This is a genomic window from Kribbella qitaiheensis (assembly GCF_042657745.1).
Lineage (GTDB): Bacteria > Actinomycetota > Actinomycetes > Propionibacteriales > Kribbellaceae > Kribbella > Kribbella qitaiheensis.
The window spans coordinates 224,088-279,810 of sequence record NZ_JBHSKE010000021.1; the positions used below are offsets into that span (position 1 = coordinate 224,088).

Genomic DNA, 55,723 nt, shown 5'->3' on the forward strand with positions numbered 1-55,723 from the left:
GCGCGCGCTGGTCGCCAAACCGTTCGTCGAGGACCTGATCACCCGAGCCGCGAGCACGCTGCCGGTGGTCGGCGGGTGGGTGGACGTCGCGCGTGACCTGTCCATGGGTGACGGTCGGTCGCGGTACGAGCAGTTCGTCTCGCTGCGCTCCGATGTGCGGCGCGACCCGCGCAGTTGTGTACGCGGGCCGGCCTGGCGGATCCTGCTCGGACCGGGGCACCTTGAGTCGGTCGGCGGCCGGGAGGCGTTGGAAGCCAGTGGGCTGTTCACCGAATTCCGGGAGATCGATACGCCCGATGGTCCGCTCCTCATGGTGCAGTGTGGCGAGCAGCCGGTGAACTGTACGGCCGAGCAGCGAGCGGAGATGGTGCGAGTCCTGGCGCCGCTGCTGCCGGAGTGGCCCCATCGATGACGAGACCACGGCAGAACGCGGTTAGGCTGGTAGGCGCTCTGACCTCTGACTGGAAGTTCTGTGATGACTGTTGAATCTCTGTTTCCGCGCCTGGAACCGCTGCTGCCGGGTGTGCAGAAGCCGATCCAGTACGTCGGCGGTGAGCTCAACTCGGTCAGCAAGGACTGGGACTCCGTGAGCGTCCGCTGGGCGCTGATGTACCCGGACGCGTATGAGGTCGGCCTGCCGAACCAAGGCGTCCAGATCCTGTACGAGGTGCTGAACGAGCGCGAGCACACCCTCGCGGAGCGGACCTACTCGGTGTGGCCGGACATGGAGCAGGTGATGCGGGACAACAAGATCCCGCAGTTCACGCTCGACAGCCACCGCCCGGTGCGGGCGTTCGACGTGTTCGGGCTGTCGTTCTCCACCGAGCTCGGCTACACGAACATGCTGACCGCGCTCGACCTGGCCGGTATCCCGCTGTACGCCGTGGACCGGGGCGACGAGGACCCGATCGTGCTGGCGGGTGGTCACGCCGCGTTCAACCCCGAGCCGATCGCCGACTTCATCGATGCCGCGGTGCTCGGTGACGGCGAGGAGATCGTGCTCGCCATCTCCGACGTGATCCGGGAGTGGAAGGACGAAGGCAGCCCGGGCGGCCGCGACGAGGTCCTGATGCGGCTGGCCGCGTCCGGTGGCGTCTACATCCCCAAGTTCTTCAGCGTCGACTACCTCGACGACGGCCGGATCAAGCGGATCGCGCCGAACAAGCCCGGCGTGCCGTGGCGGACCGCCAAGCACACGGTGATGGACCTGGACGCCTGGCCGTACCCGAAGAAGCCGCTGGTCCCGCTGGCCGAGACCGTGCACGAGCGGTACTCCGTGGAGATCTTCCGCGGCTGTACGCGGGGTTGCCGGTTCTGCCAGGCCGGGATGATCACCCGCCCGGTGCGGGAGCGCAGTATCACCACCATCGGCGACATGGTCGAGAACGGCCTGAAGCAGTCCGGTTTCGAGGAGGTCGGCCTGCTCAGCCTGAGCTCGGCCGACCACAGTGAGATCGCCGAGGTCGCCAAGGGCCTCGGCGACCGGTACGAGGGCAGCAACGTCTCGCTCTCGTTGCCCTCGACAAGGGTCGACGCGTTCAACATCACGCTGGCCAACGAGTTCTCCCGCAACGGCCGGCGCAGCGGTCTGACGTTTGCCCCCGAGGGCGGCTCGGACCGGATGCGCAAGGTGATCAACAAGATGGTCAGCGAGGAGGACCTGATCCGCACGGTCGCGGCAGCGTACAGCCACGGCTGGCGACAGGTGAAGCTGTACTTCATGTGCGGCCTGCCGACCGAGACCGACGAGGACGTGCTCGCGATCGCCGACCTGGCCAAGCGGGTGATCGCCACCGGCCGGGAGCTGTCCGGCCGCAACGACATCCGCTGCACCGTGTCGATCGGCGGATTCGTGCCGAAGCCGCACACGCCGTTCCAGTGGGCGTCGCAGCTCGGCGTCGAGGAGACCGACGCGCGGCTGGCCAAGCTGAACGCCGCGATCCGCTCGGACAAGAAGTACGCCAAGGCGATCGGTTACCGGTACCACGACGGCAAGCCCGGCATCATCGAGGGCCTGCTGTCCCGCGGCGACCGCCGGGTCGGCCGGATCATCGAGCAGGTCTGGCGCGACGGCGGCCGGTTCGATGGCTGGAGCGAGCACTTCTCCTACGAGCGTTGGATCGAGGCGACCGCGAAGGCGCTCGCCGACGAGCCGGTGGATCTCGCCTGGTACACCACCCGCGAGCGCGAGTACGCCGAGGTGCTGCCCTGGGATCACCTGGACTCCGGGCTGGACCGCGACTGGCTCTGGGAGGACTGGCAGGACTCCCTCGAGGAGGACGGCGCGATCGAGGTCGAGGACTGCCGCTGGACCCCGTGCTTCGACTGCGGCGTCTGTCCGCAGATGGGCACCGAGATCCAGGTCGGCCCCACCGGCAAGAAGCTCCTCCCGCTCTCCGTCCTCTGAGAAAGAGGAATCAGGCCTTCGCGGAGACCACCAGCAAGGCCTCGCTGAGCGGTACTTCGTCAGCGAGGCCGAGCACCAGGTCGGCATGCCCGACAGCCTCGGCCGGCACGAACGGGTTCGGAATCGCGATCGTCACCATGCCAGCCGCGGCGGCCGCAGCGACCCCGTGCGCGGTGTCCTCGATCGCCACGGCTGACATGCCGTCCAGCCCGAGCCGCTTCAGCGCCAGCAGGTAGATCTCCGGATCCGGCTTGTGCATGGACACCTCATCGCCGGTCACGATCAGGTCGAACAGTCCGACAGCTCCCACCCGCGCGAGATGCCCAACCACCCACGGCCGCGCCGAGCTGCTCGCGATGGCGATGTGCAGCCCGAGTTCGCGTGCCTCCCGCAACCAATCGCGGATCCCCGGCCTGAAGTCCAGCGTCCGGTGCAGCTCATCCCGGTGAGCGAGCCGCCGCGCCTGGCTCTTCTCGCGGTCGTACCCCGGCCCCACCGCGGCGGCCAGCTTCTCGTAGTGCATCTCCAAGGTGTCCCCGCCGTGCCCCGGGAAGAACCCGTCCTCGACATCGAGTTCCAGCCCGTGCCACTGCCACTCGGCCCGCCAGCTCTCCACCAGCGTGGTCTCGGTGTCCATCAGCAGCCCGTCGAAGTCGAACACCACCGCCTCGATCGGCACCTCCACCAGCCGCGTCGCCAGCCGGTGGATCTCCCCAGCGGTCAACCCACACGCAGCCAGGTAAGCCCGAACTCCGCCGTACTGCGAGTCGACGTGCTCCAGCGAGTCCAGGATGGTCTCGGGCAAAGTCCTCGCAAGTACTGCGGCCGCCGCTCGCTCCTCCTCGGTGCCAGGGTGATTCTCCAACGCAGCAAGGACTCCGAGCCGCTCTTCGCTCATCGCGTAGTCGGCCGCGATCACCTCACGAGGTACTCCGACCAGCTCCAGCAGCAAGGCGATCAGCAGCCCGGTCCGGTCCTTGCCGGCGCGGCAATGCACCACAACCGGGGCATCAGCCGGAGCATCCGCGACAGCACGAAGCGCGCGAACGATCTGGCCCTGGTTCCGTTCCAGGCTGCCGCGGTAGATATCGGCCATCAGCCGCTCGTCGGCGCGCACTCGCTCGGTCTCGCGAGCCGTGTCGATCCACGGGATCCGCCGGTACGCCGAGTCGCCGTCGAGCGGGTGGGGTTCTTCGATCTCCCAGTCCGAGCGCAGGTCCAGGACCAGCCCGGCTTCAACGGCAAAGAAGGCCACCCGGCCGTCGGGATCGAGTTGGTGCAGGGAGTCCGTCCGGATCACCGCCCCCGCGCGCGTCGTCGCGCCGTACCGGGTCGGCAGTCCACCGAGATCGCGGGTGTTCAGGCAGCCACTCCAGTCAAGGTGCGTCACCAGCGTTAGCTTATGACACCTCCAAGAGACTCGAAGTCGTGCCAAGCGCCGTCATAGGCCCTGTGGTGCAACGCGGCATCAGCACCGGCGACGAAGACGTCGAGCTGCCCCGGACCCCACGACACCACTGGTCCCGCGGGCCTGGGCCGAACGGCTTCTACGCCGCCGAGCCAGCCGACGAGCGCCGCCGCGTTCATCCGCAGGATCTCCGATGCGAGCGACCAGTCGAGGAAGTTCAGCGTGTCCGAGGCCGAGTGGATGTGGCCGTTCGCGCTGTCCGCTCCCTCGATCGACAGGACCGCCGGAACGCCGGCGTTGATGAACGGCACGTGGTCGCTGGCGAACGGGTTCAGCGAGGTCTCCACCTTGAGCGCCGTGTAGCTCGACGCCGCGGCCGCGAGGTCGGCGATCTGGCCGGACGAGACGGTCGCGCCTTCGAGCAGCACGGTCGGCGTCGCAGTGTTCTTGCTCGCGATCATGTCCATGTTGAGCACCGCGCGGACCCGCGCCCGCTCGGCAGCCGGCAGCGCGGCGACGTACTGCTTGCTGCCGTGCAGGCCTTCCTCCTCACCACCGAAGAGGATCAGCCGTACGTCGTGCTGCCAGGCCCGGGTGGCGATCAGCCGCCCGAGTTCCAGTACTCCGGCCGAACCGCTCCCATTGTCGTCGGCGCCCGGTGCACTCGCGCCCGGACCGCCTGCGAGGTTGATTGAGTCGAGGTGCGCGGTGATGACCACGAGTCCGCGCGGACCGGGTGCGGTGCCGGGTCGGTCGCCGATCAGATTCTCCGAGTGCCCCGCGCCGACCGTGATCGGCGTCCGGGTCACGGTGTAGCCGAGGGCAACCATCCGCGCGGCGGCGAAGTCCACGGCGGCGGTGAACGAGGCGCTCAGCGAATGCCTCGTCGGGAGACTCGCCAGCCAGGTCAGGTCCGCCTCGTACGACGTCGGCGACAACGCGCTGAGCAGCTGCGCCACCGAAGGATCCACCCGCGCGGGCGGCATGACCGGTACGTCGACCACCAGGCCCGGGCGGAGCGGTTCGACCCGCCAGCAGTGGTTCGACCGGCGCTTGGGTTTGTCGGCGGCCGAGATCACCAGGTGGCGGCCGTGGTCCAGCAGCGGGGTGACGTCGGGGTGTTCGTCCTGGAAGGTGCGGCCGACCTGCGTCACGAGCAACAGGCCGGGCGCGGTCCGGGAAGCTCGGCCGAGGTGATCCGCGGCCGGACACCAGAGGATCGTCTTGTCGCCGACCCTGGCCGACTTCGCCTCGTCGGCGGCTTCGGCGGTCGGCACGACGAGGTACCGAACGGGTTTGCTGGTGCTCATCTCACTCCTGCCAAGCGATTTCGAGCCGATCGGGTGTGGCCGCCACGACCCGGCCCGTCCGGCCTGAGGCGCGGCTGACGGTGCCGGTCGGTTGCCACCGGCCTGGCTGTGCGGCCTCGGGTGCGTCGCCGCGACCGAGCAGCCATTCGACGAAGGTGCCGTCCGGGCGGAACTCCACCCCCCGCCGGCCGCGAGCCGGCGGGAAGGCGAAGTCCTCGCGGCGGTAGACGCTCACACCGTCGTGGTCCTCTTCCGAGGAATGCGTCCACCGCCCGGCCAGCGAGGCCGGATCGACCCGGCCCGCAGCACCTTGGTCCGGGCGTCCCTGCGGCTGGGTGGTCAGCTCATCACCGCCCGGTCGCCGGCCGGCATCGCCGAGTGCAGGTCCGCCGGCACCTTGTCGGGGGCCGGCTGGTCGAGCTTGAAATCCGTGATGACGCCGCCCAGCGCCTCGTAGTCGGTGGGCGACGGTCCCCAGGCGCTCCCGTCCCACCACTTGTGGTACAGCCCGCTGTCGGTTCCGACCACAAACACGTCGAGCCGGTTCGCCGCCCACGACGTCACCCGCGGCTGGTCGACGCAGACACCGCCCAGGTACTCGAACGCGGACCAGGCGCTCCCGTCCCACCACTGGTGGTACAGCGCCGAGTCGGTGCCGAGCACGAACACGTCGAGCCGGTCCGCACCCCAGGAGACGACGGTCGGCGCGCTCGCGCAGACGCCACCCAGGCTCTCCCAGTCCGCCGACCACGACGACCCGTCGTACCACTTGTGGTACAGCGCGGAATCGGTGCCGACGGCGAACAGATCGAGCCGGTTCGGCCCCCACGAGACCGCGGTCGGGGGACCGACGCAGACGCCGCCGAGGTTCTCGAACCCGGACCACGCGGTGCCGTCCCACCACTTGTGATAGACCGCGCTGTCCATGCCGAGGACGAAGACGTCGAGCCGATCCGGGCCCCAGGCAACGACCTCGGGCTCGCCCAGGCAGACGCCGCCGAGGCTCTCGAACCCGGACCACGCGGTGCCGTCCCACCACAGGTGGTAGAGCGCGTGATCCGTGCCGGTGACGAACACGTCCAGCCGGTCAGGTCCCCAGGTGGCGACCCGCGGCGGGCTCATGCAGACGCCGCCGAGCGCCTCGTACCCGGTGACCGACGGTCCCCAGCCGCCGTCGTACCACTTGTGGTAGAGCCCGTGGTCGGTGCCGAGCACGAACGCGTCCAGCCGGCCCGGACCCCACGACGCGACTTCAGGAGCACTCATGCTGACACCACCCATGTATTCGTAGCCGCCGACCGACGGTCCCCAGCCGCCGTCGTACCACTTGTGGTACATCGCCTTGTCAGTGCCGACGACGAACGCGTCCAGCCGGCCCGCGCCCCACGACACCACCGGACCCGCCGGTTCCGGCATCCCGGCAGCCGCCCCCGAGCCCTGGTTGAGACTGCTGCGCACGGTGTCCAGGCAGGCCTCCATCCGGGTCACCTGGTCGTTGGTGAACATCACCATGCCGCGGTCGTCGGTGTAGTCCATGTAGTTCACGAACAGGTCGCCGTTCGGCCCGTTGCTGCAGGACAGCTTCGGGAACGTCGGTACGCCGAAGTTCGGGCCGCCCTGGTTCGGGGTGTCGGCGACCTCGTCACTGCCGCTGCAGCCCGAGCCGTCGTCGCCCCAGATGTGGAACAGATTGAGGTAGTGCCCGATCTCGTGGGTCGTCGTCCGGCCCAGGTCGAACGGCGCCGCCGCGGTCCCGTTGGTCCCGAAGCCGCTGTGCAGGATGACCACGCCGTCGGTCTCGGCCGGTCCGCCCGGGAACTGCGCGTAGCCGAGCAGGCCGCCGCCGAGCTGACCCACCCAGATGTTCAGGTACTTGTCCGCCGGCCACGGATCGATGCCACCCGTCGCGGAGGACTTGATCGCGTCGTCGGTGCTGAACGACGTCCGGGTCGTCTGCGTCCGGGTGATACCCGTCGTCGGGTCGCCGCTCGGGTCGGTGGTGGCCAGGTGGAACTCGATCCGGGGATCCGAGACCAGGCCGGTGAACGGCGCCGGGACGAAGCCGATGTCGGAGTTGGTGGCGCGGAAGTCGCGGTTCAGCACCTCGATCTGGCTGTCGATCTGCGCCTGCGAGATGTTCTGCGCGGCGTTGTTCCAGACCACGTGCACGACGACGGGGATCCGGGCCACCCCGTCGAACCGCTGGTTGCTGGCCGCGTACAGCGTGGTCGCGTTCTCCAGCGCGGACCGGGCCGCGACGTACTCGGCCGACGTCGACAGCAGCCGCCGGTGCACGTCCATCACGCCACACTCGCGGCGGGTGGGTTGCGCGACGTTCCGGTCGTCACCACCGCCGCCCATGCCGGCGCCGCCTCCGCTCATCGCGGAGCCTCCAGGACCGGGGGAGCCGCTCATCGCCGGGCCGGTCGAGGTCGTCGACCTCGGCTGGTTCCCGGCCGGCGTCCCGTTCGCCGACTGACCACCGCCGGTCGGCGTCGCGCCACCCGGCATCCCGTTGTCGCTGGCCCGTTCGGTCTTGTCCGCTCTCCCGTTGGCCTTTCTCGGCATCTCTTCCCCCTTGGTCGCGCAGGGGCGAACGGAGCAGGACGGAACCCGGCCGCGGCGCTGTCGCCAACGCGTGCCCATGGTCCCGGACCGGGACGCTTCCCAGATCCCCCAGACCCACGTACCGGCCGAAGACGGCGCCGGCCGTCTTCCCCCACCGAACAGGCTGCCCCCAAGACGCTGCTCGCGTTCTAGCTTCCTCTCGTCACCGCCGGTGCACAACCCCGCGAGCCCGGGTAGTCGATTTCCACCATTTCCTTTGTCCACGTTGGAGAATTGCAGCAGGAGTCCCCAGGAGGGTGCGATGCGCAGAGAGCTGTCAGTGCCGTTCGAGGTACGCGGTCAACGCGGACTGGTCAATGTCCGGGTGGTGGCCAACGACGACCCCTGGGCGTCGGGCCACCAGCTTCTCGTCCCGGATCTGGTCGCCGAGTCCTTCCGCGGCTTCCCGATCTGTACTGCGACGCTGCGCTACCACGGGCAGGGCATCAACGCGATCATGGGCTGGGTCCAGCTGGCCACCCGGGACTTCGACGGGCAGGTGTCCGTCGACGCGCTGCCGTTCCACGCCGAGGCGAGCCCGCTGTTCAGCTACGGGCACCTGCCGACGTTCTTCGACGCGCCCGCGAACCCCGATCATCCGGACGGGGTCTGGCGGGCGGACACCTTCCTGGTGATCGTGCCGGACGTGGTCCGCACCCGCTTGCTCGTACCGGTCGCCGCCTTCACCTGGGGCTACCGCCTCAGCGGCGGCTACCCCGACCCGCTCGACCCGGCCCGCCGCGACGCGAACTGGTCCGACCACCGCGCGGTGCTGCAGAAGGCCTATCCGGACTGGACCTTCGCCTAGAGCAGGCGGCTCCGGTCTAGAGCTCGCGTTCCCAGTTGGAACGCTGGGCGACCGGGCGGAAGCCGAGATGCTCGTTGACCGCGATCATCGGCGCGTTGCTCGGGGCGTTCCAGGTGTGCAGCACGGCCGGGTGATCGAGCTCGGCCTGCAGCGACCGGAGGTTCGGGATCTTGACGGCCATGCCGAGCTTGCGGCCGCGGTGCTCCGGCCGGACGAAGGTGTCCCACTGGTAGAGCCGATCCGGCGTACCGGCGGCGCCGCCCATCTGCGTGTACGCCGCGAGCCGCCCGTCCTCGGCGACCGCCACAGTGGTGTGACAGGTCCGGCCTTGTTGCACGCGGCGGGCCTCGGCCTCGCGGATCCGCTCCGGCGTCCACTGAGTCGCCTCTAGCTGCAACTCCCCGGTCGGCACATCCACGGTCATCGCGCTGAGCGCGTCGGCGAACTCCTCCAGCCACTCCTCGGGCATGTGCTCCCGCCACTGCAAGATCTCGTACCCGGGCACCTCCCGCTCCAGCTTGTCGAGCTGCTCCGCCGGCAGCGGTAACTCGATCACCTGGTGCAGGTCCACGTGCTTGCGGACGAACCCGCGCGCGGCGGCGAACGCAGTACCGGCGCTCTCACCGGTCTCGGCGTCGCCCAGCGCGATCCCCGACATCAGCCGCCGCCCCTCCTGCCGCGCCCGCTCCGCGACGATCTCGAGCAACCGGCTCCCGACCCCCTGACGCCGGTACTGCGGGGCCACGACGAGCTCGACCTCGACGAGATGCGTGTTCTCCTTAAGCCACCAGTCGAGCCAGGCGATCCCGAGCCACGTGTCGCCGTCGACCAGCCCGATCCCGTCGACCCGCATGTCCGAGTGCTCGCCCGCGAACAACACCCGGGCCTCCTCCAGCCCGAGCCCGGCCGGGAACTCCTGCTCCGTCCGCCGTACGTTGTCCCTCAACTGGAAGAACCGCTCGAAGGTCGCGGCGTCCCGCCCGTCCACAGTCACAATGTCCACCCGGCGACCCTACGGGCCGGCACCCACTCGCCGCCGGTGGTTTTCGCGGTGACCCCGGCCGGGTCTAGGCGGGGGAGTGCCAGACGTGCTGGTGCTCGATCGGGCGGAAGCCGAGATGGTCGTTCACCGCGATCATCGGGGCGTTGGACTCGGCGTTCCAGGTGTGGACCGTGGCAGGAGCCCGGAAGCCGGACTGGAGAGCCTGGAGGTTGGCCAGTTTGAGCGCCAGGCCGAGGCGGTGGCCGCGGTGTTCCGGCCGGACCAGGGTGTCGCGCTGGTTCAGGCGGCCGGGCTGCTGCGGTGACCCCGTCAGTTCGGTGTAGCCCGCGAGCGACCCGTCCGCCGCGACCGCGACCGTAGTACTGCCGAAATGCCCTTGGGTACGGCGATGCTCCTCGGCCGCGCGGAGTCGTTCCGGGGTCCACCGCTTGGGTTGCAGCTCCAGGTCGTCGAGCGGGACTTCCTCGTCCACGAGACTGAGCAGCCCGCAGTACTCCGTGAGGTGCTTCTCCGGGCAGGGCCCGGGCCAGCTGATCAGCTCGTAGTCGCGGTGATGCTCGGCCACGGCAGCAGCCTGCGCAGAGAGGTCGCTCACCGGGTAGTCGAGCACTTGGTGCAGAGCGGCGAACTGGGCGACGAAACCTCGCTCCGACGCGAACGCCGCACCCGAGCCCACCTCAGCGCCGTACGGGCTGAACGTCTCGCCGAGCAGCACGCTCCGGCCCTCGTTCCGCGCCTGGGCCCGAACCGCGTGCAGCAGGGCCGACCCGACGCCACGGCGCCGGTGAGTTGGTGCGACGGCGAGGTCGACGACGATCAGTTGCGGGTTCTCGGACTGCGGCCAGGTCAGCCAGGCTGCGCCGATCACCTCGCCGTCCTCGACCGATGCCAGGCAACTGAAGCGGTAGTCCGCGGGTGGCGACTGCAGCAGCACGAGTGCCTCGTCGACCGGCATCAGCGTCGGGAACTCCCGTTCCGCGGCGACCGACGCCAGTACGCCGAAGGCCCGCCGGAACTCAGCCGCCTCGTCGACGCTCACGACCTCCACGAGGCCCAACGTAGAAGCTCAGCGGTCCGTTGGCCCTGCGGCGGCGCGTCAGTGGTGCGGGCGGAGGGCGCGGTTGGCGGCCGGTTCGGCGATCTGCTCGCGGAACGGGTGCGCCGGGTAGACGCCCAGCAGCCGGACCTCGACCGAGAAGAAGGCGAGCTCCTCCAGGGCGAGCGCCACGTTCGGGTCCTCCGGGTGACCTTCCACATCGGCGTAGAACTGGGTCGCGAAGAAGGACCCGCCGAGCTGGTAGCTCTCCAGCTTGGTCATGTTGACGCCGTTGGTCGCGAACCCGCCCATCGCCTTGTACAGGGCGGCCGGCACGTTGCGGACGCGGTACACGAAGCTGGTGATGATCGGGCCGGACCCGACCGGCGGCACGTGCGGCTCCCGGGACAGCACCAGGAAGCGAGTGGTGTTGTGGTGCTCGTCCTCGACGTCCTCGGCCAGGATGTCCAGGCCGTAGAGCCCGGCCGCGGCCACCGGCGAGAGCGAAGCGACGGTCGGGTCCTTCAGCTCGGAGATCTCGCGGGCGGCGCCTGCCGTGTCGTCGGCGACGACGGTCGACCACCCGTGCTCGCGGATGATCTTGCGGCACTGGCCGAGCGCGTGCACGTGGCTGCGAACCGTCCTGATCGACTCGATCGAGGTGCCGGGGGTGGCCATCAGCTGGAAGTGGATGGGCAGGAAGAACTCGCCGATGATGTGCAGCCCGGAGTCCGGCAGCAGGTGATGGATGTCCGCGACGCGGCCCGCGATCGAGTTGTCCACCGGGATCATCGCCAGCCCGGCCCGGCCGGTGCTGACCGCCTCGAGCGCGTCCTCGAACGTCGTGCAGGGCAGCTGCTCGCGGTCCGGGAACATCTCGGTGCAGGCCATCGCCGAGTTGGCGCCTGGCTCACCCTGGTAAGCGATCGGTCCGTTCACGGTTTCCCAGCCTAGCGCCACGTGTCTCACCCTCTGGATCAGGTGTCCGTCTTACGGACTTTCTTGGGGGCGCCGGTGGTCGCCCGGCCTTCCAGCGACTTGGCCTTGGTGGCGTACATGTCGACGTACTCCTGTCCGGACAGCTCCATGATCTTGTACATGATCTCGTCGGTGACGGCCCGCAGGATCAACCGGTCGCCCTCCATCCCGTCGTACCGGGAGAAGTCCAGCGGCTCGCCGAACTTGACCGTCGGGGAAGCCAGTGAGGCGACCACCTTGCCGGGCGGCGCGACCACGTCGGTGCCGATCACCCCGCACGGGATCACCGGGACCTTCGCCTCCAGCGCCAGCCGGGCGACACCGGTCCGGCCCTTGTAGAGCTTGCCGTCGTGCGAGCGGGTGCCCTCGGGGTAGATGCCGAACAGCTCGCCGCGCTCCAGCACCTTCATACCTGCCCGGATGGCGCCCTCGGACGCGGACCCGCCGGACCGGTCGATCGGCACCTGGCCGGTGCCCTTGAAGAAACCGCGCTGGAACCGGCCCTTGATCCCGGCGCCGGTGAAGTAGTCGGACTTGGCCACGAAGGTGACCCGGCGGCGGACCACCAGCGGCATGAAGATCCAGTCCACGTAGGACAGGTGGTTGCTGGCGATGATCGCCGGTCCCAGCGCCGGGATGTGCTCGGCGCCCTCCACCTTGGGCCGGAAGATGCGCCTGACCGGCGGGCCGAGCAGCACGTTCTTCAGCACCCAGTAGATGCCCTTGCCATCACTGTCGCCGTCGTCGACCGGGTTCACCCGCTCCGGCTCGGGCCGCGGCGCCTGCGCCGGTTCCGTCATCGATGTCCTTTCCTCACGTTCCCCGAGCCCTCATGATGCCGTACAACGCCCCGCCGCCGCTGCGGTTGCCGCCCAAGTCGGCGCGCGGGAACCACTGACATCCGGTACCCACCATCCGTAGGGTTCTCACAGCAAGTCTGCCGAGCTGGGGAGGGCCGGGTTGTGAGGACCAGGAGACTGACGGCGAGCCTGACCGTGGTGGCGGCGGTGTTCGCCGGCCTGCCGGTCGCCGCGAGCGCCGCATCGACCACTGGCGCCGGTACTACGGGCGCCACCCGGGCCGAGGCGGTGCCGCCGCCGAAGGTGGTCCCGCTGCAGGTGACCGGCCCGGCGTCGTCGCGCTTCAACCTCGTGGTGATGGGCGACGGGTACACCGAGGCCGAGCTGCCAAAGTTCCGCGAGCAGGTGGACAAGCACCTGAACGTGCTCTGGAGCATCGAGCCGTTCAAGTCGTACCGCAACTACATCAACGTCTACGCGGTCGAGATCGCCTCGCCCGAGAGCGGTGTCGACTGCGACCCGGACCTCACCTCGCCGAAGGTGGACACCCCGCTGCAGATGGGCTTCTGGGGCGGCTGCAACCCGGCCAGCGTGCAACGCCTGCTCACCGTCAGCTCCACCGCCGCCGGCCAGTACGCCGACCTGGCGCCCGGCACCACCGCCTCGAACCGGCAGATTCTTGCTATCGGCAACAGCGACACCTACGGCGGCGCCGGTGGTACCTACGCCACCGCGTCCGGCGGCAACGCGCTGTCCGCGCTGATCACCCCGCACGAGCTCGGCCACTCGCTCGGCGGACTCCAGGACGAGTACGACTACTACGCCCGCGGCGAGCGCGGCGCGCCGTACGAGGGTCCGGAGCCCAGCTCAATCCACCACACGCTGCTGACCGAGCAGCAGATGCTCGACCAGCAGAAGAAGTGGTTCCGCTGGCTCGGCGAGGACAGCGAGTCAGGCGGCAAGATCGCCCGCTTCGAGGCCGGGATGTACGCCGGCTCGGGGGTCTGGCGGCCGAGCAAGCACTCGATGATGAAGGTGCTCGGCTACTACTTCGACCAGGTCTCCCGCGAGCGCATGACCCAGCGCATCTCGTCCCGAGCCACCCTCTTCCAGTCCAGCACTCCCGTCGGCCAGGTCGCCGCCGACCAGGTCGTGTGGCTCCAAACCCTCCACCCCGCCAGCCACGAACTAACCGTGACCTGGACCCTCGACGGCACCGTCCTCGACACCGCCAACAGCCGCGCGGTGGCCCTAGGCTCACTCACCCTCACACCCGGCCCGCACACGCTGACAGCAAAGATCGTCGACCCCACAACCTTCGTCCGAGACCCAGCAGTCCGAGCCTCCCCAGCCCTAACCACAACCCGCTCCTGGACCATCACCCCCGCAACCGCCGCCCCGCACCCCCCGACTAGCGCGGCCGCCACGACCACCGATGCCGCGGCGCAGCGTGCCTTCGCCACCGCGGCGGAGTCCGCCGCCAGCGAGGCAACCTTCACCACATCGACCTCGACGGATCACCCGGTGAATGCGGATGAGGTTGTCTATGTGGAGACCACGCAGTCGGATGTTGCACAGCCAGCCGTCGAGTGGCGGGTTGACGGGAGCGTGGTGGCGAACCCGGGGAACGACCGCGACTTCGCCCTCGCCCCGCTGAACCTGACCGGGCGCCACACCCTGACCGCCTCAGTCGGTAGCTACACCCTCACCTGGCAGGTCGACGGCGTCGAGCCGACCGTGGACTCCACCCTCTCCAAGCCCCTTCTGAAGGTGCAGAAGCCGGCCGGACCGGAGTACATCTACAACGACGCGTTCACGATGGGCCTGACGGCCACGGACGACAGCACCGGGTACGTCGTACCGGAGTTCCGGGTGGACGGCGACGGTTGGTACAACTACTACGGCTGGCCGACCGACGCGAACGCCCCGTTCCGCTTCACCGCCGAGGGCACCGAGATCGACCAGCTCGTCTACGGCAAGCTCGGCGTCCCGCGAGTGGTCCCCTGGGACGACGTCCCGTCCGGCTACGGCCGGCACCAGGTCGAGTACCGCGCCATCGATGCCTCCGGCAACATCGGTACCCCGCGCCGGTTCGCTGTCACCTTGCTGCGACCGGCCCCGACCTGCACGAGCACGATCACCGGGGTACGAAACGGCCCGCTGGTGGTGGCTTCCGGCGTCACTTGCTTGCAGGGGGCAACCATCAACGGCCCGGTCTCGGTCCGCGCCGGAGCGTCACTGGTCGCCACGGACACCAAGATCTCCGGACCCGTGAGTGCTGCCAGGGCGGCCGACCTGCACCTGCTCCGCAGTACGGTCAACGGCCCGGTCTCACTGGACGGCACGACTCGTAGCGCAGTACTGGTCGGGAGCACCGTCAGTGGCCCGGTCTCGGTCACCGGCGCGCGAACCGCGGAGCCCGTCGTCCTGGCCGGCAACAAGATCAACGGCTCCCTCAACTGCACCTCCAACACCACCGCCCCGGTCAACCTGCAAGCCCCGAACCAGGTCTCTGGTCCGCGCGCAGGCCAGTGCTCGGGTCTCTGAGGAAGGCGCCATGAACGGACTGCGAGTGACCGTCCTGCTGGCCGCGACCCTCACCACCGGGCTGATGGCCGGGGTGTACGTGATCTATTCGAATGCCTTCATGCCCGGGCTGGGAAAGACCGACGACAAGACCTTCGTGGCGGCGTTCCAGGCGGTCGACCGGGCGATCCTCAACCCGCTGTTCCTGGTCGTGGGGTTCGTCGGCTCGCTGGTGCTCACCCTCGTCGCCGGACTGCTGAGCCTCGGGGAGGACGCGCTGGCGTGGATCGCGATCGCGTTCGTGCTCAACCTGGTGACGGTGATCATCACGATCGCAGTCAACGTCCCGCTGAACGACGCGCTCAAGGCGGCCGGTGACCCTGACACCATCGACGTCACCGCCGCCCGCACCGCGTTCAACGAGGCCCGCTGGCGTTCCTTCAACCTGATCCGATCCGTCCTCAGCACAGTCGGCTTCGGCCTCCTCGCCTGGTCCCTCTACCTAACCGGCAAATCCGCCGCCCAGCCCTAGGCGTACTCAGCCATGACGTCGGTGCCACCCGAGGCAGGAGCGGTGGCGGTCGTGGCTGGTCGGCGTCTGGCAGTCGGGCCGCCGTTTGCTGAGGTGTCGGGTCGCGGTGTCGGTGTCGGCATCGGCATCCGCGCTGGCTGGTTGATCCACCGGACGCCCACCACTCAGCAACCTCGCCGGTAGGCCACAGGCCGGGCGTTGCCACGCGCCGCGCCAGCGGATCGAGTGCGGTTACTGAGTGCTGGCGGTCCAGCCCACTCACCAGCCACAGCCGCCGTCCAGCGTCTCCTCGGCCGAGCGCCTGCGGCAGGTCCGAACACCACGCCGGGACCTCGGACACCGAATGGGGACCCCGAACAACAACTGGGGACTGCGGACAACAAGTCGGGACCTCGGACAAGACATAGCCTGTCCGAGGTCCCGTCTTGGTGTCCTCACTCCCGACAACCGGCGCCGGCGCCGACACCGCTAGGGCCGGAGCATCGCCAACGTCCCGGCCGGTCACACCTATTTCCCTACCCCCGCTACGCCTAGAGCTGGACGACGTACTTCCCTTTGCCGCGGCCGTCCGCCAACGCCTGCTGGGCCTCGGCGGCACGGTCGAGGCTGTCGACGACCGTCGGGTCGATGGTCAGCGCGCCCTCTGCGAGCTTGCCGAGCACATCCGTGAGGGCCGCAACCACCAGGTGAGGCGCCTTGGTGGAGTACCCGCGGATGCTGAAGCCGCCGACCGACGCGTTCCCGCCGAACAACGGTCCGAGTGCCAGGGGAGCGAGCGGGGTACCCCCAGCATTGCCGAACAACACGATCCGACCGCCTGGCGCGACCAGCTCCAGATCGGTGTCGATCCACTCCGTGCCCTGCGGATCGAGGATCAGGTCGACGCCCCGACCGCCGGTCCGCTCGCGCACGGCGTCAACGAGCCCGTCACCACGAACCAGCGCAGCGTCGTACCCGGCCTTCTCGGCGGCCTGGACCCGACTGGCTCCGCCGACCGTGCCGAGGAGGAGGCCAGCGCCGCGCAGGCGGGCGAGAGACGCAAGCGCCTGGCCGACGCCACCGGCGGCTGAGTGGACGAGCACCGATTCGCCCGGTTGTAGACGGTTGAGGAGCAGCGCGGCCGTAGTGAGCGTGCCCGGCGCAGCAGCGGCCTTCTCGAATGAGAGGGCTTCCGGAATCACCGCCACCAGTTCGGCCCGCACCACGGCGACCTCCGCGAGCCCGCCCGACCCCGTGAACGCAGCGACCGGCGTACCGATGGCAGGTCCGTCGACCCCTGCGCCGAGCGCGCGAACCGTGCCCGCGACCTCCAGCCCAGGGACGAACGGCCACCCGGTCGCGTACCCCGGATCACCCCGCCGAGCCATCACGTCGATGAAGTTCACCCCTGCCGCCCGGACGTCGATCGCCACCTCGCCGGGCCCGGGGAGAGGGCTTTCCAGGTCTGCCACCCGGGTGGCGCCGGCATCGGGAGCGGGTCGGTCGAACAGCAGCGCGCGCATCACGAATCCCTTTCGATGATCGTCGTACGTCGAGATCGAGACTACGCTCATGTACGACGATCGTCGAAAGGAATTTGATGGCGAACCCGCGGCGCCCAGCCCTGGTCCACCCCGAGGTCGGGGAGTTGACCGTCTACGAGGTCCTGCACGCCCTCGCGGACCCGACCCGGCTGACGATCGTCCGGACCCTGCGCGAGGACGTCGAGCGCGCGTGCGGCACCTTCCCGGTCTCGGTGGCGCCTTCCACCCTCACCCACCACTTCCGCGTCCTCCGCGAAGCCGGCGTCATCCACCAGCGCGAGGAAGGCAACCGCCGCTGGACCACCCTCCGCCACACCGACCTCGAATCCCGCTTCCCCAACCTCATCGACACCGTCCTCGCAGTGGCCCCCTGAGGCTCGATCGTTTGGGTCCGCGAGCTCGCTCAGCGGCGGCGGTGGTTAACCCCTGCGGGAAGCGTTCGCCCACTGGTAGGGCAGTGGGCTAACCCCGCGCCCAGGGGTGGAGCCGCCTCAGTGACTCCGCGGCAGGCCAGGCGTACTTCGGGGTGGCTGGATCCTGAACCCGCGGGTGCCTCTGGCGTGAGCGGGTCCTGGCGGTGGGAGGTCCGCGGATGTGAGCTAGGGGCGGGGGAGCTGCGAGAATGGCGCTCGTGGCACCAGTTCAGGCTCCGCCGTCCCAGCAGCTTCCCGCCGTGCAGAAGTTGCGGATCCGCTTCGCCAAGCGGGGACGGCTGCGGTTCACCTCGCACCGCGACTTCCAGCGCGCCTTCGAACGCGCGGTCCGGCGTGCTGACCTGCCGGTCGCCTTCTCGCACGGTTTCAGCCCGCACCCGAAGATCTCGTACGCCGGTGCCGCGCCGACCGGGGCCGCCTCGGAGGCGGAATACCTGGAGATCTCGCTCACACACGAGCGTGACCCCGAACGGGTCCGCGCGGACCTGGACGAGGCGCTGCCGCCCGGGCTGGACATCATCGAGGTGGTGACCGCGGGAGCGGGATCGCTGGCCGAGCGGCTGGAGGCCAGCGAATGGCTGATCGCGTTGCCGGGCGTGGATCCGGCCGACGCTCAGCAGGCGGTCGAGGCGTTCCTCGCCCGGGAGGAAATTATCGTCGAGCGCATGACCAAACGGGGTCCTCGCTCGTTCGACTGTCGGGGCGCCGTTCTCCGACTCGCTGTCGGCAGTGAACCGGCGTCGCTTGAGACGTGTGCGATACTGCAAGTGGTGTTACGGCACGGAACCCCGGCCGTGAGACCCGACGACGTTCTCGTCGGCGTGCTCGACGTAGCGACGCTTCCGGTGACGGGCCCGGCTCTTCTGACCAGGCTCGCCCAGGGCCCGCTCATCGCGGCCACCGGCACTGTGGACGATCCGCTCGCTCGTGACCGCGACGCCACCCAGGTGAACGCGACCGGCCAAGCGGTAGACCACCAGACGCATGTAGCGGAGGGCGACGCCGCCGCTCCATCTGCGCCCTGACGAGCGCCGGGGGAGCGGATCCAGATGGCTTCCGCCGGACCGGCTGACACTGCGGGATCGGCGAGACCGAGACCGCTTTCTGGCTGCGCCGGACCCGTGACAGGGGTCGCAGGATGCGCCGGAGGGCCTGAGGAGACCCGCACTGCATGCTCGACAACGAGCCGAACACCACCGAGGCAGCCGAATCGGCTGCCGCCGCCCCCACGCAGCCGCCTGCCAAGAAGGCCGCTGCCAAGAAGACGGTCCGCAAGCGCACGACCAAGAAGGCCGCTGCGCAGACCGCCCCCGCTGACGCCGACATCGCGCTCAGCACCCAAGCAGACGCCGAGGCCGCCGATCCGGCACCCGCCCCGGCAAAGAAGGCGGCCGCCAAGCGGACCGTGAAGAAGGCCGCCGCGAAGCGCCCGGCCAAGAAGACCGCCGCCCGCAACAGCGGCCAGGACAGCCTGCTCGACACCTCCGACGACATCACCTCCGTGGAGTCCGCCGCCGGTTCGACCAGCCTCGCCGATGCCGGCCCGGTGCAGTCCAGCGCCGACTCAGGCGCTCAGGGTGGTTCCGACGGCTCGGCTGCGCCTGCCAAGAAGACCACTCGTCGGCGGACCAGTAAGAAGGCCGCGGCCGCGCCGCAGGCCGACCTGCTGACCTCCGACAACCCGGTCAGCGATGGCCCGGTGGCTTCTGCGGACGTCCCCGAGGAAGAACTGACCGAGGAAGAGCTCGCCGCCGCTGAGGCCGCTGCCGCCGAGGTTGCTGCCCAGACCAACGCCCAGACCAACCGCGCTCAGGCCGACTCCGCTCAGGATGAGCCTGCTGAGGGCGGGTCGCGGCGTCGTCGCCGTGCGCCTGCCGCCGCTGCCGTGCTGTTCCAGGCGCCTGTCGACGTTCCTGCCCAGGCTGCAGCCACCAGCCCGGTCGAGGCCACTCCTGCCGAGGCGCCCTCCGGTCGGCGTACCAGGCGGCGCTCCGGCGCGGCCGAGACCGCGGCGAACGAGCAGGTGGCCGTCACCGACGCGCCTGAGGTCGTCGCCGAGACCACCGAGGTCGCTGCCGACGAGCAGCCGGGCAGCACCCGCCGTCGCCGTAGCCGTCGCAGCCGGGATGCCGAAGAGGTAGCGGCAGACCGCGCCGAGCCGGTGCTCGAGGAAGCCCGCAACACCGAGGCTGACGAGGAAACCGACGAGGACCACGCCGCCGAAGCCGACGAGAACGACGGCGACGAAGGTGGCGAGGGTACTCGTCGTCGCCGCCGTCGTCGCGGAGGCCGGCGCCGCCGCAAGACCGGTGACGCGGACGGTTCCGACGACAGCGCCGAAGAGCAGGACGACGACGCGGACGAGTCGGACGACCAGCAGGACGACACCGACGAGCAGGACCAGTCCGGTGAGTCCGAGGACGAGACGGAGGGCTCCGGCTCCTCGTCGCGCCGCCGCCGTCGCCGTCGCCGCCGCAAGGGCGAGGACCCGGTCGCGGCGCCGGACGACCCGGACGAGACCGTCGTACGGGTGCGTGAGCCGCGCAGCAAGACCATCTCGAACGAGATCACCGCGGTCGAGGGATCGACCCGGCTGGAGGCGAAGAAGCAGCGCCGCCGCGAGGGTCGCGCCGCCGGCCGCCGCCGCGCGCCGATCGTCACCGAGGCCGAGTTCCTGGCCCGGCGCGAGTCGGTCGAGCGGACGATGGTGATCCGCGCTCGCGGCGACCTGACCCAGATCGCCGTCTCCGAGGACAACGTCCTGGTCGAGCACTACGTCGCCCAGGAGGAGCAGGTCTCACTGATCGGCAACGTGTACCTCGGCCGGGTGCAGAACGTGCTGCCCAGCATGGAGGCCGCGTTCATCGACATCGGCAAGGGCCGCAACGCCGTGCTGTACGCCGGTGAGGTCGACTGGAACACGCTCGGCGGCGGCAACGGCCCGCGCAAGATCGAGTCGGTGCTCAAGTCCGGCCAGGCGGTCCTGGTCCAGGTGACCAAGGACCCGATCGGCCACAAGGGCGCCCGGCTGACCAACCAGATCAGCCTGCCCGGCCGGTACGTCGTGTACGTGCCGCGCGGGGGCAACGGCGGGATCAGCCGCAAGCTGCCCGACACCGAGCGGAACCGCCTGAAGGGCATCCTCAAGGACATCGTCCCGGACGAGGCGGGCGTGATCGTGCGCACCGCCGCCGAGGGCGCCACCGAGGACGAGCTGACCCGCGACGTCAGCCGGCTGCAGTCGTACTGGGAGGACATCGAGAAGAAGTCGAAGTCTGGCCAGGCGCCGCAGTTGCTGCACGGTGAGCCGGATCTGCTGATCCGGGTGGTCCGCGACCTGTTCACCGAGGACTTCACCAAGCTGATCATCTCCGGCGACGACGCCTACGACCAGGTCAAGGAGTACGTCTCGTACGTCGCTCCGCATCTGGCCGACCGGGTGGAGAAGTGGGCCGGTGACGGGGACGTCTTCTCGAACTACCGGATCGACGAGCAGATCAAGAAGGCGCTGGACCGGAAGGTCTGGCTGCCCTCGGGTGGCTCGCTGATCATCGACCGAACCGAAGCGATGACGGTGGTCGACGTCAACACCGGCAAGTTCACCGGCTCCGGCGGAAACCTCGAGGAGACCGTCACCAAGAACAACCTGGAGGCGGCCGAGGAGATCGTCCGGCAGCTCCGGTTGCGCGACATCGGCGGCATCATCGTGATCGACTTCATCGACATGGTGCTGGAGCTGAACCGGGACCTGGTGCTGCGCCGGCTGGTGGAGTGCCTGGGCCGCGACCGGACCAAGCACCAGGTCGCCGAGGTGACCTCGCTGGGCCTGGTCCAGATGACCCGCAAGCGGATCGGTACCGGTCTGCTCGAGGCGTTCAGCGAGAACTGCGACCACTGCGGTGGGCGCGGGCTGATCCTGCACGACGAGCCGAAGGAGTCCCGCCGCCGGCAGGACGACGGACGCAACCGCGGGCAGCAGCAGCACTCGAACAACGACCAGATGAGCGACGGCGACGGCGCCAAGAAGACCTCCCGGAGCCGCAACCGCGGCAAGGGCCGGGGTCGTGGCGACGGGTCGGACGAGCAGCCCGAGACCGAGCAGCAGAGCCACGACGCCGCCCAGCGCCTGGCCCAGATCGCTGCGGCCTCCGGCGTCACCAACGCCGAGGCCCAGGACGACCAGGACTACAGCGACCACTCGCACGGTGAGCGGGTCCAGGCTGATCGCTCGCAGAGCGACCAGTCGCAGGGTGAGCGCCCGCAGGACGACCACTCGCAGGCCGGGCAGGCCCGCGAGGAGCGCACGCAGGGCGACTCGCAGGGTGACCAGGTTTCCGCAGCGCAGGCTCAGGAGGGTTCTGAGGGTGCTGCTGGGGACGGTGCCGAGGCTGGGGCTGAGAAGGCTCAGCAGAACGGTTCCGGGCGCGGTGGCAGCACTCGCCGCCGGCGTGGTGGCCGTAGCCGGGCCAAGGCGGACGACAGTGGTGACAGCGATGCAGGCAACAACGGATCCGACGCCGGAGTGAGCGCTCCGGAGCTGGAGTCCACCCCGGTTTGACCCACTCGTGACGCGCGCCGTATTCTTGTCCTTCGGCGCGCGTCTCGCGTGCCTCCTTTGTGTGGGCCGCAGTAGGTCTGTGCAGGCCCCGTAAGACTTCCGAACAAACAGAGAGTGAGATCCACGGTGTACGCGATCGTGCGCAGTGGCGGCACCCAGCAGAAGGTCGCCGTCGGCGATGTCATCGAGATCGACAGCCTGACTGATCAGGTCGGCGACACGGTGTCGTTGCCCGCAGTCCTCGTCGTCGATGGCGACACCGTGACGGCCGATGCTGCCGCCTTGGCCAAGGTGGCCGTTTCAGCTGAGGTTCTCGGCCGCACCAAGGGCCCGAAGATCCACATCCTCAAGTACAAGAACAAGACCGGTTACCGCAAGCGCCAGGGGCACCGCCAGCACTACACCCAGGTCAAGGTCACCGCGATCGACGCCAAGAAGAAGTGAGCTGAGACAGACATGGCACACAAAAAGGGAGCAGCGTCGACCCGTAACGGTCGCGACTCCAACGCGCAGCGGCTCGGCGTGAAGCGCTTCGGCGGTCAGCTGGTCAACGCCGGCGAGATCATCGTCCGCCAGCGTGGCACCCACTTCCACCCGGGCAGCCTGGTCGGCCGTGGTGGCGACGACACGCTGTTCGCGCTTGCCGAGGGCAAGGTCGAGTTCGGCGTCCGTCGTGGGCGTCGCGTCGTCAACATCGTCCCGGCCCCGGCGGAGTAACACCGCCACCCGGAGTTCGAAGCCTTTGCAGTAGTTGCCGAAGGGCGGGTCGCGGAATAGCGCGACCCGCCCTTCGGCTATGTACAGAGTTAGTTCATCCAGCAGGAAGTAGAAAAACCGATGGCGATCCCCAGCTTTGTCGACCGGGTCACGGTGCACGTCACCGGTGGCAACGGCGGAAACGGCTGCGCCTCGGTGCACCGGGAGAAGTTCAAGCCGCTCGGTGGTCCCGACGGGGGCAACGGCGGTGACGGCGGCAGCATCATCCTGCGCGTCGACCCGGACCTGACCACACTGGTTGACTACCACCGCTCCGCCCACCGCTCCGCCACGAACGGTGCCCAGGGCAAGGGTGACCACCAGGCCGGCAGCAAGGGCGGCGACATCGTATTGCCCGTCCCGGACGGCACCGTCGTCAGTACTCCGGAAGGCGAGGTGCTGGCGGACCTCGTCGGCCTCGGCGCGGAGTTCGTCGCGGCCCAGGGCGGCAAGGGTGGCCTCGGCAACGCGGCACTCGCCAGCTCCAGCCGCAAGGCCCCCGGTTTCGCGCTGCTCGGTGAGGACGGCGAGGAGCGCACGGTCGTTCTCGAGCTCAAGGTCGTCGCCGACATCGGCCTGGTCGGCTTCCCGAGCGCGGGCAAGTCGTCGCTGGTCGCGTCGATCAGCCGCGCCCGGCCGAAGATCGCGGACTACCCCTTCACCACCCTGATCCCGAATCTCGGTGTCGTGGTGGCCGGTGAGACCTCCTTCACCGTCGCCGACGTACCGGGCCTGATCGAGGGCGCGAGCGAGGGTCGCGGGCTCGGACACGACTTCCTGCGGCATGTCGAGCGGTGTGCCGCGCTGGTGCACGTGATCGACTGCGCCACCTACGAGCCGGGCCGTGACCCGCTCACCGACCTCGACACGATCGAGGCCGAGCTGAAGGCGCACGGTGGGCTGGAGGACCGGCCGCGGCTGGTCGCGCTGAACAAGGTGGACGTGCCGGACGCCAAGGAGATCGCCGAGATGGTGACTGCCGAGCTCGAGCAGCGCGGCCTCAAGGTGTTCTCGATCTCGACCGCCAGCCACGAAGGCCTCGACGGGCTGAAGTTCGCGATGGCCGAGCTGGTCGCCAAGCGGCGTGCGGAGGCCGAGAAGCCGGACAACACCCGGATCATCATCCGGCCGCAGGCCACCGGCGGGTCCGAGTTCAAGGTCCGGAAGACCCCGGAGGGCGGCTGGCTGATCCAGGGCGAGAAGCCCGAGCGCTGGGTCCGGCAGACCGACTTCGGCAACGCCGAGGCCACCGGCTACCTGGCCGACCGGCTGAACCGGCTCGGCGTCGAGCGCGAACTGCTCGAGCTGGGCGCGATGGAGGGCGACGACGTGATCATCGGCGACGGCCCGAACGCGGTCGTCTTCGACTTCGCTCCCGAGGTCCAGGCCGGTGCGGAGATCCTCGCCCGGCGCGGTGAGGACCACCGGCTGGAGGAGGACCGTCCGGCCGCGCAGCGCCGCAAGGACAAGGACGAGAAGTACCACGCGCTCAGGTCCGGCGAGATCGAGCGCCCGGTGGACCTGTCGGAGTACGGCAGGGGCTGGATCGCGGACGAGGTCGACCTGTCGCCGGCCGAGGCGAAGGCGGCCCAGAAGGCCGCCGAGAGGCTCGCGCGCAAGGAAGCCCGCGAGCTGGAGGCTGCTCGGGAGCTCGAGGCCGAGCGGCTGTTCAGGGCCGGCCAGGACATCGACATCGAGGCCGAGAGCAGCAACCAGGACGCATGACGCGGCGGCCCGCACTTGAGCCGGAATGTGGACCGCGGGGGATCTGACCGACTCACTACGGGATCGTAGGAAGCATGATGCGGGAGAGCTCATGAAGCGGCGCGCGGAGGTTGTCGACGCAGCGCGGATCGTGGTCAAGGTCGGGTCGTCGTCCCTGACCCAGCGCGGCAGGATCGACCTGGAACGCCTTCGCCTGCTGGTCGACGCCCTGGCGGCTCGTCGGGTGGAGGGCACCGAGGTCGTGCTGGTCTCGTCCGGTGCGATCGCCGCCGGCCTGGCTCCGATGGGACTGCGCTCGCGTCCGCGCGATCTCGCCACCCAGCAGGCCGCTGCGTCGGTCGGCCAGGGCTTGCTGATGGCCCGGTACAGCGACGCGTTCGCCGCGCACGGACTCCGCGTCGGCCAGGTGCTGCTGACCGTCGACGACGTCACCCGGCGGAGCCACTATCGCAATGCCTACAGGACTTTCGCCCGCCTGCTGGAGCTCGGCGTCGTACCGATCGTGAACGAGAACGACACCGTCGCCACCACGGAGATCCGCTTCGGCGACAACGACCGCCTGGCCGCGCTCACCAGCCACCTCGTCCACACGGATCTGCTTGTCCTGCTGTCCGATGTGGACGGCCTGTACGACGGGGATCCGCGCAAGCCTGGCACCACGATGCTGACGGATGTCCGTGGTCCGGCGGACCTGGCTCGGCTGAAGATCGGGCGTACCGGCTCGTCCGGCGTCGGCACGGGCGGCATGCAGACGAAGGTCGAGGCGGCCGCGATCGCCACCGAGGCAGGGATTCCGGTCGTGCTGACCTCTGCCGGACACGTCGGCGAGGCGCTCCGCGGTGATCCGGTCGGCACGCTGTTCCACCCGACCGGGCGCCGCCGCAAGACCCGGCTGCTCTGGCTCGCCCACGCGACCTCGGGACAGGGCCGCCTTCAGCTGGACGAAGGCGCTGTCCGGGCAGTCACCGAACGCCGTACTTCGTTGCTCCCCGCGGGGATCAGCGGGGTCGAGGGGACCTTCTCCGCGGGCGATCCCGTCGACCTGGTGTCACCGGCCGGTGTGGTGATCGCGCGCGGCCTGGTCAACTACGACGCGGCCGAGCTCCCGGAACTCCTGGGCCGTTCGACCCGGGACCTGGCCCGCGAGCTCGGTGCGGCGTACGAGCGTGAGGTCGTCCACCGCGACGACCTCGTCCTGCTCTAACTGCTTTTCACCGCCAGGACGGGACATTCGGCTTCGAGCAGGATGGTTTGTGCCTGGCTGCCGAGGAGGAGTTTGCCAACGGGGGTGCGGCGGCGCAGGCCGATCACGATCAGCTCTGCGTTCAGCTCGCCAGCCAGCTTGAGGATTTGGTCGGCCGCATCCTTGCTCTCCACCAGCTGCGTCAGCTCGTGGTCGACGCCCGACGCGGTGAGCCGTTCCTCCACCGATTGCCACTCGGTGCCGGAGGCGTACCGCTTGTCGACCAGGGACTCGCCGCGCGACGAGTTCACCACGACCAGCCGCTGATGCCGGCGTTGCGCCTCGTCGATCGCGCTCTCCAACGCGGCCACGCCTTCAGGAGTCGGCACGTACCCGACGATGATCGCCACGATCAGTCTCCCGCACGCTCAGAGGGTTGGAGTTCCCGGTCCTTCGGCTGACGCCGCTTCCGCACCGAGTTCACCACGGGCGGAACCACCAGCACCAGCAGGATCACGAAGTACACGGTCTTGGAGAACCACGTGTTGTAGAGGCCGCTCAGCTGGCCGTCGCTGATCTGCAACGCGCGCCGCATCTGCTCCTCGGCGACCGGCCCGAGGATGATGCCGATGATCGCCGGTACGACGGGCAGCCCGAAGCGCCGCATCGCGAAGCCGAGTGCACCGAGCAGGAGCAGCAGCCACAGGTCGAAGGTGGACAGGTTGGCGGCGTACGCGCCGATGCTGGCGAAGAACAGGATGCCGGCGTACAGGTACGGCCGGGGGATCCGCAGCAGCTTGGCCCAGATCGGGGCGAGCGGGAGGTTCAGCGCCAGCAGGATCGCGTTACCGATGAAGAGGCTGGCCACCAGACCCCAGACCAGCTCGGGTTGCGTCTCCAGCAGCCGCGGCCCCGGCTGGATGCCGTACCCCTGGAAGGCGCCGAGCATCACCGCGGCGGTCGCGGTGGTCGGGATCCCCAGCGTGAGCAGGGGAACCAAGCCACCCGCGGCCGACGCGTTGTTCGTCGCCTCGGGACCGGCGACGCCCTCGATCGCACCGTGGCCGAACTCCTCCGGGTGCTTGCTCATCTTCTTCTCGGTGACGTACGACAGGAAGGTCGGAATCTCGGCGCCACCCGCGGGGATCGCGCCGAACGGGAAGCCGATCGCCGTACCGCGAAGCCACGGCTTCCAGGACCGGCGCCAGTCCTCCCCGCTCATCCGCGCGGCGCCGACGGTGATGATTTCGGCCGGCGTACGACGCAGGTGCGCGGCGATCCACAGGGCCTCGCCGACCGCGAACAACCCGACCGCGACCACGACCACATCGATGCCGTCGGCAAGTTCCGGCAGCCCGAGGGTGAGCCGCTGCTGGCCGGAGGTCGGGTCGATTCCGATCAGGCCGATCAGCAGGCCGATCGCGAGGGCGGCCACTCCACGGACCTTCGAGGAGCCGAGCACAGTGGTGACGGCGACGAAGGCGAGCACCATCACCGCGAAGTAGTCGGGCGCGCCCATCTTCACGGCCAGCTGGACGATCGCGGGTGCTAGCAGGGCCAGGCAGAGCGTGCCGATGGTGCCGGCGATGAACGAGCCGATCGCCGCGGTGGCCAGCGCTGCCGCCGCTCTGCCCTTGCGGGCCATCTTGTTGCCCTCGATCGCGGTGACGACCGACGCACTCTCACCTGGTGTGTTCAGCAGGATCGAGGTGGTCGAGCCGCCGTACATGCCGCCGTAGTAGATGCCGGCGAACATGATGAACGCCTGCGTCGGCTCCAGCGAGTACGTCAGCGGCAGCAGCAGCGCGATCGCCATCGCGGGGCCGATCCCGGGCAGCACGCCGATCGCAGTACCGAGCAGGACGCCGACGAAGGCGTAGAGCAGGTTGGTCGGGTGGGCGGCGGTGGCGAACCCGTTGAGCAGTTCGGTGAACGCGTCCATCAGAGGATTCCCTTGAGGATCCCGGCCGGCAGGTGGATGCCGAGGCCGAGGTAGAAGAGGTACCAGCTGCCGACGGACAGCGCGATCGAGATGATCGCGTTGCGGATCAGGTGCCGGCTGCCCAGCGCGTAGGTGGTGCCGAAGAACAGCACCGCTCCCGACACCGGCCAGCCGAGCCGCTCGATCAGCAGGATGTTCGCGACGAAGGCGGCCACCAGCAGGCCCAGGGTCTTCCAGTCGCTGCCGTGCGCGAGGTCGACGTCCTCACCGGCCTCCTGCTCGCCCCGGCCGCCCCGCAGGATGTCGATGGCGAGCAGGACCGCGGTCACCACCAGCAGGAGGCCGACCGCGAGCGGGACCGTCCTCGGCCCGATCGGCCCTCGGGTCTCCAGGTCCGGGAGCCGGAGGGCGTCGATCATCGCCCAGCCGCCGAGCAGCAGGAGCAGGAGGGCCACTCCCAGCTCGGAGCGGCCCTGCTTCACGGTGCTCATGGTCGGGGTGCTCATCAGGCGACGAGGCCGAGTTCTCGCAGTACGCCGGCGACCCGGTCGTTCTCCGAGGTGAGGAAGGCCTTGAACTCGTCACCCGTCTGGAAGGAATCGGTCCAGCCCTGGTCGGCCAGCGTCTGCTTCCACTGCGAGGACTCGTGCATCTTGGTCAGCAGTTCGTTGTACTGCTGCTGCTTGTCCGCCGACAACCCGGGCGGACCGACGATGCCGCGCCAGTTGGTGAACACCAGGTCGACGTCCAGGCTCTTCAGCGTGGGCGCGTCGATCCCCTCGACCGGCTGCTCACTGGTCACCGCGAGGATCTTCACGTCGCCGGACTTGGCCTGCTCGACGACCTCGCCGATCCCAGTGGCCGCGAAGGCGACCTTCTTGCCCAGGATCGCGGTCAGCAGCTCGCCGCCACCGTCGTACGCGACGTAGTTGACCGACTTCGGCTGTACTCCGACCGCCTTGGCCAGCAGCATCGGGGTCAGGTGGTCCGGCCCGCCGGCGTTCGACGCGCCGCCGACCGGGACCTTGCCCGGGTCCGCCTTCCAGGCAGCGACGAGCTGCTCGAGGCTGGTGTACGGCGAACCCTTCGGTACGACGATCGCCTCGGCCTCGGAGACCATCCGGGCGATCGGCACGGTGTCCTGCAGAGTGGCCTTCGACTTGTTCGTGAAGACGGCCCCGACGACGCCGAGTCCCATCTGCATCAGGATGTCGTCCTTGCCCTTCTCGTTCACCAGCCGCTGCAGGCCGACCGTGCCACCGGCGCCGGCGGTGTTGAACACCTCGACGGTGTCGGTGAGCTTCGCGTCCTGCATCGCCTTGGCGGCGGCCCGGGCAGTCGTGTCGTAACCGCTGCCGGGTGAGTTCGGAACCAGGATGCGCAGGCCCTCGACCGGGCCCGAACTGGTTCCGCCGGAGGCGTTGTCGTCGGCACTGACGCCGCAGCCGGCCGCCACTACGGCGAGGGTGACGGCGGCGGTGATACTGGTGAACCACGTCCGTGCTTGCACGGCGGCCTCCTTGGGTCTTCGGTGGAGCGGGTGCCGTCAGCGTGGCGTGGGGCCGATCCGGTGTCACCGTTACGAACGCAAACTCTGTTGTGCTCATTGTGCTCACGGCCTGCTGGCCAGATCGGGCGGTGCCGCGCACAATCAACCCGTGACCGCGAGGTGGAGAGCGTTCCTGGGCAGGCGTCGGTGGACGCTGGCCGGGCGGATGCTGGCCATGCAGTTGCTGATCGTGCTGATCGTCCTCGTCGGTGTGGCCGCCGTTTCGCTGGCTCAGTCGAACGCCCGGTTCCGCGACACGGAGGGCCGCCGTGCGCTCGCGGTTGCCGAGCGGCTGGCGGTGACCGCAGGAGTCCGCGAAGCAGCCGCGGCCGGAGCACGCGGGGCCAGCGGCTCGGACGGTGCGCCCGACTACGTCAGCCAGGCCCAGTCCGTGGTGGAGTCCGGGCGGACCTTCTCCGGTTCGACGTACGTGAAGGTCGCCCTGCGGGATCGCCGGATCATCGCCTCGACCGACCCTGTGCCGCAGACCTCCGTGGCGCGGCTGCAGGAGACCGACGCGTTCCTCGGCCGCTCGTGGATGGGGCGTGACGAGGAGACCGGCGCGGCGCTGGCGATGGCGCCGATCATCAACGTGGAGACCCGCGAGACCGACGGGGTGGTCGCCGTCGGCCGGCAGTACCCGTCCCTGCTGGCCAATCTCGCGACCGCGACGCCGAACCTGCTCACGTACCTCGGCATCGCCAGCCTGCTGGGAGTGCTCGGCTCGTTGCTGCTGGCAAGAACCGTCAAGCGCCAGACGCTGGGACTGGAGCCGCGCGAGATCACCGGTCTGGTCGAGCAGCGGGAAGCCTTGCTGCACGGGATCAAAGAAGGCGTGCTCGCCGTCGATCTCGAGCGGCGGATCACCATGGTCAACGACGAGGCCGCGCATCTGCTGGGGATCCCGCTGGTTTCGGCGGGCCGGGCTCTGGTCGAGGTCGACGACACCGGCCGGCTGGGGGAGATCTTCGACGGGCCCGAGCCGGCGACCGACCGGGTTCTGCCGCTGCACGGGCGAGTTCTCACACTGAACCGGATGCCGGTCCGCAGCCACGGACGCCACATCGGCTGGGTCGCCACCTTCCGTGACCGGACCGAACTGCTCGAACTCCAGCGCGAGCTCGACCTGACCCGCAACACCACCGACACCCTGCGGGCGCAGGCTCACGAGTTCAGCAACCGGATGCACATCGTCAGCGGCCTGATCGAACTGGGGGAGTACGACGACGTCCGCCGTTACATCCAGCGCATCGCGGCCGACCAAACCGAGTTGACCGCCGGAGTCACCGCGCGGGTGGCAGATCCCGCGGTCGCGGCCTTGCTGATCGCGAAGTCCAGCCAGGCGGCGGAGCGCGGGGTCAGCTTCGTGGTCGACCAGGCGACGTGGCTGCCGCGCCTGGACGAACGACTCGCCACTGACGTGTCCACGGTGCTCGGCAACCTGGTCGACAACGCGCTCGACGCCGCCGCCGGGGCCCGGGATCCCTTTGTCGCCGTGGAAGTGGTCGAGCATGCGGGCGCAGTACGGATCCAGGTTCGGGACTCGGGGCCTGGGGTGGACAGTGCGATGCAGCATCGGGTCTTCACGCATGGGTTCAGTACGAAGGACAGCGAGTCGGATGACGACCATGGGATCGGGCTGGCGCTCGTCCGGGTGATCTGCCGCAAGCGCGGGGGCGATGTGACGGTGCACAACGACTCGGGTGCCGTCTTCGTGGCGACGCTGCCGATGCTCGCCACGGCGGCGCCGGCATGATCCAGGTCCTCGTCGTGGACGACGACTTCATGGTCGCCCGGCTGCACTCGAGCGTGGTCGCGCGTCAAACCGGCTTCGAGGTTGTCGGTGCCGCTCGCACGGGTGCCGAGGCCCTCGCCGCTGTGCGCACGCTCCGGCCGGATCTGGTGCTGCTCGACATCTACCTGCCGGACATGAGCGGCCTCGAGGTACTGCGCCGCTTCCGCGAGTCCTCGGCCGACTATCCGGTCGACGTGATCGTGATCAGCGCGGCCCGCGACCTCGACACGCTTCGTACTGCGTTGCGTGGCGGGGTCTTCCAGTACCTGGTGAAGCCGTTCGAGATCGAGTCTCTTCGAAGTCGGCTGGAGGACTACGCGGCTCACTGGGCAGAACTTCACCACTTGACAGAGGCGCACCAGGACGAGGTGGACCGGGTCTTTCGCACCCAGAGCGGCCGCGTGCCGCCGCCCAAGGGAATCAGCCCGGAGACCACGGACCTGGTTCTGAAGGCTCTCGGCAACGCTCCCGACGACGGTCTGTCGGCCACCGACTGCGCCGAAGCCACCGGCCTCTCCCGCAGCAGCACCCGCCGCTACCTGGAACACCTCGTCACCATCGGCCGAGCCGAGATGCGTCCCCGCTACGGCACCGCCGGCCGCCCCGAACGCCGCTACCACCCGCTACCCCGCTAGCAACCTTCCAGCTCAGAAGACTTCGGGGTCGTGAGGGTGACTTTGTGCGTGACTTGAGCGTTTGGGTTGGGCCGCGATGGCCGAATGGTGCACAAGGTGGGGTCTCGTGGGGTGGCACTGGCCGTGGGGCGCGTGGCGTGTGGTGGAGGTGGTTGACCGGAGGGCGCGAAGGGCTGGCTAGGGGAGGCGTTCGCCTATTGCGGTTAGGGCTGTGTTTCGGGCTTCTAGGACGTGGTGTTCGGCTAGGGCTCGGGCTCGGGGGGCGTCGCGGGCTATCAGGGACTCGAGGATTTGTTGGTGTTCGTGGAGGGCGGCTGTTCGGCGGGATTGGGAGGAGTTGGTGAAGGCTCGGTAGCGGGCCATCTGACCGTCTACCTGCTCGTGGAGGCGGGCGGCCCACCCGTGGCGGGCGATCTCCGCGATCTTCAGGTGGAAGTCGTGGCCCGCGTTCATCGCGTCGTCGGCGAACTCGACCAGCCGCTGGTTCCGCGCCACCAGCAGCGTCAGCGCCTCGGCACCCCCGTCCGTCATCCGCTCGGCGGCCTCCGCCGCCATCAGGCCCTCCAGCGACGCCCGCACCGTATAGAGCTCGTCGATCTCCTCCGCCGATAGAGAGCGGACCACCATCCCGCCCGTCGGCAGCTGCTCCAGGAGATCCTCGGCCAGCAGTAGCCGCAGCGCCTCCCGCAGCGGTGTCCGGCTCACCTGCAACTGCGCCGACAGCTCGGGCTCGAACAACCTCCGCCCCGGCGGCAGGTCGAGCGACAGGATGCGCCGTTTCAGCTCGGCGTACACGACCTGACCGCCGGAGGCGCGCCGCACTCTGTCCGTCATACGAACTCTCCTTTGCGTACTTGTATACAAGTATGCTTCTCTGGCTCCAGTCTCGCACCCGATCGGAGCAAGGCATGGCCCATCTTTCGGCATCCCCGCCCGCCACCGCACAACGGACGGATCCGGACGCCCTCCTGGCGTTCACCCAGGCCGTACTGCGCGCCGAAGGCGTCCCGGCCGCGGACTCCCACCTGCTCGCCGACACCCTGGTGACGGCGGAACTCTGGGGCCACGCCTCGCACGGCATGCTCCGCCTGCCCTGGTACGTCGCTCGCCTCCGCAGCGGCGCGATGCGCAAGATCACCCAGGTCGCCACGGTCCGGGACACCGGCGCCTTGGTCGTGCTCGACGGTGGTCACGGCATCGGCCAGGTCATCGCCGAGCACGCGGTCACCCTCGGTGTCGAGCGGGCCAAGCGCTTCGGCGTGAGCTCCATCGGCGTCCGCAACTCGGGCCACTTCGGGACCGCGGCGTACTTCACCCGCCGGGCGGCGGAGGCCGGCTGCGTCGCCCTGCTCTGCACGAACGCCAGCCCGGCGATGGCTCCGTGGGGTGGCAAGCACAAGAGCATCGGCACGAACCCCTGGTCCATCGCGGCCCCGGCCGGGCGGCACGGCACCGTCGTGATGGACCTCGCCAACACGGCCGTTGCCCGCGGCAAGGTCTACCTCGCGGCCGAGCGGGGGACCGGCATCCCCGAGGGCTGGGCAGCCGATGCCGACGGCAACCCGACCACGGATCCGCAGACAGCGATCGAAGGCCTGATCCTCCCGATGGCGGGCCCCAAGGGATACGTCATCTCGTTCATGTTCGACGTCCTGGCCGGGGTACTCACCGGCAGCGCGTTCGGCGACGAGGTGGCCGGCCCCTATCAACCGGACGCGACCAGCGGCGCCGGCCATCTGCTGCTCACCATCGACGTCGCCGCGATGGCCGACCCAGCGGAGTACGGCGAACGGGTGGAGGCACTCGTCGACTCGACCCGCGCCGCCGAGAAGGCTTCCTGGGCTGACGAGATCCTCGTCCCCGGTGAACTCGAGGACCGCCATCACGCGGAACTCTCCGCCGCAGGCATCGCGCTCACCGACACCACCTGGGCGAGCCTGGCGACCCTGAGCGCGGAGACAGGGGTCGAGCTCCCACGATGATCACCCTGTCCGTATCCCTGCAGGTCGTCCAGGGCCACCTCGACGCCTTCGTCGACGCGATCCGCACCAACGCCGAGCGGTCCTTCACCGACGAGCCCGGCTGCCTGGCCTTCGACGTCAGCCAGGATCTCGCCGACGACCACCACTTCCTGCTGCACGAGACCTACACCGACGACGCGGCCGTCGACGCGCACCGAGCCGCGCCGCACTTCAAGGTCTGGCGCGCGGCCGTCGCCGAACACGTCGTGCCCGGCAGCCAGGTGAACACCCTGGCCCGCCGGCTCTTCCACCACCACAGCCCGGAGGCCAACCGATGAACCTGCTGATCCGTCCCGACCAGGTCGTACCGTTCGACCGTGGCAACGGCGTCGTCACCATCCCGTACGTCGGACGCTGGAATGCCGAGGACAACCGCATCACCACCGGGCAGACCGTGTTCGCCGTCGGCACCGGACTGCCCGTGCACAGCCATAACGTCGAGGAGTCCGTGCTGATCCTCGAGGGGCTCGCGATCGCGGAGATCGACGGGGAACGCTTCGACCTGGTGGCCGGCGAGGCGACCTGGGTTCCGGCCGGGGTGCCGCACCGATTCCTCAACCGCGGCGACGAGCCGATGCGGATCTACTGGGTGTACGGCGGCCGCGAGGTCACTCGCACGATCACAGCCACCGGTGAGACCTTCGAGCACCTCTCGGAGAGCGACCGGGGCGGGCTGACGACCCGATGATCACCACGATCAACCCGGCTGACGGGACCACGCTCGCCGCCTACCAGGCGATGACCCCCGCGCAGATCGAGCAGGCCGTAGTACAGGGCTCTGCTGCTGCCGCTGCTTGGGGACGCACTGCGGTCGAGAACCGGCTTGAGGCGTTGACTCGGCTGGCTGCGCACCTCCGGTCGGAGTCCGCTCGGCTGGCTGCGCTGATCACGGCCGAGATGGGGAAGCCGATCAAGGAGGCCGAGGGCGAGATCGAGAAGTCCGCCATCACAGCCGAGTACTACGCGGCGAACGGCGGCGCGATCCTGGCCGACGAGGAGGTCCCGGTCGACGGGGTCCGCGCCTGGGTGGCATACGAGCCGGTCGGGCTGGTGCTCGCGGTGATGCCGTGGAACTTCCCGGCCTGGCAGGTGTTCCGGTTCGCCGTACCGACGCTTGCCGCTGGCAACGGAGTACTGCTGAAGCACTCGCCGAATGTGACCGGGTTCGCGCTCGAACTGGAGAAGGTGTTCGTCGCGGCCGGGTTCCCGGAGCACCTCGTCACGACGCTGCTGGTGGAAGAGCCGGAGGTGCCGGCCACGATCGAGGGATTGATCGCGGACGACCGGATCGCCGCGGTCACGCTGACCGGAAGCAACCGCGCCGGCGCGGCCGTTGGAGCCGCTGCGGGCCGTGCGTCGAAGCGCTCAGTGCTCGAGCTCGGGGGGTCGGACGCGTTCGTGGTGCTCGCGGATGCCGACCTCGAGGCTGCAGCGGCGGCCGCAGTACGGGCGCGGTTCGCGAATTCCGGGCAAAGCTGTGTGTGCGCGAAGCGGTTCATCGTCGAGGCGGCCGTCGCCGACGAGTTCATCGATCGCTTCGTGCTGGGCGTGAAGGCGCTGGCCGTCGGGGATCCGAGCGATCGCGAGGTCGCGGTCGGCCCGCTGGCTCGTGACGACCTGCGGGTTGCCTTGCAGCGGCAGGTCGACGAGTCCGTCGCGGCCGGGGCCGTACTGGTCGCCGGTGGTGGGAGCATCGACGGACCCGGGTACTACTTCGAGCCGACCGTGCTGACCGGAACAGCTCCGGGCATGCCTGCGTTCGACGAGGAGACCTTCGGCCCGCTGGCCGCGGTTGCCGTCGCCGCAGATGTCGAGGAGGCGATCACCCTGGCCAACGCCACGCAGTACGGGCTGGGGCTCAGCATCTGGACCGGTTCACCGACGCGTGGGGTCGAGGTGGCGCGTCGGATCACGTCCGGGGCGGCATTCGTCAACGCGGTGGTGGCGTCGGACCCGCGGCTGCCCTTCGGCGGGACCAAGCGCAGCGGTTACGGACGCGAACTGGCCGCGGCCGGGATCCGCGAGTTCACCAACACGAGGACTTACTGGGTCGCCTAGGCCGCGCCTGAGACGGGTGGGCGGGGGAGCGGGAGGTCGCCCTACGATGATGGGGTGAGCGAGATCATCGAGTTGTGCCGGCGGGCCCGCGAGGCCTCCTACGCGTTGTCGGCGGCTTCCCGTGCGACCAAGGACGCGGCGCTGCACGCCATGGCGGCAGCCCTGCGCGCGAACACCGAGCCGATCGTCGCGGCGAACGCGAAGGACGTCGCCGCCGCGCGGGAAGCCGGTACGCCGGAGTCGACCGTGGACCGGCTGGCTCTCGACCCCAGCCGGGTGGACGCGATGGCTGCCGGGCTCGAGCAGCTCGCCGGCCTGGTGGACCCGGTCGGCGAGGTCGTCCGCGGCTACACCCTGCCGAACGGCCTGGAGCTCCGCCAGGTGCGTGTGCCGTTCGGCGTGGTCGGCATCATCTACGAGGCCCGCCCGAACGTGACAGCCGACGCGGCCGGCATCTGCCTGAAGTCCGGCAACGCGGTACTGCTGCGCGGCTCGTCCTCCGCGGCCGAGTCGAACGCCGCGATCATCGCCGTACTGCGCTCCGCTGCGGCCGAGGTGGGACTGCCGGCCGACGTGATCCAGGGTGTGCCGGGTGACCGGGCCGCCGTGAAGGAGCTCATGCAGGCGCGCGGGCTCGTCGACGTGCTGATCCCGCGGGGTGGCGCCGGGCTCATCCAGACGGTGGTGTCGGAGTCGACCGTGCCTGTGATCGAGACGGGCGTCGGCAACTGCCACGTGTACGTCGACGCCGAGGCTGACCTGGATCTCGCGCTCAAGATCCTGCTGAACGCCAAGACCCAGCGGCCGAGCGTGTGCAACGCGGCGGAATCCCTGCTGGTGCACTCGTCCGTGGCCGACGACTTCCTGGCGAAGGCTCTGCCGGCGCTGGCCGAGGCCGGCGTGACGGTGCACGGCGACGCCACGGTTGTTGCTGCGGGCAATGACATCCTGGTGGCCACCGACGAGGACTACGGCAAGGAGTACCACTCGCTGGATCTCTCCGCAGCCGTGGTGGACTCGCTGGAGGCAGCGGTCGAGCACATCCGCAAGTACAGCTCGAGTCACACCGACGCGATCATCACCCGGTCGCAGGCGGCGGCGCGGCGGTTCGTCCAGGCAGTGGACTCGGCGGCGGTGGTGGTCAACGCGAGCACCCGGTTCACCGACGGTGGCGAGTTCGGGTTCGGTGCAGAGATCGGGATCTCGACGCAGAAGCTGCACGCCCGCGGGCCGATGGGACTGCCCGAGATGACCTCGACGAAGTACGTCGTCATCGGCGAGGGACAGATCCGGAGCTGAGCAGCGGGCCCGCGTCGATCGAGCGCACATCGAGGGGTTCGTCCGACAGCACCGCGAGCGCGGCCGCGTAGTCCTGCCCTGCCTGGAGATCCACCAGCCGGACGGGTCCGTCGTACCCAGGCCACTCGACCAGCGCGGCCGGCTGATCGGGCGCGCTGACGATCACCTTCCGCAGATCGGCGCGGATCCCGTCACCCGTCGCTTTCACGACTGCCTCCTTGCGAGTCCAGTACTGCGTGAACGCGCGCGCCCGCTCGGCTGGTTCGACTTCGGCGAGCTGATCCGCCTCCATCTCGGAGAGGCTGACCGCGGCCAGGGAGTCCGCGTCGATGGTCGGATCCACCAGTTCGACGTCCACGCCGACCGGAGTACGGGGGTGGAAGGCGACGGCGACCAGGTCACCGGAGTGCGATACCGACAGCTGCATTCCGTCGGTCGCGACCTTCCCATGCGGCTGCCCGCAGTCCGGGCACGTTCGATCCAGCCGTACCTCGGCAGGCGGCACCTCCAGTTTTCGCCCGAGCACTCTGCGGATCACCGCGGCGCCCAGCAGGAAACGCGCCTTGTCCTCATCCCTGGTGTACGCCGCCAGGCGGCCTCTTTCGGCGGCATCGAGGTCTGCGGCCAGCTCCGGTCGTGCGTCGCGGATCCGCGCCCACCAGATCTCGACAGTCCGCGGGCCACTCGTCATGCCATCGCCTGATCTGCGCCGGTTTGATCTGTGCCGGCCTGACCGGGGTGAAGCGCGGCCTGCCAGGTGAGTGAGCCGGTCCGCAGGTCGTCGAGCAGGGCTTCGAGCCACTGCAGCTCGGCATCGGCGATCGCCCGTTGGTACTCGGTCTCGATCAGCACCACCCGGGGGACCGGTGCGCCCTCGTACTCCGAGGCGAGGTCGGCCTCGAGCTCGGTGATGCGCCGCGTCAGGTGATCACGGCGCTCCTCGAAGAGCTCCGTCGCGGCCTGCGGAGTCAGCAGCATGATGAACGACAACGCTGCCGGGAACTCGGGGAACTCGTTGCGCGGAGTGGCGACGATCTCCGCGAGCCACTGCCGTGAGGCCGCCCAGCCGGCATCGGTCAGGTGGTAGGTGGTGCGCTCGGGGTAGCGCTCGTCCCGCTGGGTGTCTCCGGCGGCGATCAACCCGGCCTCCTCCAGCCTGACGATCATCCGGTAGAGGCTCGTGCGCTGGCCGACGTTGACCACCTGGTCCTTGCCCCACTGCTTGATCAGCCGCTGGATCCCGTACGGATGCATCGGCCCGTTCTCCAGCAGGCCGAGGATCGCGAGCGCCAGCGGTGAACGGCGGAAGGTCGGCTGCATGGCAGCAGTCTAGAGGTCAGAGAAACTAGTTGCAATGTAACTAGATCGCATGTAACTATCAGCCCATGAGAAAACCAGACCTTGAAGAACTGACCCAGGGATCGGTGACGTCCCGCGACGGCACCCGGATCGGCTACTTGAAGACCGGCCGAGGACCGGCGGTCGTAGTACTGCACGGGAGCATGGAATCGGCCCGCAGTCACACGCTGCTCGCCCGGGCGCTGGCCGACGACTTCACCGTCTACCTACCGGATCGGCGCGGCCGGGGAATGTCCGGTCCGCATCGGCCCGACCACAGTGCGCGCACCGAGGTCGAGGATCTTGAGGCTGTCCTCGCCGAAGCCGGGGCAGACCTGGCGTTCGGGGTCAGCGCAAGTGGCGCGATCGTGCTGGAGGCTGCGCGGACGCTGCCGGCCGTGCGCAAGATGGCTGTGTACGAACCCGCCCTGGTCGCGGACGCGGCTCCGCACGCCGCCTGGTTGGCCCGCTTCGACCAGGAGATTGCTCAGGGCAACGTTGCCGCCGCGATGATCACCAGCATGTACGGCCTGGAACTGGCACCGCCGATTTTCAAGGTGATCCCGCGCCGGCTGCTGGCCTCGATCACCGAGAAGATGATGAAGAAGGAGGATCGGCAGGCGGGGCCTGACGCCATCACCTTGCGCAAGCTGGCGCCGACCGTGCACTACGAAGGTGCGCTGATCGTCGAGCTCGCAGGCCGGTTCGACGAGTTCCGCGAGGTTGCGGCCGACGTACTGGTCCTGGGTGGCAGCAAGGGGTTGCCCTTTCTGAAGCCCGCGCGCGAGGTGCTCATCGAGGTGCTGCCGCGCGGTCGCCGGATCGAGTTCGACGGCCTCGACCACGGCTCGTCGAGTGACCCCAGCCCCATCAACTCCACCGGTAGCCCTGAGGCGGTGGCCCGGATCGCCGACGAGATTCGCTCGTTCTTCGGGACAGGCCAGTGAGCCTTCGTACGACGGTGGTCGCCGCGGCGGCGCGGGTCGCAGTACTCGCGAGCGCTTCAACCGCAGTACCGGCAGTTACTCGGGCAGGGGTGCCGGGCGCGCCTCCCAGCGGGTTGAGAGGACCACGGTCGTCCGGGTCCGGACGACGCCGTTGACGCGGCGGAGGCTGGCGACGACCTCCTCCAGGTGGCCGACGTCGGGGACGCGGACCTTGACCACGAGCTCCTGATCGCCGGCGACGAACCAGCAGTCCTCCACGGCGAGGATCTGGCGGACCCCCTCGACGATGTCGTCGGTCTCCACGTCGTCGCGCTGGAACAGCCCGACCAGCGCGCTGGTGCCCAGCCCCACGTGCTCGGGCGCGACCACCGCGCGGTACCCGAGCAGTACTCCGCGTTCCTCGAGCCGCTTGACGCGCTCCTGGACGCTCGGGCCGGACAACCCGACCTCGCGGCCGAGCTCGGCCCAGCTGGAGCGGCCGTTCGCGCGCAGTGCCTCGACCAGTTGCCGATCGATCGCGTCCATGTGTTCCCCTCCGTTTACCGCAGATTCGTAGGGAGATCAGCTGATCTGCCTTTAATTCGTTTGTGTAGTAGCAGGACGCGTCGTACAATTTTCAAGTGTCGGAGCCACCCGCTCCGACGTCCGGTACAACCTTGTAAAGGAATCATGATCACCCCCGAAGTCGCCCGTGCCCACATCGACGAGATGCGCCGTGTCGCCGCGATCCATCAGCGCGACCACATCGGCCCCTCCGCTTGGCGCCGGCTGCTGACCCGCTACATCCGGCACAGCTGACACCACTCCCGCGCGACCGGCAGGCCACCCGGCCCACCGGTCGCGCTCGCGTAGGCCGGCAAGAGATAGGCTCTGCCTCATGCTTTCCCTCCTCCTGCCGCAGTTGGCGGCCACCGAAGACGCTGCCGAGACGGCCGCGCAAATCTCACCGTGGTGGTACGGCGGGTTCGCCCTGGCTGTCCTGGTCGTGATGCTGCTCATCACCTTGATCATGGGCAAGGGCCGGCCGCACAGCTGAGCGGCGGATCGAGCTGACGTGGATTCTCCGGAACGGGTGCGACCCGGTCGCCGCCTGGGTGTGATGGGCGGCACCTTCGACCCGATCCACCACGGCCACCTGGTGGCGGCCAGCGAAGTACAGGCGTACTTCGACCTGGACGAGGTGATCTTCGTCCCGACCGGTCAGCCGTGGCAGAAGACCGAGCGGCAGGTGTCGCCGCCTGAGGACCGGTACCTGATGACGGTGATCGCCACTGCATCGAACCCCCGGTTCTCCGTCAGCCGGGTCGACATCGACCGGCCCGGGCCGACGTACACGATCGACACGCTGCGCGACCTGGCCGAGCTCTACCCGGACGCGGAGCTGTTCTTCATCACCGGCGCGGACGCGCTGGCCCAGATCCTCACCTGGCGCGACGTCGACGAGATGTTCAAGCTGGCCCAGTTCGTCGGCTGCACCCGGCCGGGGACCGAGGCGCTCGAGCTGCCGCTGGACAAGCTCCCGATGGACCGCGTCACCCTGCTCGAAGTACCGGCCCTGGCCATCTCGTCCACCGAGTGCCGGAAACGGGTCGCCAAGGGCAACCCGACCTGGTATCTCGTCCCGGATGGGATCGTCCAGTACATCGCCAAGCGCCAGCTCTACACCAACCACTAGAAGGCCGACTATCAAAGGACTAGGCATGCCAGCCACCGAACGCGCCATCGAGCTGCTCACCGCGGCAGCCGAGGCGGCCCACGACAAGAAGGCCGAGAACGTTCTCGCGTTCGACGTCTCCGAGCAGCTCGCCATCACCGACGCGTTCCTGGTCGCCTCCGCCTCCAACGACCGCCAGGTCCGCGCCATCGTGGACGCGATCGAGGAGAAGCTGCGGGTCGACTTCGACGCCAAGCCGGTCCGCCGGGAGGGCGCGCGCGAGGGTCGCTGGGTGCTGCTGGACTACCTCGAGGTCGTCATCCACGTGCAGCACGACGAGGAGCGCAGCTTCTACTCGCTGGAGCGCCTGTGGCGCGACTGCCCGGTCATCCCGCTGCCGTCTCCCGGTCCCGGCGCTGCTGACAATGCCGGCACCTCCTCAGCGGTCGAATGACCGCGGGGCGGCTGATCGTCTGGCGGCACGGCCGGACCGAGTGGAACCTGCAGGACAAGATCCAGGGCCAGGCCGACATCCCGCTGGACGACGTCGGCGTCGCCCAGGCCCGTGCCGCCGCCCTGCGGCTGGCGTCCTTGGCGCCGACCCGGCTCTTCTCCAGCGACCTTCAGCGCGCGGTCGCGACCGCCGGTGAGCTCGCCGCCCTGACCGGTCTGAAGATCGAGTACGACGAGGCGTTGCGCGAGATCAACGTCGACGACTGGGCCGGCATGACGATGGAAGAGCTGGCCGCGATCCACCCGGAAGCAGCCGCCCGCATCCGCTCCGGCGAACCCCAGCGCCGCGGTACAGCCGGCGAAACCGTCGAAGAGGTAGCCGAACGCTTCGCCCCAGCCCTGGCCCGGGCCGTCGAGCACGGTGAACCCTCCGACACAGTGGTCGTAACCACCCACGGCCTAGCGGCCCGAGTAGGCATCTGCCTCTTCTTGGGCATCCCCAAGGCCCACTGGCCCGCCTTCGGAGGACTCTCCAACTGCAACTGGATCTCCCTCCTCCCCGGCCGCCGCGGCTGGCGCATCGAAGAGTGGAACGCCGGCTCCCTCCCCGAGCCAGTGATGTCCGACGACCCCCAACGCTGACCCACCCGCCGGTACTGCGCTGCGAGCACCAGCAACCCAAAACTGCTTGCCCAGCTACCACTCCAGCACCCCGATCGGCGCCTCCAACCCACCCATCCCAGACGTGCTCCTGCTCACCTCCAGCCCTGCCCCACCCGATTTTTCTTTGCGGCCACCCATCCGCTAAACTTCCGGAGTCGCAAGACACCGCGGGGCTTTGGCGCAGTTGGTAGCGCGCTTCCATGGCATGGAAGAGGTCAGGGGTTCGAATCCCCTAAGCTCCACCGCAGCTCAGAGGCCGGTTTCCCACTCGGGAAACCGGCCTTTTGCATGACCTGAGTGACTACTGATTTCGGCGCTTCGAGGTGGTTCCCAGGTTTGTACGGCTGACGGACGGTCATTTGCGCAGTACGTCGTTGGTATGCGCTATGCGGATGACGGATGGAACCGCCCTCGTCGGCCGGACTCCCTCGGAGTTGGAGCAGTGGATGTTCGATCGAGTCGAGAGCAGAGCACCTCGTAAGGCTGCCGCACGAGGCTCTGCCGCGCACGGCCGACGTACGTGGTGCTGCCGCATGGTGAGACGGTCCGGAGACACCGACGTCAGACCTTCCGGATCCGGTCGGCGATCTCCGGCCTCGCCGCGAACCCGGCCGCCTTGTACGTCGCGACGCCGCCGACGTTAGAGCTCGGCGTGCACACGCGCACGCTCGACGAGCCCATCTCCCGCAGTGCGGCCGCCCCGGCGACGGTGATCGCCCGGCCATAGCCGCGGCCGCGGTGGTCCGTATGGACGCCCATCGGCTCGACCAGTCCCGGCTTCCCCGGGCCGGCCGACCAGATCGTCACCACCGCCGCGGGGTTGCCCTGGTCGTCGTAAGCACCCAGGCATCGGGCGTCGGCGTAGAACGGTCCCGCGGACATCTCGTGCCGGTACTCGCGCGTGGGCCTCGTGGTGTTGAACGCGGACCGCAGGACGTCGGCGAAGTCCTGTGCCTGCTCCAGGCCGATCGCCTTGATCCACACGTCGGGGTCCTCCACCGCTTCGGCGAGGTCGCGGAAGAGCGGCGTCCACGGCTCGTCGACACCCCAGCCCTCCTTGGTCAACAGGTCGTGGAGCAGCAGGCCCTGCGGCGCCTCGATGGACACCGCTCCTTCCGGCAGCACGCCGCGCTCAGGCAGCGAGAAGTCCTCGACGAACCGCCGCGCCAAGTCCTCGTCCTGGAAAGCGTCGGGAGCGACCGTCATCCGCACCACCGTCGGCGAATCCAGCATCCCGACAGCGAGGATCCGTCCGTCCCGGCTCCAGGTCCGGACCACCGCGGCCGTCTCGGCCGTTCCGAACCGGTAGTTCCAGCCGATGTCCCCGGGATGCAGCTGCATCGGCGCTTCGTCGTGCTGCCACTCCCGCAGCGCCGCAATAGCCTCGCGCACCCCGTCGGCCGTCGGCGTACTCAGCAAAATCGTCATAGCCGGGATCTGACACCCCGTCTCGGTGGCGTGCAACCGATTATGTAACTGAGTGACCAACGGTTTCGGACAGGATCTTGTCCATCGCTTCGGCGCCCTCGGTCAGTACGGGCCGCAGCTCATGCCGGTACACCGTTTCGGTCACTTGGGTGCTCTTGTGCCCGACGGCTCCCGGGCCAACCGCGCCTACCTGCGCCGACGCAAGATCCCGCCGTTCGCTATGAGGCAACCTGCTGGTCGCAGCCATCAACGAGTGGCTGTGACCAGCAGGTTGGAAGAAAGTTTCAGCCGTCTCGGCCCTGCCATGTGGTCACGCAGGCTTCGTTCCCCTCCAGGTCGGCAAGCACCCAGAAAGCTGGGGCACGCGTCGCGGACACAAGTCGGCCCCCAGCCGCCAGTGCGGTCTCGACGCGCCGTGGCGCCTCGTCATGCGGAACACAGATGTCGAAGTGGATGCGATTGCGCTGCGGGCGCGCCCGGTGCATCTGCTGGAACCAGATGGCCGGGCCCTGCCCGACCGGGTCGACGAGCGGATCCTCCGGTCCCTCGGCCCCCGCCTCATCGGTATAGCCCAGCACCGCCTTCCAGAACGCCCGAATCCCGGCAATGTCCAGTGCATCAATCGCGATCTCCAGTATCTGGACGGATCGCGGTGCTCCCGTTCCGATTTCGGGCTCCGTCAGAAACCCGGACCTGTCCGCGGCGGCAGAGATCCGAAGCGCGAGTTCGACATCCCGGGTGGTAACCGCTGCGCGCTCCAACGACTGCAGAGTGAAGACGACCCGATCGGGGCGGACATCGACCCGAAGGTGCAGGTCGGCGTCGTCGCCGCACACCGCGACAGCGTCCGCTGCCAAGCCGATCGCCCGAGCCGACGACCCGACCGGGACCGACGTTCGCAAAGTGCCCAGCAAGAAGCGCCACCCAGAGTCCTGGACCGCCTCCGACGCTTCCTGCCGACTCAATATCTGTTCCATGGCCGCATCCTTGCAGCCCCCACTGGCACCCCGCCTGCGCTACTTCTGAAACAGTCCCTAGGCCAGGTATGACCCCAGATCCTGAGTGTCTAACTGAGTGACAACCGGCCCGCGTCCGACCGGACAACCACGAACGTTCCCGGACGGCGGGCGGTTCGCCTTCCGCCGCCACTCAGGGGCTCGCTGTGAATGGCATGGAAGAGGTCAGGGGTTCGAATCCCCTAAGCTCCACCAGCAGTATCAGCAGGTCAGGAGGCACTTTCGTCCCCTGGCCTGTTTCGTTAGAAGGGCCAGTGGGAGAGATTTGGGAGAACCGCTCGCCTCCCACCAGCATGGCAGCCAGCGTCACCGCTTCTTCCTGAGCCTTCTCGATGGACTTCTTGATCACAGGCACCCAGGCAAGCAGCTTCTGCCGCTCGTCCTCCTCCAGGGCAAGCACCGAGGCGAGCCAACGCTCCTCCAGAGCCGCCCGCGCGCTTGACACGTAACCGTCAAGAGCATCCTTAGTGCCTGTTCCTGAACCTCATGGCCGGGCTGCGGCGTGGCCCAGAGACGGCCGTACCATGGCCCGATGATCTTCGCTCCTGGTCGATCGATCGCCCGCCGCGACGTCCACCGCAACGGGATGATCGCCGCGGTGGAGACCGCGCGGGTCGTGCGCGACGACGCGGAGGCGCTGCTCACCTGGACTGCGTCCGGATCGGACTGCATGCTGCGCGGCACTCGGGACGGCGCGTCGATCCGGAAGACGTCGCTGGCGGAGCGGGACCGTACGCCGTCCATGCTCTGGCCGCGGCGCTGGGACGGCCGGCACGTGCTGATCCGCACCGAACCCGAGGCCGACCATTCGGTGTGGTGGTTCTTCGACCTTGAGATGCGGTTCGAAGGCTGGTACGTGAACCTGGAGTCCCCGGTGCGCCGCTGGTCGGCCGGGACCGACATCCTCGATCACGCGCTCGACATCGTGGTCGCGCCCGATCGCAGCTGGTCCTGGAAGGACGAGGACGAGCTGGCCGAGCGTGTCGATCATCCGGCGTACTGGACGGCGGTCGAGGCGGACCGCATCCGCGCCGCTGGCGAGCGCATCATCGGCGACATCGAGGCCGGCCGGTTCCCGTTCGACGGCCGGTACACGGATTTCCGTCCCGATCCGTCGTGGGAACCGGCCGACCTGCCCCCGTACTGGGACGCCGAGGTGGCGTCCCGCTGATCGTCAGACCCAAGAGTGCCGCTTTGGAGCCTTATCCGCTGCCTAAACTTGCCCCGTGTAGATGGCGGTACCACCCAGGGCGGCTCCTCGCCCACGGGCTCGACGAGTTGTGCCGAGTTGGCAACGACAAGACGTGGTTGCAGTTGTGGTTGCAGTTCACCCCGGTTCGCGCCTGATCGAGGGGGTATCGGCCGAGAGTGCTCCGACTCCGGCGGACGGCTGCGGACAGTGCAGGATGGGGTCAGGTCGAACTTAAACCTCGGAGCTCCTGCGCGGCTGTAGTGGGAGAGATTTGGGAGCTGGCCAGGCGTAAGAACGGCTCGAAACCGGATCCAACGCGCAGCAACTGAAGCGGCGGGATCGCTTGCCAGTAAGGGGATGCAGCGCCGTGCCACCTACAGAGCCACAGTGACTCCCGCCCATGGCATGGAAGAGGTCAGGGGTTCGAATCCCCTAAGCTCCACCGCAGATCAGAGGCCGGTTTCCCCTTTCAGGAGACCGGCCTCTTGCGTGACCTGAGTGACTACCGGTTTCGGGCAGGATCTCGTCCATCGCTACCGGACGCAGAACGTCCGCAATCGGGGGTACGTTGTCGGCATGTCCGACTTCACAATCGAGGCGCTCACGCCGGAGACGTTCGACGACTTCGCCGCTCTCGTCGAGCGGAACAAGGGCATGTTCGCCAGTTGCTGGTGTACGCATTTCCATCCCGACTGCGCGGAGAAGGGCCAGACCGCCGAGGGGAACCGGGCGCTCAAGCAACGTCTGGTGGCCGATGGGATCGCGCACGCGGCGCTGGTCTACGACGGCGACCGGGCCGTCGCGTGGGCGGAGTACGGATCACCCGAGGAGCTGCCCAACATCCAACACCGCAAGGAGTACGTCGCCACTGCCGAGCGACTGCCCGACTACCGGGTCACCTGCATCCTGGTCGAGCGCGGCTTTCGCGGTCACGGCCTGGCGGCGATCGCCCTGCGCGGAGCGGTCGAGCTGATCGCGCAGGCCGGCGGCGGCCTGGTCGAGGGCTACCCGCACGACACCGGCGGGGTCCGGAAGAAGAACTCCTCGTTCCTCTACAACGGCACCCGCACGATGTACGAGCGCGAGGGCTTCACCTACGACCGGCCCAAGGGCCTGGGCAACTGCGTGATGGTGCGCGAGGTCGCCCCGAGCAGGCGCGACTGAACCGGTCCCTCGCTCCACGCGGAGACGACGGCTACCCGGCACCGCGCCGTCTCTACGAGTCGCTCGGCTTCTCCACGATTGCGCGTACGTGCACACTCTCGTGGGGACCTTTGGCGGGCTCTCGCGACTGATCCGCAAGCCGCACGCCCACCGGTCCCTTAGACCCAGCGTGAACGGCAGCCGGCCGATGATCGATTGGGAATCCCCTTCTGGGGCAAGGTGATTTAGCCCAGCCGTCGAGCCGAGCATGCTTCCGGTGCTGATCTGGAGAAGATCTCGCCGGTAAGCGGCACCCGATCTCGGCCAGCATCCGAGTTGGGGTCGTAGGTGAGTGACTAAGTGAGTGACAACGGTGCCGAACAGGCCCAGACATCCACGTGTCGACGACGTTGATGGACGAGAGCCGGGTGCGGTCCGACCGTCGTTCGGTGGTCAGGTGTGAATGGCATGGCAGAGGTCAGGGGTTCGAATCCCCTCAGCTCCACCGCAGATCAGAGGCCCTTTCCCGACTGGGAAAGGGCCTCTTCTGCTTGACCTGGGAGGGCTAAGACTTCCAATTGCTGATGAGTCGTCGCCACCGGTCCAACTGCCTCGACGTGGAGTACACCTCGACCACCGCAACGATTCACGTCGGCCTCGATCAGGGAGATGGCCGGGACCAGCGATCATGCGAAGGGGTTCGAACCCTGCGCCTACCTACGGTTGGAGTCATAGGCTGGGAGGGTGAGGGGGACGCTGCGCGGGTTCAGCCTGCTGGCGGGCGGTCTGGTGCTGCTGGCAGTTGGGCTTGTCACGCTCTGGCCCGTCTTTCTGAGCACTGACAGGTCACCTCTACCGTCACCTTCATCAACGCTCTCAGGATCACCGGCGCCATCATCGACGCACTCAGGATCACCGGCGCCATCATCAACGCTCTCAGGATCACCAGTACCACCAACAGTGTCAGCACAGGCCCCGCCCGCACCCTCCGCTAGCTCTGGTGTCTCCGATGTCATCTCGGCGGTGGCCGGCCTGGTGTCGTCGCTGGCGGGATTGATCGCGGCTATCGCTGGACTGACCGTTGCCAGACGATCGATGGCTCAGGCCTCGAAAGAAAAGTCGGGCACGACGACTGAGCCCTGACCGAAATCGGCGCTCCTGAGCTCCGTCGAAGCCCAGAGTCCGTGACCAAATCGGTGACCACGACGGACCGGGACGGGGGCCGACAGTACGGCACGCATGAGACAGTTCAAGGCTGTTCCCTGGGTACGGATGGAGCTCGACGGGATACTTGAGACAGCATCAGGTCTACTCATAACCCAGAGGTCGGCGGTTGAGACCTAATCTCGAAGTAGTTCAACGAGGAGGTGGTCTCCGTGTTTGCACGAGCTCCCCATCTGCGCCTATCGGGACACGGTGAGCGGCTTCGGCTCCGACAACGTGGTCACTGGAGGCAAGATCCGCTGGAGTCGGTGCGCGAATGCTGTCGGGCATCGATCGCTATCGATAAGGCACTTGGTGAGGCGGTGCGTGGGGCTCTCGCGTCGGGTACCTCCTGGCGAGATGTTGGCCGAGCAGTCGGGGCTGTCGAAGATGCCGAGACCGCGCAGGACGTCGTGGATTCCTTCGCGGAGATGAAGCGCGAGGTGTGGCGCCGCTTCTTGGGTAGCACGCCCTGAACTCTGGTCGGCTGCGCGGTCCGGCTCTTGATCAGTGCTGAGGCACCGGAACGCGAACGGGGCACTGAGCTGAGAGGGTGGGTGGGCGGAGCCACCTTTCGGGAGGCAAACTGGGACGCAACGACCCCGACCGGTCCGGACACGGATGGACGTCAGTGGACGCAAGTGATAGGTCGTCGAAGCGCCCCAAACGCAGGGGAAATCCATGGCATGGAAGATGTCAGGGGTTCGAATCCCCTAAGCTCCACCGCCGGTCTAGGCCCTTTCCCAGTTGGGAAAGGGCCTCTTTTGTATGACCCGGGAGGCAAAACGGGAGGCTAGTACGCCCAGTTGCTGGTACGTCGCTGACAAGATCACCGCCGAGAACCAGCGTGTGCGTGGACGGGCGCAGACCTGAATCGGACGATGGCGCCATGGCAGACGGACGTGCCGCCCCGATATCGGGCGTGGGCGAGCACAGGTTGGAGCTCGGCAAGGAAGCCTTGACGATGGCCCTTTACGTGGCGATCTGCCTGATGGCCTCCTTGATCGCGATACCGGAGAGCGCCGCCGAGCACACCAACGTGTGGGGACTCATCTGGGGGGTCACGCTTGGCCTCGCGCTCGCGCACTGGTTGGCGTTCCGTGTCTCGTCGCGGTTGGTGGGGGCCGGCTCGGTCCGCTCTTCCGATGTCGAATTGGCTGGTGCCCAGCTGGCCGGTGCGGCCGGCGTTGCAGTGATCGTCTCCGTTGGTGTGCTCCTCCTGCCCGACTCCGTGGAATTCGTTGCCGTCGTGAAGAACCTGCTGGCCGGGCACTGACAGATTCCCTTCCGAGCGTTGCGGGTCGCAGCGAAGGGCAGCCGTGCCACGGACGTTCAACTACGCGTGGTGGGCGCTCCGGCCGATCCTCCGGGGTCGACGGTTTGCTGGATCCGCTCCAGCTTCGCGGTGATCTCCGCGAGCTGGGCCGTCAGCTGCTCGATACCTGCCGCGTCCGCGGTCTCGGAGTCGGCGATCTGCTGCTGGCGCGCCCGCTCCACGAAGCTGGAGGTGATCACCGCGGTCACGATCGTCACGAACGCGATCGCCTCCAGCAAGAACAGCGCCCCCACGAACCGCCCAGCGGTGTTCTCGGGGGTCACGTCGCCGTACCCGACCGTGGTCACCGTCTGCAACGCCCACCACATCCCCGTACCCAGGTCCGGGAACTCCTCCGGATCAACCAGCCTGATCAGCACGCCGCCGACCAGCACACTCACCAGCGTCGCGGCGACGATCACCGCCATCGCCTTGCGCACCGACAGCGGGGCGTGCCGGAACGCCTCGAACCGGCGCATCACCAACAAGCGAACCATGACGTCCGATCCTTCCTGGAACGCAATAACCACGATCGTCCCACCGCAACCGGCGATGGCATCGGCGGGAAGCCCGGTCAAGTTCGATGTGGTACTCGGCGAAATGGCCACCACGCCCGCCGCATGTAGCGAACGACGGGTCCGCACCCTCCAATGCCCGTCCGCTCATCGGCTGCTTGTTTTATTGCTTGTAGGACCGATCCTGGCGAGGCTCGGTCCAGGAGCCCGGCTCGTCGCTCGCTTTTCGGCTGCCGACGCTGTCGCCGAGGAGCAACAACTACTCGGGTGCCTCACCGACAAGGCCGCTCGCTCAGACCTTGCACCGCAGTCCCGGATTCACACTCAGAAACGCCAGCTCGGGAAACTTCTCGAGCTGATCGGTACGGATGCCGCACTGCGTGTGCGATGTGCCCTCCGCGACCGCGTGCGCACCGCCGGCCAGCTCGCTGCGGCGATCCTGTCTCGGCGTGCTTGCGAGCGCCACGCCAGCCCTGCGCTCGGTTCTCGACTCCCCCGCCGCGGCAACCGTGTACCTCATCGAGTCACCCCTCTCTGCTAGTAGCCCCGAGTGTCGCGATCGTCGTCGCCGATACCGCAAGGCCGACGGGTGGCCGTCGCGGTGTCCCCGTAGCCGCACCGATTGGCCGCGTCAGGGCCCTGTTCCGGCACGCCACGCTCATCCCGACCGAGGTCATGCCCGGGCCGCCGGCCCCTCGAAATGCTGCATCCCATCCGGACCGACCTCACCGGCGTGCACGGCGATGTCAGCCGTTGGTCCGTGGCAGCCCGGCCAGCAACCCGAGCAAGAACGACCGCACCCGCCGTCGACCGCTCGCGCGAGTTCCGCCTCGCCCCGGCCGCGCAGCTCAACGACCCTACGCCGCCCACGTACTGTTGCCGGCGGCGCTACTGTCGCTGACGGACTCGACACACTCTGTGGTGAGCCGGTACCGCACGCCATCGGTACGACGAGCAGAGCAACGGTTACCAGCACGGCGAGGACTGATCGACGTACGCCTTCCATCAGACCTCCAGTCCGACTGTCAGGCCTGATTCGCGGCATGGCTTCTGCTCAAGGATCCAGCGTCCGGGCGCGTGCTGCTCGCCCAGGAGACCAGCTCGCGGCTGCGGACTACTTGGCGGCGTTCTTGACCTCCGCCGCACTGTCCGCGTCGACCTCGTGCTTGGTGAGCTTCTCCGCATGCGACAGCGCCTTGTCGACATCGGCGACCCACGATTCCTCGAACAGCGCTACGATGCCCGAACTGTTCGGCGGCAAGGTGTCCTCGACGTCAGCCTTGATCTCCTTCTTTTCGCCGTGAGACTTGAGCCCACCGATACCAAGTCCCGCCGCCGCACCGACCGCTGCGCCGGCCAGCAGGCTGGGCGGGAAGATCAGGCCGATGACCGCGCCACCGACCGCGCCCCACGCGGCGCCCTTAGCGGCTGTGTGGAAGTCGTCGTCGACGTTGATCTTGCCGTCGGCGTCACGGCTGACGAGGACGAGTCCCTCGACCTTGATCACGTCGTCCTCGGCGAGCTGCTTGATGGCGTCCCAATCCTCCTGGGCCGCCTTCGGGTCCGGGTAGGCCGCGATGTACAGGCGGACTGGTGCTTTGCTGTCAGATCCCACGAGCTTCTCCTCTTCATCCGGCGACCGGCTTTGAGCCGGCCACACGATGTTCACACGCTGTCAGCCGGGCGCGTTCCCGACGTGGGTTGTCCTAATGGCCCTTGCCGCGATCGGCGGTGGCATGCACCACGCGGCCGTTGACGCTCTGGAGGGGTCGGAAGTCGTTGCCGAGGATGTCCTCGAAGGCCTTGAACTGTGCCGCGGACAGCTGGGCCTGGCGCTTGAGCACGAACCAGGTGACAGCCTCGGTGCACGGGGGCGTGGTCAGGGATCCCGAGTACGTGTAGTACTCGGAGGTGTCCGTGAGTCCATCGGCAAGGTTGATCTCGACCTCGGAGGTCACCTTGTCCCCGGAGTGCTTCGGGAGACCGGCAGACATGAGCCTATGGAGGAAGGCGTTCCTGTGCCCGATCCTGAACAGCGTGCCGACGACGGCGGTCTTCCCGGCAGGGTTCTTGAACACGGCGTGGAGTTCCATGACGCCGCGCTGGCCACCGATGGCGTGCTCGGAGAGCGTGTGGAAGTGGAACTGAGCTGAGGTGTACACGTCGCCGTTCAACGTCAGGGTGTTCGGGGACTCGATCTCCTCCTCGATGGCGTGCCCGTTGTTGATCAGGGAGATCGGCGTGGCTTCCAAAGCAAGCTTCAGCGGCCGGAGGTTCTTATCGATCTTCACGTGCTTGATGTTGATCGGCGACTGGCTGATCCCGACGCGGCACGCCGCGTTCGCCGGGTCGAGGTCGGCCCAGAAGCCGGGACCCGTATCGCCGTTGTAGGTGAAACCTCCCGATGGGGCGGCCGGCGCGGCCGCAGGGCCGGACGCCTGACTCACACTCCCCGCCGAGGTCAACCCCAAAATAAGAACCGCCGCGATGACGGTGCCACGCAGTCGTCGTTCCACCGTGCCTCATCCCTCTCATGCGTGTGTGTCCGGCCCCGGCGAGCGGGGTCCTAACTGGTGGTCGCGGGGGTGTCGGCGTCGTAGCGTGCCAGACACCGGTCACCTCCCGCCGGTCCTCACTCGTCGCGGACCACCTCCTCGCGGCGGTGTTGCGCGGCAACCCCAGGTGGATCGTCAGACGCCCTCGACCGCTTCGAGGCGTCCGGTGCGGACGGCCGTCACGAACTCGTTGTAGTCCTGCTCGTTCTGGTCGGCGTACCGGTCGGAGAAGTCGGTGATCGACTCGTCGAACTCGTCGCTGCCGCCCAGGTACTCGGCGATCGCGACAGCGTCGCCGGACCGGGCGTGGGCCCGCGCCAGCGTCCATCCGCACATGCGCGCGTAGTACGTGAGCCCGACTGGTGTCATCGTCTCGGGGTCTGCCGACCCCTTCATGTCGCGCAGTTGGCGCCAGTAGAAGTGGCGGCGCACGTCCGCCCCCTTGGTCCAGCCGAGGTAGATGTCGCTGGCGGCCTGCATCATCCGCTGCCCCTGCACCACCCGCTCGCCACACTGCTTGTATCGGCTCTTACCCAGGTAGGGCTCCAGCACCGAGGCGGTCGCCTCCTTGACCTGCAGGAACAGGGGGTCGTTGGCGTCGCGGCCCTGGAGCAGCACGATGAACGCCCGGGTGCCGACACTGCCGACACCGACAACCTTGCGGGCCAGGTCCACCACCTCGAAGCGCTCCAACAGCCGGCGCCGGTCGTCTTGCAAGGTGGCCCGGTAGGCGCGGAACTGATCACGGATCATCGACTCGACCTGGTCGCGGGACAAGCCGTCGGCGACGGCCAGGTCGCGTGCCGGGACCACGATCGGCGGCTGGCTGACGATCCGGTATTCCCCATCGACCAGCTCGCCGAGCTTGGACAGCGCCTGCATGCTGTCACGCGTACGCGCCTTCGCGGCAACCTTCCCCGCCTGCTTCAGCGTCTTCTTGACCTCCTTCTTCTCCTTCTTCTTCGCCCCCTTCTTCGACTCGGCCACGGCGTTGCGCGTCGCGCTCCTGAGCTCTTCTTCGTCCAGGTGGGCGTACCAGATGTCCATCGTGCCCATCTGCGCGAAGGACGCCATCGCCTCCCGATAGGCCCGCACCGACGCCAGCGTCGCCGCGCGTGTGTCGGCCTCGGAGAACCCGTTGTTGCGGCCCGCGATCGTAAAACTCGCCGCCATCCGCTTCACGTCCCACTCGAACGGCCCCGGCAGCGTCTCGTCGAAGTCGTTCACATCGAACAGCAGCCGCCGCTCGGGCGAGGCGAACAGGCCGAAATTCGACAGGTGCGCATCCCCGCACAACTCGGCCTTGAGACCAGCCACCGGCGTGTCCTTCAAGTCCGCGGCCATGATCTTGGCCGCACCCCGGTAGAAGGTGAACGGCGAGACCATCATCCGGCCATGGCGGACGGGCACCAGGTCCGGCTCGCGGGTGGTGTCCTGCTCCTCCAGCAGGCCAACCGGATCAGGACGGTCATCGGCTGGCCGCCACTTGGTATGGCTCGACGGAGTCGCCCGGTCCCGGGCCATCAGACCCTCGGCTTTGCGATCATCGACGCTCGGATGCGTCATTTCCTGTACTGCCATCCGACCCACCTCCCGGGTCGGTCCGCCGCCTGGCGACGATCGCACTCCCCGTGCACGGCCACACCCGACATGGCCAAGGCGCCTCACCTGGCGCTGCTTCTCGTGCGCTCCTGGTGCCGAACATGGGCACCCACGGTGGAGGGGGCATCACCGGAGCAACGCATCGAGAATCAATTACGAACCAGTTAAGATTCTGTTAAGGATCAGTTAAACAGGGTGATTCTTGGTGCGCAACCCTCTATAAGAGGGTCGCGCCGGTAGCGCGCGGATGCCACGCGACGGGGCGGACTTTCATTTGGGCGTGGTGGGCGCTCCGGCCGATCGTCCGGGGTCGAGGGTGGTGCCGGCCGGTGCGTTGTCCGCGATGGGGCCGTGCTGCTCGCGGCTGGCCCGCGGCTGACCTGGGCACCTGGGCTGGTCACCGCCTGATCGACACCCTGCTGGGCTGCGCGATGGCGCTCGCCTCAATGTATCTGCTCTGGCCGACGGACAAACCCGACGACGCCGCAGTCGAGTAACCCCCCCCGACAGGGGACTCCAAGCAACCCGCAAGTTCTTTGGCTCAGTGGACAGGGTCGCCGGGGAGGAGGGCTCGCCACCAGGGGGTGTCGAACCATCGGTCGTTGCGGGCCGACTGCTGGTCGACGGTGGCGGTCTTGGCGGGCGGGGCGTAGTCGAAGATGAAAGCCTTGTGCCGGATCCCGAGCAGGGTCCGCCGGCTCAGAATGTCGACGATGTCGCCGCCCGTCCATCTGCCACCGCGCATGTGGGCGTCGAGTTTTGCTCCCGCGCAACACAACCTGTAGCCGACCGGCTCGAGATGGCGTCGCAGCTCGAGGAACGCGGTCCACAAGCCCTGCCCTGCTCCGGTCCAGGTTGAACCGTCAGGCCTTGTCAGAACCAGCGTCCAGTGCGAGTCCGGCGTCGAGGTCTGCTCCAGGGAGCACACCGTCTCGATGCTGTCGATCAAGACGGTGATCGGCTCCACAACGTGATAGTCGCTCATCGGCCACCGAAATTAGCACGAAGTGACATCAGCGGACTGGGTCGCCGGGGAGGAGGGCTCGCCACCAGGGCGTGTCTATCCAGCGGTCGTAGCGGGCCAGTTGTCGATCGACGGTGGTGACCTTGCCCGCAGGGGCGTAGTCGAACAACGAGGCCTCGTGTCTGATGCCGAAGAAGGTTCGGCGGGTCCAGAGGTCGACGATGTAGCCGCCGTACAATCGGCCGCGGCGCATGAACGCGTCGGCCCTCGCGCCCGCGCAGCACAGCCGGTAGCCGAGTGGTTCCACTTGGCGGCGCAGGTCCACGAACGCTGTCCACAAACCCTGGCCGGAGCCGGTCCAGGTCCTGCCGTCCGGCGTTGTCAGGACCAGCGTCCAGTGGGAGTCGGTGGTGGAGGTCTCGTCGACGGAGCACTGCTGTTCCTTGCCGTCGAGCCAGACCGTGAGCGGCTCCACCTCGTGATAGTCGATTCGGCCGTTCATCGTCCTGCGAACCCCGGATTCTCGATCGTGGGGCCTTGCCATCCCCACTGACCCGTGAATCTAGCGCACTTGATGAACTCAGGTGCGATCTCTCCTACGAAGCTGATCTCCTCCTCCGATCGCAGGGTGATCTGGTGCAGCAGGCCACCGGACCGTCCAGCCAAGTGGGAGAGATTTGGGAGCCGAACACGCGCAACAACGGTCCTCAACGAGGCCCAACCAGCGCCAACCGGTGGAGCGGCAATCCCTTGCGCTACAGGGCATACAAGGCTCACGGCGACGAGCGGGACAATGACCCTCGCTCATGGCATGGAAGAGGTCAGGGGTTCGAATTCCCCCA

The 55,723-nt window shown here is 68.4% G+C and carries 55 protein-coding genes and 1 tRNA gene (1 of these 56 running past the window's edge); 30 read left to right on the forward strand and 26 right to left on the reverse strand.

The features are described from left to right. Together ACFPJ1_RS18050 and ACFPJ1_RS18055 are read left to right on the forward strand one after the other, a co-directional pair. Positions 1-412: the 3' end of a hypothetical protein gene (locus tag ACFPJ1_RS18050; RefSeq protein ID WP_380105227.1), read on the forward strand. It extends 1,427 nt beyond the left edge of the window; 412 of the gene's 1,839 nt are visible here — the last part of the coding sequence; its start codon lies off the left edge, out of view; its stop codon occupies positions 410-412. A gap of 63 nt (positions 413-475) precedes the next feature. Continuing rightward, positions 476-2,407 carry a TIGR03960 family B12-binding radical SAM protein gene (locus ACFPJ1_RS18055; RefSeq protein ID WP_380105229.1) on the forward strand — a complete coding sequence of 644 codons (1,932 nt, stop codon included), beginning with the start codon at positions 476-478 and terminating at the stop codon, positions 2,405-2,407. Between the two features lie 10 nt (positions 2,408-2,417). On the opposite strand, the gene ACFPJ1_RS18060 is transcribed toward ACFPJ1_RS18055, so the two are convergent. The 4 genes from ACFPJ1_RS18060 to ACFPJ1_RS18075 form a co-directional block, all read right to left on the reverse strand. Then, a complete protein-coding gene (locus ACFPJ1_RS18060; RefSeq protein WP_380105231.1) occupies positions 2,418-3,797 on the reverse strand; it encodes an HAD-IA family hydrolase in 1,380 nt (459 codons plus the stop codon). A gap of 5 nt (positions 3,798-3,802) precedes the next feature. Further along, positions 3,803-5,125, reverse strand: coding sequence for a M28 family metallopeptidase (locus tag ACFPJ1_RS18065; RefSeq protein ID WP_380105232.1), 1,323 nt, complete (start codon positions 5,123-5,125; stop codon positions 3,803-3,805). Between the two features lies 1 nt (position 5,126). Beyond that, positions 5,127-5,360, reverse strand: a complete 234-nt coding sequence (locus ACFPJ1_RS18070) for a hypothetical protein (RefSeq protein WP_380105233.1) — start codon at positions 5,358-5,360, stop codon at positions 5,127-5,129. Positions 5,361-5,464: 104 nt separating this feature from the next. Next, the gene (locus ACFPJ1_RS18075; protein WP_380105235.1) at positions 5,465-7,693 is read right to left on the reverse strand and encodes a DUF8189 domain-containing protein; all 2,229 of its coding nucleotides are present in this window, start codon (positions 7,691-7,693) and stop codon (positions 5,465-5,467) included. 301 nt (positions 7,694-7,994) lie between these two features. On the opposite strand from ACFPJ1_RS18075, the gene ACFPJ1_RS18080 reads away from it, so the two are divergent. Next, positions 7,995-8,540 carry a hypothetical protein gene (locus tag ACFPJ1_RS18080; RefSeq protein WP_380105237.1) on the forward strand — a complete coding sequence of 182 codons (546 nt, stop codon included), beginning with the start codon at positions 7,995-7,997 and terminating at the stop codon, positions 8,538-8,540. Positions 8,541-8,556: 16 nt separating this feature from the next. Here the strand turns inward: ACFPJ1_RS18080 and ACFPJ1_RS18085 are convergent, their stop codons facing one another. The 4 genes from ACFPJ1_RS18085 to ACFPJ1_RS18100 all read right to left on the reverse strand — a co-directional run bounded on the left by ACFPJ1_RS18085 (position 8,557) and on the right by ACFPJ1_RS18100 (position 12,357). Then, positions 8,557-9,543 (reverse strand): GNAT family N-acetyltransferase, encoded by a 987-nt coding sequence (locus tag ACFPJ1_RS18085; protein WP_380105239.1) that lies wholly within the window; start codon positions 9,541-9,543, stop codon positions 8,557-8,559. 64 nt (positions 9,544-9,607) lie between these two features. Further along, positions 9,608-10,591, reverse strand: a complete 984-nt coding sequence (locus ACFPJ1_RS18090) for a GNAT family N-acetyltransferase (protein ID WP_380105240.1) — start codon at positions 10,589-10,591, stop codon at positions 9,608-9,610. 48 nt (positions 10,592-10,639) lie between these two features. Continuing rightward, positions 10,640-11,518 carry a prephenate dehydratase gene (locus ACFPJ1_RS18095; RefSeq protein WP_380105242.1) on the reverse strand — a complete coding sequence of 293 codons (879 nt, stop codon included), beginning with the start codon at positions 11,516-11,518 and terminating at the stop codon, positions 10,640-10,642. Between the two features lie 38 nt (positions 11,519-11,556). Next, entirely contained in the window at positions 11,557-12,357 is an 801-nt protein-coding gene (locus ACFPJ1_RS18100; protein WP_380105244.1) for a lysophospholipid acyltransferase family protein, read from the reverse strand. A gap of 162 nt (positions 12,358-12,519) precedes the next feature. On the opposite strand from ACFPJ1_RS18100, the gene ACFPJ1_RS18105 reads away from it, so the two are divergent. Next, complete coding sequence (locus ACFPJ1_RS18105) at positions 12,520-14,904, forward strand: M64 family metallopeptidase (RefSeq protein ID WP_380105247.1); 2,385 nt, start codon at positions 12,520-12,522, stop codon at positions 14,902-14,904. Between the two features lie 10 nt (positions 14,905-14,914). Beyond that, entirely contained in the window at positions 14,915-15,415 is a 501-nt protein-coding gene (locus ACFPJ1_RS18110; RefSeq protein ID WP_380105248.1) for an anthrone oxygenase family protein, read from the forward strand. A gap of 530 nt (positions 15,416-15,945) precedes the next feature. Here ACFPJ1_RS18110 and ACFPJ1_RS18115 read toward each other — a convergent pair. Next, positions 15,946-16,968 (reverse strand): quinone oxidoreductase family protein, encoded by a 1,023-nt coding sequence (locus ACFPJ1_RS18115; protein ID WP_380105249.1) that lies wholly within the window; start codon positions 16,966-16,968, stop codon positions 15,946-15,948. Positions 16,969-16,994: 26 nt separating this feature from the next. Here ACFPJ1_RS18115 and ACFPJ1_RS18120 point away from each other — a divergent pair, with 26 nt between their 5' ends. The 7 genes from ACFPJ1_RS18120 (at position 16,995) to proB (ending at position 25,615) form a co-directional block, all read left to right on the forward strand. Then, entirely contained in the window at positions 16,995-17,312 is a 318-nt protein-coding gene (locus tag ACFPJ1_RS18120) for an ArsR/SmtB family transcription factor (protein WP_380105251.1), read from the forward strand. A gap of 257 nt (positions 17,313-17,569) precedes the next feature. Continuing rightward, on the forward strand, positions 17,570-18,397 hold the full coding sequence (locus tag ACFPJ1_RS18125) for a TIGR03936 family radical SAM-associated protein (protein ID WP_380105253.1): 828 nt from the start codon (positions 17,570-17,572) through the stop codon (positions 18,395-18,397). A gap of 146 nt (positions 18,398-18,543) precedes the next feature. Continuing rightward, positions 18,544-21,930, forward strand: a complete 3,387-nt coding sequence (locus ACFPJ1_RS18130; protein WP_380105255.1) for an Rne/Rng family ribonuclease — start codon at positions 18,544-18,546, stop codon at positions 21,928-21,930. A 126-nt stretch (positions 21,931-22,056) separates the two neighbouring features. After that, a complete protein-coding gene (gene rplU, locus ACFPJ1_RS18135; protein WP_131343919.1) occupies positions 22,057-22,374 on the forward strand; it encodes a 50S ribosomal protein L21 in 318 nt (105 codons plus the stop codon). Between the two features lie 12 nt (positions 22,375-22,386). Next, entirely contained in the window at positions 22,387-22,647 is a 261-nt protein-coding gene (rpmA, locus tag ACFPJ1_RS18140) for a 50S ribosomal protein L27 (RefSeq protein ID WP_132196666.1), read from the forward strand. Between the two features lie 120 nt (positions 22,648-22,767). Then, positions 22,768-24,411, forward strand: coding sequence for a GTPase ObgE (gene obgE, locus ACFPJ1_RS18145; protein WP_380105256.1), 1,644 nt, complete (start codon positions 22,768-22,770; stop codon positions 24,409-24,411). Positions 24,412-24,502: 91 nt separating this feature from the next. After that, on the forward strand, positions 24,503-25,615 hold the full coding sequence (gene proB, locus ACFPJ1_RS18150) for a glutamate 5-kinase (protein WP_132297294.1): 1,113 nt from the start codon (positions 24,503-24,505) through the stop codon (positions 25,613-25,615). Here proB and ACFPJ1_RS18155 read toward each other — a convergent pair. Genes ACFPJ1_RS18155 through ACFPJ1_RS18170 form a run of 4 tightly spaced genes read right to left on the reverse strand, consistent with a single transcriptional unit; the run spans position 25,612 to position 29,046 of the window. After that, positions 25,612-26,004 (reverse strand): universal stress protein, encoded by a 393-nt coding sequence (locus tag ACFPJ1_RS18155; RefSeq protein WP_380105258.1) that lies wholly within the window; start codon positions 26,002-26,004, stop codon positions 25,612-25,614. The two genes, proB and ACFPJ1_RS18155, sit on opposite strands and share 4 nt — an antisense overlap. 2 nt (positions 26,005-26,006) lie before the next feature. Next, positions 26,007-27,536, reverse strand: a complete 1,530-nt coding sequence (locus ACFPJ1_RS18160; RefSeq protein WP_380105260.1) for a tripartite tricarboxylate transporter permease — start codon at positions 27,534-27,536, stop codon at positions 26,007-26,009. After that, positions 27,536-28,042, reverse strand: a complete 507-nt coding sequence (locus ACFPJ1_RS18165; protein ID WP_380105262.1) for a tripartite tricarboxylate transporter TctB family protein — start codon at positions 28,040-28,042, stop codon at positions 27,536-27,538. Before ACFPJ1_RS18165 ends, ACFPJ1_RS18160 begins: the two co-directional genes overlap by 1 nt. Further along, positions 28,042-29,046: a Bug family tripartite tricarboxylate transporter substrate binding protein gene (locus ACFPJ1_RS18170; RefSeq protein WP_380105263.1), complete on the reverse strand. Its 1,005-nt coding sequence runs from the start codon at positions 29,044-29,046 to the stop codon at positions 28,042-28,044. The genes ACFPJ1_RS18165 and ACFPJ1_RS18170 overlap by 1 nt, the downstream gene beginning before the upstream one ends. A 148-nt stretch (positions 29,047-29,194) precedes the next feature. Here ACFPJ1_RS18170 and ACFPJ1_RS18175 point away from each other — a divergent pair, with 148 nt between their 5' ends. Together ACFPJ1_RS18175 and ACFPJ1_RS18180 are read left to right on the forward strand one after the other, a co-directional pair. Continuing rightward, complete coding sequence (locus tag ACFPJ1_RS18175) at positions 29,195-30,841, forward strand: sensor histidine kinase (protein WP_380105265.1); 1,647 nt, start codon at positions 29,195-29,197, stop codon at positions 30,839-30,841. Then, positions 30,838-31,515 (forward strand): response regulator transcription factor, encoded by a 678-nt coding sequence (locus ACFPJ1_RS18180; RefSeq protein ID WP_380105267.1) that lies wholly within the window; start codon positions 30,838-30,840, stop codon positions 31,513-31,515. Before ACFPJ1_RS18175 ends, ACFPJ1_RS18180 begins: the two co-directional genes overlap by 4 nt. A gap of 177 nt (positions 31,516-31,692) precedes the next feature. Here the strand turns inward: ACFPJ1_RS18180 and ACFPJ1_RS18185 are convergent, their stop codons facing one another. Then, the gene (locus tag ACFPJ1_RS18185) at positions 31,693-32,349 is read right to left on the reverse strand and encodes a GntR family transcriptional regulator (RefSeq protein ID WP_380105269.1); all 657 of its coding nucleotides are present in this window, start codon (positions 32,347-32,349) and stop codon (positions 31,693-31,695) included. 74 nt (positions 32,350-32,423) lie between these two features. On the opposite strand from ACFPJ1_RS18185, the gene ACFPJ1_RS18190 reads away from it, so the two are divergent. The 5 genes from ACFPJ1_RS18190 to ACFPJ1_RS18210 are packed head-to-tail and all read left to right on the forward strand — an operon-like array spanning position 32,424 to position 36,893. Continuing rightward, on the forward strand, positions 32,424-33,497 hold the full coding sequence (locus tag ACFPJ1_RS18190; RefSeq protein ID WP_380105271.1) for an Ldh family oxidoreductase: 1,074 nt from the start codon (positions 32,424-32,426) through the stop codon (positions 33,495-33,497). Next, positions 33,494-33,814, forward strand: a complete 321-nt coding sequence (locus ACFPJ1_RS18195; RefSeq protein ID WP_380105273.1) for a putative quinol monooxygenase — start codon at positions 33,494-33,496, stop codon at positions 33,812-33,814. Before ACFPJ1_RS18190 ends, ACFPJ1_RS18195 begins: the two co-directional genes overlap by 4 nt. Further along, positions 33,811-34,224: a cupin domain-containing protein gene (locus tag ACFPJ1_RS18200; RefSeq protein WP_132196686.1), complete on the forward strand. Its 414-nt coding sequence runs from the start codon at positions 33,811-33,813 to the stop codon at positions 34,222-34,224. Before ACFPJ1_RS18195 ends, ACFPJ1_RS18200 begins: the two co-directional genes overlap by 4 nt. Next, a complete protein-coding gene (locus tag ACFPJ1_RS18205) occupies positions 34,221-35,594 on the forward strand; it encodes an aldehyde dehydrogenase family protein (protein ID WP_380105275.1) in 1,374 nt (457 codons plus the stop codon). Before ACFPJ1_RS18200 ends, ACFPJ1_RS18205 begins: the two co-directional genes overlap by 4 nt. Positions 35,595-35,648: 54 nt before the next feature. Continuing rightward, a complete protein-coding gene (locus ACFPJ1_RS18210; protein ID WP_380105277.1) occupies positions 35,649-36,893 on the forward strand; it encodes a glutamate-5-semialdehyde dehydrogenase in 1,245 nt (414 codons plus the stop codon). On the opposite strand, the gene ACFPJ1_RS18215 is transcribed toward ACFPJ1_RS18210, so the two are convergent. Further along, complete coding sequence (locus ACFPJ1_RS18215) at positions 36,865-37,584, reverse strand: 4'-phosphopantetheinyl transferase family protein (protein WP_380105278.1); 720 nt, start codon at positions 37,582-37,584, stop codon at positions 36,865-36,867. The two genes, ACFPJ1_RS18210 and ACFPJ1_RS18215, sit on opposite strands and share 29 nt — an antisense overlap. Further along, positions 37,581-38,213: a PadR family transcriptional regulator gene (locus ACFPJ1_RS18220; protein WP_380105280.1), complete on the reverse strand. Its 633-nt coding sequence runs from the start codon at positions 38,211-38,213 to the stop codon at positions 37,581-37,583. The genes ACFPJ1_RS18215 and ACFPJ1_RS18220 overlap by 4 nt, the downstream gene beginning before the upstream one ends. A 65-nt stretch (positions 38,214-38,278) precedes the next feature. On the opposite strand from ACFPJ1_RS18220, the gene ACFPJ1_RS18225 reads away from it, so the two are divergent. Further along, positions 38,279-39,178: an alpha/beta fold hydrolase gene (locus ACFPJ1_RS18225; RefSeq protein ID WP_380105281.1), complete on the forward strand. Its 900-nt coding sequence runs from the start codon at positions 38,279-38,281 to the stop codon at positions 39,176-39,178. Positions 39,179-39,253: 75 nt separating this feature from the next. Here the strand turns inward: ACFPJ1_RS18225 and ACFPJ1_RS18230 are convergent, their stop codons facing one another. Beyond that, positions 39,254-39,703: an Lrp/AsnC family transcriptional regulator gene (locus ACFPJ1_RS18230; RefSeq protein WP_380105282.1), complete on the reverse strand. Its 450-nt coding sequence runs from the start codon at positions 39,701-39,703 to the stop codon at positions 39,254-39,256. Between the two features lie 144 nt (positions 39,704-39,847). On the opposite strand from ACFPJ1_RS18230, the gene ACFPJ1_RS18235 reads away from it, so the two are divergent. The 6 genes from ACFPJ1_RS18235 to ACFPJ1_RS18260 all read left to right on the forward strand — a co-directional run bounded on the left by ACFPJ1_RS18235 (position 39,848) and on the right by ACFPJ1_RS18260 (position 42,190). Beyond that, entirely contained in the window at positions 39,848-39,976 is a 129-nt protein-coding gene (locus tag ACFPJ1_RS18235; RefSeq protein WP_380105283.1) for a hypothetical protein, read from the forward strand. Between the two features lie 79 nt (positions 39,977-40,055). Further along, on the forward strand, positions 40,056-40,214 hold the full coding sequence (locus tag ACFPJ1_RS18240; protein ID WP_380105285.1) for a hypothetical protein: 159 nt from the start codon (positions 40,056-40,058) through the stop codon (positions 40,212-40,214). A gap of 18 nt (positions 40,215-40,232) precedes the next feature. Then, on the forward strand, positions 40,233-40,853 hold the full coding sequence (gene nadD / locus ACFPJ1_RS18245; RefSeq protein ID WP_380105287.1) for a nicotinate-nucleotide adenylyltransferase: 621 nt from the start codon (positions 40,233-40,235) through the stop codon (positions 40,851-40,853). 25 nt (positions 40,854-40,878) lie between these two features. Further along, positions 40,879-41,286, forward strand: coding sequence for a ribosome silencing factor (rsfS, locus tag ACFPJ1_RS18250; RefSeq protein ID WP_380105289.1), 408 nt, complete (start codon positions 40,879-40,881; stop codon positions 41,284-41,286). Then, positions 41,283-41,927 carry a histidine phosphatase family protein gene (locus tag ACFPJ1_RS18255; protein WP_380105291.1) on the forward strand — a complete coding sequence of 215 codons (645 nt, stop codon included), beginning with the start codon at positions 41,283-41,285 and terminating at the stop codon, positions 41,925-41,927. Before rsfS ends, ACFPJ1_RS18255 begins: the two co-directional genes overlap by 4 nt. Positions 41,928-42,117: 190 nt before the next feature. Then, a tRNA-Ala gene (locus ACFPJ1_RS18260) sits at positions 42,118-42,190 on the forward strand. Positions 42,191-42,509: 319 nt separating this feature from the next. Here the strand turns inward: ACFPJ1_RS18260 and ACFPJ1_RS18265 are convergent. From ACFPJ1_RS18265 to ACFPJ1_RS18275, 3 genes are all read right to left on the reverse strand, one after another. Next, positions 42,510-43,376 carry a GNAT family N-acetyltransferase gene (locus ACFPJ1_RS18265; RefSeq protein WP_380105293.1) on the reverse strand — a complete coding sequence of 289 codons (867 nt, stop codon included), beginning with the start codon at positions 43,374-43,376 and terminating at the stop codon, positions 42,510-42,512. A 284-nt stretch (positions 43,377-43,660) separates the two neighbouring features. After that, a complete protein-coding gene (locus ACFPJ1_RS18270) occupies positions 43,661-44,353 on the reverse strand; it encodes a VOC family protein (protein WP_380105295.1) in 693 nt (230 codons plus the stop codon). A gap of 172 nt (positions 44,354-44,525) precedes the next feature. Continuing rightward, positions 44,526-44,792, reverse strand: a complete 267-nt coding sequence (locus tag ACFPJ1_RS18275; protein ID WP_380105297.1) for a hypothetical protein — start codon at positions 44,790-44,792, stop codon at positions 44,526-44,528. Between the two features lie 132 nt (positions 44,793-44,924). Here ACFPJ1_RS18275 and ACFPJ1_RS18280 point away from each other — a divergent pair, with 132 nt between their 5' ends. The 3 genes from ACFPJ1_RS18280 (at position 44,925) to ACFPJ1_RS18290 (ending at position 49,206) form a co-directional block, all read left to right on the forward strand. Then, positions 44,925-45,563: a ribonuclease FAU-1 family protein gene (locus tag ACFPJ1_RS18280; RefSeq protein ID WP_380105299.1), complete on the forward strand. Its 639-nt coding sequence runs from the start codon at positions 44,925-44,927 to the stop codon at positions 45,561-45,563. 597 nt (positions 45,564-46,160) lie between these two features. Further along, on the forward strand, positions 46,161-46,748 hold the full coding sequence (locus tag ACFPJ1_RS18285) for a GNAT family N-acetyltransferase (protein WP_380105301.1): 588 nt from the start codon (positions 46,161-46,163) through the stop codon (positions 46,746-46,748). Between the two features lie 2,071 nt (positions 46,749-48,819). Further along, positions 48,820-49,206, forward strand: a complete 387-nt coding sequence (locus ACFPJ1_RS18290; protein ID WP_380105303.1) for a hypothetical protein — start codon at positions 48,820-48,822, stop codon at positions 49,204-49,206. A 56-nt stretch (positions 49,207-49,262) separates the two neighbouring features. Here the strand turns inward: ACFPJ1_RS18290 and ACFPJ1_RS18295 are convergent, their stop codons facing one another. The 4 genes from ACFPJ1_RS18295 to ACFPJ1_RS18310 form a co-directional block, all read right to left on the reverse strand. Then, the gene (locus tag ACFPJ1_RS18295) at positions 49,263-49,742 is read right to left on the reverse strand and encodes a potassium channel family protein (RefSeq protein ID WP_380105305.1); all 480 of its coding nucleotides are present in this window, start codon (positions 49,740-49,742) and stop codon (positions 49,263-49,265) included. Between the two features lie 1,132 nt (positions 49,743-50,874). Beyond that, the gene (locus ACFPJ1_RS18300) at positions 50,875-51,375 is read right to left on the reverse strand and encodes a DUF1269 domain-containing protein (protein ID WP_380105307.1); all 501 of its coding nucleotides are present in this window, start codon (positions 51,373-51,375) and stop codon (positions 50,875-50,877) included. A gap of 91 nt (positions 51,376-51,466) precedes the next feature. Further along, the gene (locus tag ACFPJ1_RS18305; RefSeq protein WP_380105309.1) at positions 51,467-52,276 is read right to left on the reverse strand and encodes a carbonic anhydrase; all 810 of its coding nucleotides are present in this window, start codon (positions 52,274-52,276) and stop codon (positions 51,467-51,469) included. A 174-nt stretch (positions 52,277-52,450) separates the two neighbouring features. Next, positions 52,451-53,896: a DUF2252 domain-containing protein gene (locus ACFPJ1_RS18310; protein ID WP_380105310.1), complete on the reverse strand. Its 1,446-nt coding sequence runs from the start codon at positions 53,894-53,896 to the stop codon at positions 52,451-52,453. Positions 53,897-54,246: 350 nt separating this feature from the next. On the opposite strand from ACFPJ1_RS18310, the gene ACFPJ1_RS18315 reads away from it, so the two are divergent. Beyond that, the gene (locus ACFPJ1_RS18315) at positions 54,247-54,414 is read left to right on the forward strand and encodes a hypothetical protein (protein WP_380105312.1); all 168 of its coding nucleotides are present in this window, start codon (positions 54,247-54,249) and stop codon (positions 54,412-54,414) included. Positions 54,415-54,458: 44 nt separating this feature from the next. On the opposite strand, the gene ACFPJ1_RS18320 is transcribed toward ACFPJ1_RS18315, so the two are convergent. Together ACFPJ1_RS18320 and ACFPJ1_RS18325 are read right to left on the reverse strand one after the other, a co-directional pair. Further along, positions 54,459-54,902, reverse strand: a complete 444-nt coding sequence (locus tag ACFPJ1_RS18320; protein ID WP_380105314.1) for a hypothetical protein — start codon at positions 54,900-54,902, stop codon at positions 54,459-54,461. Between the two features lie 28 nt (positions 54,903-54,930). Beyond that, positions 54,931-55,383, reverse strand: a complete 453-nt coding sequence (locus ACFPJ1_RS18325; RefSeq protein WP_380105315.1) for a hypothetical protein — start codon at positions 55,381-55,383, stop codon at positions 54,931-54,933. Positions 55,384-55,723: the final 340 nt, after the last annotated feature.

Coding starts and splice junctions, on each gene's coding strand:
- ACFPJ1_RS18205 (WP_380105275.1), top strand. CDS start 34,221: ATGATCACCACGATCAACCCGGCTGACGGGACCACGCTCGCCGCCTAC.
- ACFPJ1_RS18180 (WP_380105267.1), top strand. CDS start 30,838: ATGATCCAGGTCCTCGTCGTGGACGACGACTTCATGGTCGCCCGGCTG.
- ACFPJ1_RS18295 (WP_380105305.1), bottom strand. CDS start 49,742: ATGGTTCGCTTGTTGGTGATGCGCCGGTTCGAGGCGTTCCGGCACGCC.
- ACFPJ1_RS18165 (WP_380105262.1), bottom strand. CDS start 28,042: ATGAGCACCCCGACCATGAGCACCGTGAAGCAGGGCCGCTCCGAGCTG.
- proB (WP_132297294.1), top strand. CDS start 24,503: ATGAAGCGGCGCGCGGAGGTTGTCGACGCAGCGCGGATCGTGGTCAAG.
- ACFPJ1_RS18225 (WP_380105281.1), top strand. CDS start 38,279: ATGAGAAAACCAGACCTTGAAGAACTGACCCAGGGATCGGTGACGTCC.
- ACFPJ1_RS18230 (WP_380105282.1), bottom strand. CDS start 39,703: ATGGACGCGATCGATCGGCAACTGGTCGAGGCACTGCGCGCGAACGGC.
- ACFPJ1_RS18065 (WP_380105232.1), bottom strand. CDS start 5,125: ATGAGCACCAGCAAACCCGTTCGGTACCTCGTCGTGCCGACCGCCGAA.
- ACFPJ1_RS18130 (WP_380105255.1), top strand. CDS start 18,544: ATGCTCGACAACGAGCCGAACACCACCGAGGCAGCCGAATCGGCTGCC.
- ACFPJ1_RS18160 (WP_380105260.1), bottom strand. CDS start 27,536: ATGGACGCGTTCACCGAACTGCTCAACGGGTTCGCCACCGCCGCCCAC.
- ACFPJ1_RS18195 (WP_380105273.1), top strand. CDS start 33,494: ATGATCACCCTGTCCGTATCCCTGCAGGTCGTCCAGGGCCACCTCGAC.
- ACFPJ1_RS18055 (WP_380105229.1), top strand. CDS start 476: ATGACTGTTGAATCTCTGTTTCCGCGCCTGGAACCGCTGCTGCCGGGT.
- ACFPJ1_RS18270 (WP_380105295.1), bottom strand. CDS start 44,353: ATGGAACAGATATTGAGTCGGCAGGAAGCGTCGGAGGCGGTCCAGGAC.
- ACFPJ1_RS18220 (WP_380105280.1), bottom strand. CDS start 38,213: ATGCAGCCGACCTTCCGCCGTTCACCGCTGGCGCTCGCGATCCTCGGC.
- ACFPJ1_RS18310 (WP_380105310.1), bottom strand. CDS start 53,896: ATGGCAGTACAGGAAATGACGCATCCGAGCGTCGATGATCGCAAAGCC.
- ACFPJ1_RS18215 (WP_380105278.1), bottom strand. CDS start 37,584: ATGACGAGTGGCCCGCGGACTGTCGAGATCTGGTGGGCGCGGATCCGC.
- ACFPJ1_RS18075 (WP_380105235.1), bottom strand. CDS start 7,693: ATGCCGAGAAAGGCCAACGGGAGAGCGGACAAGACCGAACGGGCCAGC.
- ACFPJ1_RS18280 (WP_380105299.1), top strand. CDS start 44,925: ATGATCTTCGCTCCTGGTCGATCGATCGCCCGCCGCGACGTCCACCGC.
- ACFPJ1_RS18285 (WP_380105301.1), top strand. CDS start 46,161: ATGTCCGACTTCACAATCGAGGCGCTCACGCCGGAGACGTTCGACGAC.
- ACFPJ1_RS18115 (WP_380105249.1), bottom strand. CDS start 16,968: ATGAGCGTAGTCTCGATCTCGACGTACGACGATCATCGAAAGGGATTC.
- ACFPJ1_RS18080 (WP_380105237.1), top strand. CDS start 7,995: ATGCGCAGAGAGCTGTCAGTGCCGTTCGAGGTACGCGGTCAACGCGGA.
- ACFPJ1_RS18290 (WP_380105303.1), top strand. CDS start 48,820: ATGGCAGACGGACGTGCCGCCCCGATATCGGGCGTGGGCGAGCACAGG.
- ACFPJ1_RS18120 (WP_380105251.1), top strand. CDS start 16,995: ATGGCGAACCCGCGGCGCCCAGCCCTGGTCCACCCCGAGGTCGGGGAG.
- obgE (WP_380105256.1), top strand. CDS start 22,768: ATGGCGATCCCCAGCTTTGTCGACCGGGTCACGGTGCACGTCACCGGT.
- ACFPJ1_RS18110 (WP_380105248.1), top strand. CDS start 14,915: ATGAACGGACTGCGAGTGACCGTCCTGCTGGCCGCGACCCTCACCACC.
- ACFPJ1_RS18235 (WP_380105283.1), top strand. CDS start 39,848: ATGATCACCCCCGAAGTCGCCCGTGCCCACATCGACGAGATGCGCCGT.
- rsfS (WP_380105289.1), top strand. CDS start 40,879: ATGCCAGCCACCGAACGCGCCATCGAGCTGCTCACCGCGGCAGCCGAG.
- ACFPJ1_RS18200 (WP_132196686.1), top strand. CDS start 33,811: ATGAACCTGCTGATCCGTCCCGACCAGGTCGTACCGTTCGACCGTGGC.
- ACFPJ1_RS18190 (WP_380105271.1), top strand. CDS start 32,424: ATGGCCCATCTTTCGGCATCCCCGCCCGCCACCGCACAACGGACGGAT.
- rpmA (WP_132196666.1), top strand. CDS start 22,387: ATGGCACACAAAAAGGGAGCAGCGTCGACCCGTAACGGTCGCGACTCC.
- ACFPJ1_RS18320 (WP_380105314.1), bottom strand. CDS start 54,902: ATGAGCGACTATCACGTTGTGGAGCCGATCACCGTCTTGATCGACAGC.
- ACFPJ1_RS18325 (WP_380105315.1), bottom strand. CDS start 55,383: ATGAACGGCCGAATCGACTATCACGAGGTGGAGCCGCTCACGGTCTGG.
- ACFPJ1_RS18240 (WP_380105285.1), top strand. CDS start 40,056: ATGCTTTCCCTCCTCCTGCCGCAGTTGGCGGCCACCGAAGACGCTGCC.
- ACFPJ1_RS18185 (WP_380105269.1), bottom strand. CDS start 32,349: ATGACGGACAGAGTGCGGCGCGCCTCCGGCGGTCAGGTCGTGTACGCC.
- ACFPJ1_RS18100 (WP_380105244.1), bottom strand. CDS start 12,357: ATGACGGAACCGGCGCAGGCGCCGCGGCCCGAGCCGGAGCGGGTGAAC.
- ACFPJ1_RS18255 (WP_380105291.1), top strand. CDS start 41,283: ATGACCGCGGGGCGGCTGATCGTCTGGCGGCACGGCCGGACCGAGTGG.
- ACFPJ1_RS18265 (WP_380105293.1), bottom strand. CDS start 43,376: ATGACGATTTTGCTGAGTACGCCGACGGCCGACGGGGTGCGCGAGGCT.